Origin of the sequence: Embleya sp. NPDC005971, from assembly GCF_040629175.1 — a bacterium.
Taxonomy (GTDB): Bacteria; Actinomycetota; Actinomycetes; order Streptomycetales; family Streptomycetaceae; genus Embleya.
Genome location: NZ_JBEXUX010000053.1, coordinates 1 through 56716 on the forward strand (window position 1 = coordinate 1; position 56716 = coordinate 56716).

The window sequence follows — 56716 nt, forward strand, 5'->3', positions numbered from 1 at the left end:
GATCTGGCCGGGTGGGTGGCGCCGGGTGGGCGGACGTTCTCCACGTACGAGACCAGCGACGCGGCGACGAAGCCGAGCTTCGTGGTGGTGCCGCGTTGGCCCAACACGCGGGAGCCGGCCAACCGGGTCCGGCTGGACCCGGGTGCGGAACCGGGCGGGGACGTGTTCCGGGAGGCCGCCCGGTTGTTGGTGCGGCGCTATCGCGAGTGGTCGTGGGAGGAGATGCTCGGCACGTTGCGGGAGTTCGACGACGCGGTCGGGGTCGACGCGTCGAACCTGGAGCGTGCCGAGTACGTGCTCGGGGTCGCGCGCAGGGCGGCGCCCTCGGTGCCGCCGGCCGGCTCGGTGTCGTGGGCCGACCCGGTGGGTGGGCCGGCCGATCCAGGCGTGGGGTGGCTTTCGGCTACCGGCCGCCCGTCCGGCCGGGACCGGTCGCCGATCCCGGAGGAGCCGATTCTTTTCGAGGCCGGCGGCCCGGTGAATCGTCCCGAACTGGCGCGGGACGCGCCGGCCTGGGCCGAGTGGGGCCGGTGGGACTGGGAGTTGTGGGACGACCTGACGGCGACCTGGGACGGATTCCTCGCGCTGCGGCAGGCCGCCGAACAGTTGGCCGAGGACGACGGTCGGGAGACGTCCGGGGTCGGCACGGCGATCGATCGTGCCGACACGGGTTCGCTGGCCGCCGCGCTGCTGCTCGTCGAACAACCGCTGCTCGGACCGGTGGTGCGGCGCCTGGTCGCGCGGGTGGAACGCGAGTACGTGAATCCGCAGGGGGAGTGGCGCTCGCGGCGTGCCTACGGCGAGGTGCTCGGCCGGCTGCACGAGGGCATCGCCGCCCTCGCCGAATGCGGCGTGGACGAGGGTGAACTGCGGGCCCTGTTATGGCGGATGGCCCGGATGGTCGCCGAGGACCACGGTCGTTTCCCGTACTTCGCCGATGTTATCGCGGGTACGGTCATGCGACTCGGCACGCTCGACGGAGACTGGGCGGAGTACCAACGCGTCCTGGTGCATGCCATGTCGACCACTGACTGCCGTGGACTGTTCCTGCGCGAATACGGTCGGCTCCGGCTCGCGGAACTCGGCATCTCGCCATGACTGGACGGAACCCCGTGGCCACGATGCCGCGGGCGGCGCAGCCGCAGGGAAACCATCCGCCGGTCGAAGTCGGCGTGGGTAGGTGCCGACTTCGGGTTCACGCTCGCGTTCGGCCGGTCGTGGAGGTGGGTCCGACGGGCCGTCGCTCCGGCGGGGGCCGGGCGGCTGTGAGGGGTGTGGCGGATCAGTGGGGCTTCGCCTTGTGTCGGAGGGGGAGGAGTAGGGCCGGGATCAGGGTCAGCAGGGTGGCGGCCAGGACCCATCGGAACGTGTCCGCGAAGGCGTGTGCCGGTGCGTCGACATGGTGGGCTTCTCGGCTCTGCAGGATCGCGGCGAGCACGGCTGCGCCGAATGACGCGCCGATGGTCTGCACCGTGGTGATGGCGCTCGTCGCGCCGGGGATGGCGGTGGGCGGCAGTCCGTCGTAGGCGGCGGCCGACACCGGCACGGCGACGGCCGCGACCCCGATGCCGAACACGAGCAGGGACACACCCAGGGCCGCGTCGCCGGTGTGCGCGCCCACCCGGGTGAAGGCGAGTGTGCCCAGCGCGGTGATGGCGATTCCGGTGAGGACGACGGGGCGCGCGCCGATTCGGTCGGTGAGCTTTCCGACGTAGGGCAGGGCCAGCATCGTGCCGAGGCTCTGTGGCGCGAGGAGCAGGCCGGTGGTCAGCGGGCTGTGGCCGCGGACCTGCTGGTAGTACAGCGGCAGCAGGATCATCACGCCGAAGATCGACAACCGGGAGAGAAAGTTCAACGCCGATGCGGCGGCGAACGGCCGGTGAGTGAACAGCCGTGGATCCAGCAGCGGGGCGGCGGTCTGCCTGCGCAGCGCGTGGACGATGAACGCGATGAGCAGAGCCGCACCCGTGACCAGCAGCGGCAGCCGTGCCGTACGTGCGGACAACCCGTAGACGATCAGGGCCAGGGCGGGGGAGAGCAGTGCCAGGCCGATCGTGTCCAGCCGGCCTCCGCCCTGCCGGTGTGGCGCGCCGGCGGGGATGCCACGCCGGGCGAGAAGGAGCGCGGCCAGGCAGATCGGCACGTTCACGTAGAAGATCCAGCGCCAGCCGACGGTGCCGACGAGCAGGCCGCCGATCATCGGTCCCGCGATCGGAGCGATCTGTCCGGGCACGGCCACGATGCCCATGACCCGTCCGCGCTGCTCGGGCCGAGCCGCCTGCGCCAGGATCGTCATGCCCAGCGGCACGATCATGCCGCCGCCGATGCCTTGCAGGACCCGGAACGTGATCAGGCTTGCCATCGACCAGGCGGCCCCGCACAGAACCGAACCGGCGAGGAAGGCGCCGAGCGAGAACATCCACATGGCTCGGATGCCGAAACGTTCGGCGAGCCGGCCGGTCGCCGGGATGACCGTTGCGATGGCCAACAGGTAGGCGGTGCCGACCCACTGGACCGTGGTCACCGAGGCGCCGAACGTGCGGGTGAGGTCGGCGAGGGCGACCGTGACCATCGTCATGTCCAACATCGCGGTGATGGATCCGATCACGATGACCGCTCCGAGCTTCAGTACGGCGGGATCGAGGCGGTCGGAGGCCGGTGTGCCGGTCGTCGTGTTCGTCATACTCACGACACTACACCGTATAGTGTAGTGAGACTACACTGTATGGTGTAGTAACAGCCGTGCAGGAAGGAAGCCGTTCGTGCCCGACACCTCGACCCTCCGCCAGGGGTCGCCCGCCAAGCGTTCCGCCATCGTGCGAGCGGCACTCGAGATCTTCGTACGCGAGGGCTATGCACGCGCGAGCGTCGATGCCATCGCGCGGACGGCGGGCGTCTCCAAGCGCACCATCTACGACTACTACGGCGACAAGGAGCGGCTGTTCCTGTCCGCCGTGGAGGAGACCCAAGCCGCGCAGGCCGAGTCTTTCCGGGAACTACTGGACCGGACCCTGGGGCAGCCCGTTGTGCGGACGGCGGATCTGGAGACCGCGCTCACCGACTTCGGCCGGGCATTCGCGACCGAGATCGCCCGCTCCGCCGAACGCGCCGCCGTGCTACGGCTGATGATCGCCGAGGCGTCCCACTTCCCGGCGCTGCTGCGGCCGTCACCCGAGGAGCGCCCCGTCCAGCGTGCCCTGGCCGCCCGCCTGGCCGAACTCGGCGAACAGGGCCTCCTCGACATCCCCGACGCGGACGAGGCCGCCGAGTTCCTGGGCCTGTTGGTCACCGGTCGCGTCAACCACCGTTCCTGGTACGGGGCGGTACGGCTCGATGACGCCGAGATCGACCGGTTGGTGACGGGCGGCGTACGCATCTTCCTGCGCGCCCATGCTCCACGCCTGCCCACGGGATCGGGATCGGGATCGGCTGAAACGTTCGGGAAGTCGAAGTTGTCGTAAGGGAATCGACGGTTCCGCAGGACCGGGCGCCCGATCTCGGGGCGAGGGCCGTGGGGAGCCTCGCACGGATTCGGCGTCGTCGAACGATCATCCGATAAAGTCGCGACGGCACTTGGTGGGCATTCTTCGGTACTTCACGGACGCGAATTTCATTCGATCACCCTGGGGGAGACGTCTTGGCCGGCGAGGAAGAATCGGCGGGGCCCGTCATCGACGTAGCGGTTCCGAGTGTGGCTCGGGTCTACGACTATTTACTGGGCGGAAAGGACAACTTCGCCTCCGATCGGGAGGTCGGGGATCGTCTCTACGCCATTGCCCCGGACACCAGGCGCACGGCCCCGATCCACCGCGAGTTCCTGGCGAGGGGCGTACGGTACCTGGCCGGGATCGGCATCACGCAATTCGTGGACCTGGGTTCCGGGTTGCCCACTGCCGACAACACGCACCAGGTGGCGCACGCGGTCGACCCGCGATGTTCGGTCGTGTATGTCGATCACGATCCGATCGTTCTCGCCCACGGGCGGGCCATTTTGGCGGATCATCCCAGGACCGCGATCGTGCAGGCCGACTTCAGGTCGCCGGAAGACATCCTGTCCGCACCGGGGTTCGAACTGCTCATCGACCTCACCCGGCCCGTGGCCTGGTTGATGCTCTCCGTCGTGCACCACCTCGGGGACGAGGAACACCCGGACGAACTGGTCGATCAGTACAAGTCCCTGATGGCGCCGGGCAGTCACCTCTTCCTGTCCCATTTCCTCCGACGCCCGGGAGACGAACGCATCGACCGCCTGGAGGCCGTCATGCAGGAAAGCCTGGGCAGCGGAAGATTCAGGACGCAGGACGAGATCGAGCACTATTTCCACGGCATGGAAATGGTCGACCCGGGCGTCGTTTCCACGGCCCTGTGGCGCCCCTCCGCTCCCATCGCCCCGAGGGACCTGGAAACCTCCCACATCCTGATCTCGGGCGGAATGGCCAAAAAGATCTGATACTCCAGACTCCGGCTGTAGATCGTGATCAGGCGTCGTGAGACGCTGCCCTTCGTGATCGCCAAGCTGCAGTGTGTGGTGTTGGACTGTGCCGATGTCGTCGAGCTGTCCCGCTTCTACCAGTCGCTTCTCGGCGGGGTGGTGAACCAGCCGGATCCGCGGTGGTCGCTCGGTGACGACTGGGCGACACTCCATACCGACGGGCTCGTACTGGCCTTCCAGGGGGTGGAAGACCATCAGCCACCAGGGTGGCCGGATCCCGCTCGGCCCCAGCAGTTCTACCTCGACCTGGGTGTCAAGGACCTGGATCGAGCTCAGGAAGACGTCCTGAATCTGGGCGCCTCACTGCTCGATGAGGGGGACGGGAAGCGGAGTTGGCGCATCTTCGCGGATCCGGCAGGGCACCCGTTCTGTCTCGTCCGGGACTGACAGGAGAGGCAACTACCGGGGTCGCGTCTGCGGTGATGGCGCGGGTGCCGAGGCCGCCGTGTGTTCAGCGTCGGGTTGCGGGGATCGGTGTCGCGAATCCCGGCGAGGGGCCGTCGTAGTAGTAGAGGTTGGCGCCGATCGTGGGTTCGTCCACATCGCGGCCCCGGTCCGTGTCATCGTTCGTGCATCCGACCGGTACGAACGCCGCGATCATCATGACGAAACCGGCGAGACGACGGCGCCTCGAACGACCATCCATCGTGCCTCCTTCGGGTAACCGTGCCCGCCATCATGCCGTGTGGGGTACGAAGGGAAGGCCGAGGGGACGCCTGTCGCAACTCGGGCTTCCCGTAGGGGAGTTGTCGTTCTCCTCGGCGGCTGGGTGTGTCCGGGGCCCCGGCGTGTGGTGAACATGGAGGGCCGGGGTCCCTCCGGGCCCGCCGTCACTCCTCCGGGCCCGGCCTCGGGCCCGGCCCCGGGCTTCCGCAACTCACCGACGAGGTACGCCTGTGCGGGCGCCGAGGTACGCGCGAGCCCGGCCGGTGGGTGCGGTGTTCAACCGGACCGGGGCCCCGTGCGGACGTGCACGCGCTCGCCCCGGCTGCCCGAGAGGCCGAGGACCTCCACGGCCGAGCCACCGACAGGACCGAACCAGTGGGGCACACCGGTGTCGAACTCGACGGCGTCGCCCGGCTCCAGCACCAGTCCGAGGCCGCCCAGGACGAGCCGTACCCGTCCGGACAGGACGTACAGCCACACGTGTCCCTCGTGCGTGCACGGCTCGGGCCGGTTCTGGGTGCCCGGGATGACCAGCTTCCACGCCTGTAGGGGGCTCGGGCGGTCGGTCAGCGGAAATCGGGCCCTGCCGTTGTGCATACGTGGCCTGGTGTGGATCCGGGGCCTGCCCGACTCCGGGGTTCCGACGAGCTCGTCCAGCGGCAACCGGTGGGCGTGCGCGATCGGCAGGAGGATTTCCAGGCTCGCGCGGCGTCGGCCGGATTCCAGCCTGGACAGGGTGCTGATGGAGATCCCTGTCGCCTCGGCCAGTGCGGACAAGGTCAGGCCACGCTCGGTGCGGATGCGGCGAAGTCGCGGGCCGACCCCTGCCAGTGTGTCGGCGACGGGTGAGGACTCGTCCATGCGTCGCATTCAATCCAACCATCGCCGAGGAGGGCAACGAAAGTTGCCGATACCGCAAACGCCGCAGCGATGGGGAGGTGAAGACGACGCGGGACCGTGCGGCAGGAAACGGCCCGGAGGACGGCTCGTGGCAGCGGCGATCGTCGGCACGCACGGCATCCGTCGCCGGGGCGGGAGAGCGGAGCGGGGCGGCCGACACCGTCCGGCGGATCCGGATCACGTACGTGGCCACGGGCTGTCGTAGTGCCGGAGCGACGGACCCGGCAGCACCGGATCACGCACGTGGCCACGGCCGGTCGCAGTGCCGGAGCGACCGACCCGGCACCAAGCGCGTCCGCGAACCGCGGCGCGGAGTCGCCCGCAGATCCGGCATTCAGGGAGTCGGCGACGACCCGGGCTCCTCCGACGCCTGCCGGGGCGCCAACCAGCGTTCCGCGCGGCCCTGTTTGTCGGAGTCCCCGGAGCGCCGGGCGTGCGTCGGCGGCGGAATGGCCGCGAAGGGCAGTGAGTGCCCGGGTGGGCTCCGGTGGGCGGCGACGGACGGGGAAGCGCGGGGCGGCGCCGACGGCGGCGTGCCCACGACACGCCGGTGCGCCTGCGAGCCGTACCGCGTAGCCGTACGACCGTCTGACGGGCGGCTTTTCGAATACTCGACCGGACCGGTCGGACCGTCGGATCGCACGGTCGGCCACCGAAACAGCGGGCGCGCGCCATCCGGGTGAAGTACACGAACTGCCTTGCCCGGAAAGGGATGGACCGCAGTCGATCGGTCAACCTGAAGGACGTGCCGCGCTCTCCCGGCCGGCCGTGGGCGCCCTCCCGGCCCGCCGGCTGCCGCATGCGGCCCGGTCCCCCCACCCCGTCGCCCGGTCCCCCGGCCGCCCGCCGGCGCGGCGCGCCGACCCCGCGACCTTCGCCGTCTCGGAAGGAACCCGCAACCCCCATGAGCAACGACATCGCCTACGCGAAGATCCACCCCGCGATCGGAGTGGCCCGGGTGGGCAACAGCACCCGCGACGACGGCTGGTACTACGGCCCCGAGACACCGGACCCGGACCCGATGCCGGTCGGCTCGCTCAAGGACGCCACCGGCGCCTTCAAGCGCCAAGCGGCCCGCTTCCGCCTCTACGGCTACGACAGCGCCGGCCACGTCGTACGCGAACTGACGGCCGCCGACGCCGGAATCACGATCGAATGGGGCGTGCACGTCGCGAACCAAAAGGCCGCCTGGTACGAGTTCAGCCTCGCCCTCGACATCCCCGACATGCAGGGCCACAGCACGCCCCGGCGCAACAAGGGCATCGACCGCGGCCGCCTCGTCATCGATCCCGGCCGCAAGACCCTGCGCGCCGGAACCGGCCAGAGCGTGGAGTTCACCGGCGGCACGTTCCAGGACATCCCCGTCCCGCTGGGCCGGATGCACACCGACGAGCACGGCCGGCTCGTGGTGCTCGGCGGCTCCGGCCACTCCGCCGCCAAGAACAACGAGGAACTGCACTCGTTCGGCAACAACGACGGCTGGTACGACGACATCTCGGACGGCCCGGTCACCGCCGCGGTCACCCTGAACGGCCACCCCATCGACGTCGAACCCGCCTGGGTCGTGGTGGGCCCGCCCAACTACGCACCGGACGTCAAGACCGTGCGCACCGTCTACGACCTGCTCCTGGACGTCTTCGTCGGCAACGGCCAACTGCCCCGCCCGACTCCGGTGTCCTTCGAACAGCACATCAAGCCCCTCCTGGAACGCTTCAGCACCCTGCAGTGGGTCAACAAGGGCTTCGCCACCCACTTCGGTTACGCCGGTCCGCAGGACTTCACCACCGCCGAGATGCAGCGGCGCCTCTCCAAGCCCGGCAACACCTACCGCGAGCTGCGCCGCCAGGTGTACACCGCGATGCGCGACTACCAGCGGGACGGCCTGGCGCCGATGACCTGGCCGTGGTTCTACGGCGACGGCATGTCCAGCCGGCCCAAGTCGCCGCTGCAGTACATGACTCTGTCCGACCTCCAGATGGACATGCTGCTCAAGTGGTCCGACGGCGATTTCGTCGGCACCGCCCGGAGCGGCTTCCCGCGCCACCTGGAGGAGGCACCCGTCGCCGATCAGCCCGGGCTGTTGGACCGGGCGGCCCTCGACTTCTGCCTAGCCGACGCCTTCCACCCCGGCTGCGAGGTCACCTGGCCGATTCGGCACGCGACGATGTTCGCCGAACCGTTCCGCATCCTGCACCGCGCCGAGGGGCAGGTGGAGCCCGACTACGGCGCCGAGCTCACTCCCGAGCGGGCACTGGGCGCCGACGGCCCGCTGCACGCCCAGGGCCCGGGTGGTCTGACCCGGTGGATGGCCATCCCCTGGCAGACGGACACCGCGAGCTGCCGCTCCGGCTACGAGTCCACCCTCGGCCTGGGCCCCCGGTACGACCCGCACCTGCCGACCTTCTGGCCCGCCCGGGTACCCAACCACGTGCTGGCCGAGCGCGACTTCCGGGTCGTCAACAAGGAGGGCGGGTCGACGCCCTCGGAGGACGAGCGCGAAGCGGCGTTCGCCAACCGGGCCTCCTGGCTGCGTGGTCTGAGCGGCACCTACAAGGAGCAGTTGAAGCAGGCCGCCGCGGAGTGGCACCACTTCGGCGTGGTGGAGACCCGCCGCTACACCGTCGGCGACAACAAGTACCCGCCGTACGTCCAGGTCGAGTCCGTGCCCGGCTTCGCCCTCGAAGGGGTGCCGGACGACCGGAACCTGGTCACCCTGCACGTCCCGCAGACCGCCGCCGACCAGGTCGCCTGGGGCGCGGCGTTGTCCGCCCTCGCCGAGGACATCGACATCGCCCCCGGGAACATCACCGTCGGCTACATCGACAAGCTCGACCCGTTCGGGGAGGACGCCGCCAACGGCACCGGCCGCCCCGAGGATCCTTCGTGACGGTGGACCACACCGGCCGGCCGGCGCCCACCGCGCCCGAGTACGACGTGGTGGTCGCCGGCGGCGGCCCGGCAGGGCCGCACCGGCCGGAACGGTGCGGCCCCGCCGACGCCCCACAGTGCGCTGCCGCCGGCCGGCCGACGCCACCGGCCGCCGAGCCGGCCATCGCGGCCGACCCGCTGTCGCCGCAGGGCATCCTCACCGCCCCGCACACCGGCATGCGGGCCGGCCGGGCGGTCGACGACCACCTCGGCGGCGATCGCACCGCACTCACCCGCTACGCCGCCGAATTCGACACGATCACCGCCACCCACCCGCGCAGCCGGCGCACCTGCCGCGGCCTCGAACACCGATGGCCCCGGCACGCCTTCCGGCACCGCCGCCACACCGCCGGCCCGACGGATCCCGCCGCCGGCCGAGCGAACACCCGACCCGAGCCGATCCCACCCCCAGGAGTGCCCGCATGACCATCCCCGACGTCATCTCCCGGTCCGACACCGACACCGCCGCCCCCCGCCACGGCCACCGGTTCCTGCTCATCGGCACCGGCACGATCTTCGCCTACCACCTGCCGCTCTACCACGTCCCCGTGCACGCCTTCCAGATGATCAACAAGTTCGGCCTGGCCGAGAGCCTGCGCACGAAGTACCTCGACGACCTCGCGAGCCACGAGGACCAGCAGGTGTACTACTCCCTGTTCTCCGAGGGCCACTGGCCTCTCAAGGAGATCGTCGACGGCACCCGTGACTCGCTGCCCGTGGAACTGGAGCGGGTGACCGTCGACAGCGCCGGCAATCGCACCTTCACCAAGATCCTCGACGAGACCACCGCCACCTGCCGCCCGCAGGACGTCGTCTTCTACAAGCCACTCGACGCCACCACCTACCCCGACAACCTCACCTGCCTCGCCTTCGGCCAGGGTTCCGAAGTCCACCTCGCCCACCAGCTCGCCGCCCCGCCGAACTGGGACGAGGTCATCACCACCACACAACCCGTCGGCTTCCAGCAGGGGGACCTGGACCACGCCGCCGCCGTCGTCATCCCCACCATCAAGGACCCGAAGGGTGTCGTCCAGGAGAGCCCCCTGGTCAAGGGCAAGACCTACAAGGGCCTGATCGGGACCCGCGAGGTCACCTTCACCGTCGGACGCCAGGGCTGGTGGAACAACACCAGCCTCAATACCTAGCAGCCCCGAAGATCGAGCGCCGCACCATCCACCCCGCTCGCGGTCGCGCCCGGCGGGTCGCCGATTCATCGGCGACCCGCCGGCCACCCGCCGTGCCGCCACCGTAGAACCACCAACCTCGCACGCAGCCCCGTCGGCGAAGACCGATGGGGCCGTGAACGCCGCTGCCGTGGTCGGCCCGCAGCGCCCGGGCGTCACCGTCTTCGAACGAAGCCAAGAGGCGGACAGGGAAAGGTGGTCCCCTTCCCACCGGGCCCACCCTCGCTGCCGCCGGGCGATGCCGTCGGCCTACACCAGTGCGGCGGCGCCGATGAGGCCGGCGTCGGGGCCGAGGGTGGCGGTGCGCAGTGGGGGTGCGGCGGGGCGGGTGGCCGTGTGTTCGGCGTAGGCGCGTTCCATTGCCGCGCGCACCGGTCCGGCGGCGCTGCCCAGCCCGCCGCCCACCACGATCGCGGCCGGATCGAGCAGTCGGACCACGGCCGCCAGGACCGTGCCCAACGCGCGGCCGGCGGAGTCCAGCACGGCGGCCGCGCGGGGGCCGCCCGCGGCGAGTACCTCACGGGTGCCGGCCACGCCGAAGCGTTCGCCGATGCCCCGCCCGGAGGCGTAACTCTCCAGATTGCCCGCCCAGTTCGGATCCACCGACGCCGGCACCTCGAACTCGCCGAGCGCGATCGCCTCGCCGCGCGCACCGGTCACGGGCCTGCCGTCGAGCACGAACGTCGAGGACAGGCCGGTGCCCAGCGACACGTAGAAGAAGCCGTCGAGTCCACGCCCGGCGCCGTATCGGGCCTCGCCGAGCGCGCCGCAGCGCACGTCCGACCCCACCGCGCACGGGACGTCGAGGGCGAGTGCGGACAACACGTCGAGCGGTTGCTTGTCCCACGCCAACACCTCGCGGCTGGTCAACAAGCCGTCCGCGTCCACGTATTCGGGGAAACCGGCGCCCAGCCCGGTCGTCGTCAGCCCCAGGCGTGCCGCCGCCGCGAGGAGGTCGATCGTCGCCGCCCGGGTGCCGGCGAGTCCGGGGTCGCGCAGCCGCTCGGCGGTGACGGTGGGGCGTTCGTCGCGGTGGAGGACGGTTCCGTCGGCGGTGACGAGCGCGGCGGCGATCTTGGTGCCGCCCACGTCCAGGGCCGCGGTGACGAAGGTGCTCAAGGGGTCTCCAACGGTGGGTTGCTCGTCGGCCGTACGCCGTGCGGGCGGTCGGGCGGCCGGGCCCGCGATGCCGGGCCCGCGACCTCGGGCCGACCGGTCGGGCCTACTCGGTGCCGCGATGCAGCATGGTCTCGAATCGATACGCGTCGCCGCGGTACACCGCCCGGCCCAGCAACACCGGTGCCTCGCCGCGGTCGAAGGTGACCTCCTCGCCGATCAGCACGGGCGAGCCCGCGGGCACCCGCAGCACCTCGGCGGTGAACGCGTCGGCGGCGTCCGCGTGCGCGGTGTACTGGCTGCGCAGGATGTGCACGCCCGCCTCCTCCAGGAGCGCGAAGAGCGAGCGGTTCTCCAGCTCCGCGGTCTCCAACACCGGGGCCCGGTCGCGGACGACCACGGTGGTGTCCAGGCAGACGGGGACGCTGTCCAGGCCCCGCACCCGGGTGATCTCCACCACCTCGGAGGCGGGCGCGACGCGCAGCCGGACCGCCTCCTCGTAGCTGGTCAACCGCACCCGCCGGGTCAGCAGCCGGGCGGTGGCGGTGAGCCCGCGGTCACGGGCGATGTCGGTGAAGCTTCGGAGCACGCTCGGCGGTTCGCTGACCACGTCGGTGGACACGTACCAACCGCGTTGGGCGGAGGCGTGCACCCGGCCGTCGCGCTCCAGACCGGCCAGGGCCAGGCGCAGGCTGCTGCGGCTGACCCCCAGCCGCTGGGCGAGCGCGCGTTCGCCGGGCAGCCGGCTGCCCGCGGGGAACTCGCGCCGGTCCAACGCCTGGGCCAGTGCCCGGTAGGCGAGCTGCACGGCGGGTCCCGCGGCGGAGGCGGGGAGATCGTCGCTGACTGTCACAGCGCGAGAACATACCAGAAGAACCAGTGGCCAGACCAGATGTGAATCTGGTCCAATCTCTGGACTAACTGGTCTGCCGTAGGTCATGATCCGGGAGAAGCAACAAGCGGAATGCATCGTTCCGATGTCACCCTCCCGTCCGATATAGGCGATCTGTCCGATGTGGACAATCCGTTTGTTGTGGATCATGCGTTCGATATGGATGATTTCCGCCATATCGTCGACTTCCGTCACAACCACGACGCGCAAGGAACCCTCAATGCCGGTAAGCGAACCCGTCCGTCTCGCCGTCGTCGGTGCCGGGACGATCACCCAGTCGGTGCACCTGCCCGCGATCCGGCGCCTCGGCGACCTCGTCACCACCGCGGTCGTGTGCGACCTGTCGCCCTCCCGAGCGGCGTCGGTCGCGGCGCACACCGGCGCCGGCGTGCGGGCCGAAACCGAATACGCCCGGGTCCTGGCCGATCCCGACGTGGACGCCGTACTGCTGGCCACCCCGGGCACCCACGCCCGCGACGCCAAGGCCGCGCTGCTCGCCGGGAAGCACGTGCTCGCCGAGAAGCCGCTGTGCCTGACCGTCGCCGAGGCCGACGAACTCGGGGCGCTCGCCGCCGAGCGGGGCCTGGTCCTCCAGGTCGGCTACATGAAGATGTACGACCCGATCACCGCGCTCGCCGCCGCCGAACTGGACACGCTCGACACCCCGCGCACCGTGCGGGTGACGGTGCTGCACCCGGCCGACGAACCCCAGGTCGCGCACCTGCGGATGCCGCCGCCGGCCGACGACGCGGACGGCGCGGTGATCGCCGAGGCGATCCGCTACGAGGCCGAACGCACGCTCGACGCCCTCGGCGAGGTCCCGGCCGAACTCGGCCGCTACTACCGCGAGGTGCTCAACGGCTCGGTGATCCACGAACTCTCGCTGCTGCGCGCGCTCGGCTTCACCCTGCCGACCTCGTTCGATTCGGCAGAGCTGTGGCCGTGGCCCGTCGAGGGCGAACCGCCGTGCCTGCTGGCGTCCGCGCCGCTGGGCGTCGACGGGGCCGCGCGCCTGGTGCTCAACTGGAACTGGCTGCCCGACCACCCCGAATACGGCGAGGAGGTCGCCGTGCTCGCCCGCGACGGCCGGCTGCGGCTGGACATGGCCGCGCCCTACCTGGTGGACGTGCGCAGCACGTTGCGGGTCGAGCGCGCCCACGACGGGGCCAGCCGCGACTCGCTCGTGCGCTCGGGCTACGACACCGGATTCGTCGTACAACTGGCGGAGTTCGCCGCGTCGATCACGCACGGCGCGCCGGTGCGCTCGACCGCGAGCGGAGCCGCCGAGGACGTGCGCTGCCTACAGGCGCTGATCGCGGCGATCGCCCGCCGCGCCGACGTGACCGTCGGCGGCGAGGCCGCCCTCCTGGAAGGTGACGCCCGATGACCACGATCCGACCGACCGATCGGGCCCTGCGGATCGGCAACGCCCCCGTCAGCTACGGCGTCTACGGTGAAGCCGCCGGCGGCGCCGGCACCTCGCCGGAGGCCCTGCTCGCCTCGATGGCCGAAGCCGGTTACGCGGGCAGCGAGTTGGGCCCGCCCGGGTTCTTCGGCACCCCGGCCGAGACTGCGGCCCTGTTCACCCGGCACGGCCTGGCCGCCGTCGGGGCCTACATCCCGGTGCACTACGCGCTCGGGGACGACGTGGTGGCCCACGACCTGGCCCGAATGGAACAGACCTGCCGCGAACTGGCCGCGTGCGCCGAGGCCGGCGGCGAGACGCCGCTGGCGATCCTGGCGGACGAGGGCAGCGAGGCCCTGCTGCACAACCCGGCCCGCGCCTGGGAGGACCGCTCGCTCGCGCTCGACGACGCCGGTTGGCGGCGCCTGGCGAACCTGTCCGCACAGGCCGTCGCGCTGGCCCGCTCGTACGGGCTGCGCACCTCCTTCCACCCGCACATCAGCACCTTCGTCGAATCGCCCTGGGAGGTGGACCGGCTGCTCGACCTCACCGAGGTGGGTCTGACGCTGGACATCGCCCACATCCAACTCGCCGGCGGCGACCCGGTCGAGTGCCTGGACCGCTGGCAGGAGCGGATCAACCACGTCCACCTCAAGGACGTCGACACGAGCGTGCTGGCCCGGGCCAAGGCCGAGCGCCGCACCGACTTCGACACGTGGTGGGCGAACGTGTGCGTGCCCTTCGGCCACGGTGACGTCGACATCGACCGATTCCTGGTCGCCCTCCTGCGCGGCGGCTACCGCGAGTGGCTGCTGATCGAGCAGGACCGCGCGCCGACCCCCGCGGAGCTGTATCCGACCGTGGCCGCCGAACAGGCCGCCAACCACGCGTGGCTCGCGGCCAAGGTCGCCGAACTCGTCTGACCCCGACCCCGATCCCGAGGGCGCCGCCCGCCAGGCGGCCGTGCCCTCGGTCCCTCTTGACCACCCGCGGTGGTCGGACACGGGAGCAACCATGAAAACTCTGCGCTGGACCGCGGTCGCCGGGATCGCCCTCACCGGCATCCTCGCCACCGCGTGTGGCGTCCCCGGCGCGGGCGGCAGCACCGTCGCCTCCACCCTCGCCGGCGGGCCCGTGACCCAACGGGTCTCCGTCGAGGACGTCAAGGCCATGGGCGACACCAAGCTGCGCGTGCTCGCCGACGCCGGCGAGGAGAACACGCTGAAGGCCCTCGTGCCGCTGTACGAGAAGAAGTACCCGAACGTCAAGGTCGAGGTCGCCACCAAGGGTTTCGACGACCTGATGAAGACCGTCGTCAACTCGATGTCGGGCTCCGACGCGCCCGACCTCGCCCAGGGCAACCAGGGCTACGGCACCGACGGCCCGCTGGTGAAGGCCGGGCTGATCCGCCCGCTCGACGACGTGATGCGCACCTACGGGTGGGAGAACACCTACACCGAGGGCGCGCTCAAGCAGTACCGCTGGTCGCCCGACGGCTCGATCTTCGGTTCCGGCAGCCTGTACGGCATCAGTCCCGCCACCGAATACGTCGGCGTGTTCTACAACACCGACAAACTCGCGAAGCTGGGCATCGCGCCGCCGCAGACCTACGCCGAGTTCACCGCCGCGCTCGACCGGGTCAAGGCCGCGGGCGAGCAGCCGATCATGCTGGGCAACGCCGAGAAGTATCCGGCGAGCCAGGTCATCGGCCTGGTCCAGGGCCAGAACACGCCCAGCCGCGACGTGCGTTCGTGGATCACCGGCGTACCCGGCACCACAGTGGCCGACCCCGGCACCGTGGACGCCGCCCGGACCGTGCAGGACTGGGCGGCGCAGGGCTACTTCGGCCCCGGATACAACGGGATCAGCTCCGACGACGCGGTCGCCAAGTTCGGCGCGGGCGAGGGCGCGTTCCTCGTCGCCGGCTCCTGGAACGCCCCGTCCCTCCAGGAGAACATGAACGGCAAGGTCGGCTTCACCCTGCCCGCCCGCGCCGACGGCACCCGCGCGACGGTGGGCTCGCTGGGCCTGGGCTGGCACATCGGCGCCAAGACCACGAAGCTGCCCGCCGCGGTGGCCTTCCTGGACCTGCTGATGAGCGACGAGTTCGCCCAGACCATCGCCGACGTCGGCCGCACCCCGGTCACCGGCGCGGGCAAGGTCAGGGCCGGCAGCCCCGTGGTCGAGCAGGTCAACACGATCGGCCTCAAGCTCCTCGCCGACGACGGCCAGAACTTCTACCTCGACTGGGCCTCGACCACCATGTACGACACCATCGGTGCCAAGACCCAGGACCTGCTGGCCAAACACACCTCCCCGAGCGGCTTCGCCAAGGCACTCCAGGACGACCGGGACGCGTTCGCGGCCAAGCAGAGTGCGGACGCGAAGGCCGCGTCGTGACCGGCCTGCGCGCGTGGAGCGCGAGACAGTACTGGCCCGCGTTCCTCTACCTGTTGCCGGCCGCCGTGTTCTACACGCTGTTCGTGCTGCGACCGCTGGGGCAGACGGCCTGGGTGTCCCTGTTCAGCTGGGACGGCATCACCGAGGGCCGCTGGGTGGGAGCGGACAACTACTCCGCGCTCCTGGACGACGGCCGGATCCCCTCCGCGATCGGGCACTCGCTCGTCTTCGTCGTCTTCTACGCGATCTTCCCCGTCGCACTGGGGCTGTTCCTGGCCGCGTTGATGTCGCGGATCAGGGTGCGCGGGCTGAGCTTCTTCCGCGCGGTGCTGTTCCTGCCGCAGATCCTGGCGACCGTGGTGGTCGCGGTGTCCTGGCGGTGGATCTACGACATCGACGGCCCGCTCAACGCCGCGCTGCGCGCGGTGGGCCTGGGCTCGCTCGCGCGGGCCTGGCTCGGCGACTACGCCACCGCGCTGCCCGCGGTGGGCATCGTCGGCACCTGGGTGATGTACGGCCTGTGCATGGTGCTCTTCCTGGCCGGCGTACAGAAGATCCCCACCGAACTGTACGAATCGGCCCGGCTCGACGGCTGCGGCCCCATCCGGGAGTTCTTCACCGTCACCCTGCCCGCGCTGCGCGGCGAGATCGCCATCGCGCTCGTGCTCACCATCACCTACGCGCTGCGCAACTTCGACCTCGTGTGGAACACCACCGCGGGCGGCCCGGGCACGTCCACGACGGTGCCCAGCGTGTTCATCTACCAGGGCGCCTTCCTCACCCACGAGGTGGGCAGCGCCGCCGCCATCAGCGTCTGCCTGACCGCCGTGGTGCTCGTCGTCACCGGTGTGATCATGCGCGTCGTGCGTGGCAAGGAGGGCTGACCGATGCTCACCAGTCGCCGACAGAACGTCATCGGCCACGCGATCCTCGCGGTCGCCGCCCTCATCGCGCTCTACCCGTTCCTGTCCGTCCTGCTGCTCGCGTTCGGCGAACCCGGCACGCGCACCAGCGGATTCTCCATCCCCACCTCGGTCAGCTTCGACAACTTCACCGAGGCGTGGCGGCGCGGGCTGTTCTCGGACGCGCTGACCTCCAGCCTGATCGTCGCCGCCGCCGTGGTCGTCGGCACGATCGTCCTCGCGGTCCTGGCGAGCTACGCCCTCGCGTTCTTCCCGTTCCCGCTCAAGGGCCCGATGCTCGGGCTGCTGCTGATCGGGCTCGTGATGCCGTACGAGGCGACCGTGATCCCGCTGTACTACCAACTCAAGGACTGGGAACTGGTCAACACCTACTGGGCGTTGATCCTGCCGCAGATCGGACTGTCGCTGCCCTTCGCGGTGTTCTGGATGCGGACCTTCTTCGTCTCCACACCCCCCGCGCTGCGCGAGGCGGCCTCGGTGGACGGCGCGTCCCGCCTGCGCACGCTGCGCTCGGTGCTGCTGCCGATGGCGATGCCCGCGATCGGCACCCTGGCCACCCTGCTCTTCCTCTTCGCCTGGAACGAGTTCCTGCTCGCCCTGGTCCTGGTCCCCGACGACCGCTCGGTGCAGACCGCACCGCTCGCGCTGTCGTTCTTCGCCGGCAACCGCCGCAACAGCGATCCGGGCGTGACCGCCGCCGCGGCCGTCCTGGTCGCCCTTCCCGTGCTCATCAGCTACATCGCCCTCCAGCGCCGCATGATCAGCGGAATGCTCGCGGGCGCCGTCAAGGAGTGACACCCATGCCAGCCCCCCTTCCCCTCCAGGTCTTCGACGCACCGGCGGACCTCGGCGACGCGCTCGCCCGCGAGATCGCCGACGGCATCGCCGCCGCCGACGCGGCCGGCGTGCGCTACGTCCTGGGCTGCCCCGGCGGTCGCAGCCCCAAGCCGGTCTACGACGCGCTGGCCGAACAGGTCGCGGCCCGCGGCCTGGACCTGCGGCACGTGGTGATCGCGATGATGGACGAATACGTGGTGGCCGGCCCGGACGGCTTCACCGACATCGAACACACCGCGCACAACAGTTGCCACCGCTTCGCCGCCCAGGAGATCGTCGCCCCGCTCGACGCCGCCGCCGGGCCCGGGCGCGGCATCCCCGCCGACGCCGTCTGGTTCCCCGACCCCGCCGACCCCGAGGCGTACGACACCCGCCTCGCCGACGCGGGCGGCATCGACCTGTTCATCCTCGCCTCCGGCGCCACCGACGGACACATCGCCTTCAACCCGCCCGGCGCGCCCCGGGACAGCCGCAGCCGCGTCGTCGAACTGCCCGACAGCACCCGCCGGGACAACCTCGGCACCTTCCCCGACTACGCCTCGCTCGACGAGGTCCCCCGCCACGGCGTGACCGTCGGCGTGCACACGATCGTCTCGCGCTCCCGCCGCGCGGTCATGGTCGTGCACGGCGAGCACAAGCGCGAGGCGGTCCGCCGCCTGTCCGCGGCCGGCGACTACGACCCCACGTGGCCGGCCACCCTGCTCGTCACCTGCGAACGACCGTCCCTGTACGTGGACCGCGCCGCGGCGGACGCCCGATGAGCGACTCCCCGGACCTGATCACCCTCGGCCGGGTGGGAGTGGACCTGTACCCCGAACAGATCGGGGTCGGCCTGGCCGACGTGCGCACCTTCACCAAGTACCTCGGCGGCAGCGCGACCAACGTCGCCGTCGCCGCCGCCCGGCACGGACTGCGCGCGAGCGTGGTCACCGGCGTGGGCCCGGACCCGCTGGGCGACTTCGTCCGCAGCGCGCTGCGCGGCTTCGGCGTCGACGATCGCCACGTGGTCACCGTTCCCGGACGGCAGACGCCCGTCGTACTGTGCGAGATCTTCCCGCCGGACGACTTCCCGCTCTACTTCTACCGACCCAACGCCCCCGACCTCGCGCTGACCGTCGAGGACCTGGACACCGAGGCCCTGCGCACCGCGCGCATCGTGTGGATCACCGGCAGCGGACTGTCCGCCGAGCCCTCCCGCACCACCACCCTGCGCGCCGTCGCCGACCGGGCCCAGGGCGGCGACACCGTGCTCGACCTGGACTGGCGGCCGATGTTCTGGGCCGACCCGGACGAGGCACCCGCGTGGTACGCCCGGGCCCTGGCACACGCCACCGTGGCGGTCGGCAACCGCGACGAGGTCGAGGTCGCCGTCGGCACCCGCGACCCCGACGAGGCCGCCGACCGCCTGCTCGCGCGCGGGGTGCGACTGGCCGTGGTCAAGCAGGGACCGGCCGGCGTCCTGGCCCGCACCGCCGGCGAGGAGATCCGGCTGGCGCCCATCCCCGTCGAGGTGGTCAACGGCCTCGGCGCCGGCGACGCGTTCGGCGGCGCGCTCGCGGCCGGCCTGGCCGGCGGACTGCCGCTGCGCCGCACCCTGGAGATCGCCAACGCCGCGGGCGCCCTGGTCGCCGGGCGACACGCGTGCGCCGACGCGATGCCCACCCTCGCCGAGATCGACGACCTGATCGCGCGCTCCACCGCCGACGCCGCCTCGGGCTCCGGGCCCGCCTCCATTCCCGTCTCCATTCCCGTCTCCACCCCTACCGAAGGACAGCTGTGAGCATCGCCCCCGACATCGCCTCGGTCGTCACCACCCGCCTGACCGACCCCGGCGCGATCCGCCGCGCCGCGCTGGCCCGACCCAGGTTCGAGCGCGCCGGCTTCGCCCGTCCGCTGTTCATCCTCGCCGCCGACCACGCCGCGCGCGGCGCGATCGCCGCCGGCGGCGACCCCACCGCGATGGGCGACCGGCACGAACTGCTCGCGCGCTGCGTCGAGGCGCTGGCCCGCCCCGGGGTGGACGGCTTCCTGGGCACCCCGGACATCGTCGAGGACCTGATCCTGCTCGGCGCGCTCGACGGCAAGCTGGTGCTGGGCTCGATGAACCGCGGCGGCATCCCCGGCGCGAGCTTCGAACTCGACGACCGGTTCGGCTCCTACGACGCGCGCGGCATCGCCGAGGGCGGCCTGGACGGCGGCAAGATCCTGCTGCGCGTGGACCCGGCCGACGCCGGCACGGCCGAGACGCTGATCGGCACCGCGAACGCGGTCAACGAGCTTGCCGAACGCGAACTCCTGGCGCTGATCGAGCCGTTCATGTCGGCCCGGGAGAACGGCAAGGTCCGCAACATCCTCACCCCCGACGCGCAGATGAAGGTCAACAACATCTCCGCCGCACTGGGGCGCACCTCGGCGTACACCTGGCTCAAGGTGCCCGTCGTCGACGAGATGGAGCGCATGATGGCCTCGACCACCATGCCCACGCTGCTCCTGGGCGGCGAGGGCGGCGGCGACGTCGACGCGATGTACGCCTCCTGGCAGCGCGCGCTGGAGATCCCGCACGTGCGCGGCCTGATCATCGGGCGCACGATGCTCTTCCCGCACGACGGCGACGTGGCCGGTGCGGTCGACACCGCCGTGTCCCTGGTGCGCGGGGCCACGCGGTGAGCAGCCCCCTGCACCTGCCCGACGGGAGTACCGCCGCGGACGGCTTCCGAGTGGCGATCACCCCCGAGTCGGCCGGCTGGGCCTACAGCTCACTGCGCGTGCTGGAGTTGGCCCCGGGCGAGACCCGCCGGTTCGAGACCGGCGACGCGGAGACCATCGTGCTGCCCCTGGCCGGGTCGTGCGTGGTCACGGTCGACGGGACGAGCTACGAACTCGCGGGCCGCGAGCACGTGTTCGCGCGGGTGACCGACTTCGTCTACGCCCCGCGCGAGGCGCGGGTGAGCGTGACCTCCGAGCGTGGTGGCCGGTTCGCGCTGCCGGCGGCGCGCTGCGACCGGCGCCTGGCACCGGCGTACGTGCCGGCCGCCGACGTCGCGGTGGAGGTGCGCGGCGCCGGCGCGGCCTCGCGGCAGGTCAACAACTTCGCCGCGCCGGACGGCTTCGGCTGCGACCGCCTGGTCGCGGTCGAGGTGCTCACGCCGGGCGGCAACTGGTCCTCGTACCCCCCGCACAAGCACGACGAGGCACGCCCGGGGGAGGCGGTGCTGGAGGAGATCTACTACTTCGAACTCGGCTCCTCCGGCGGCCCCGGACGCCCCTTCGGCTACCAGCGCGTCTACGACGGGCGGGAGGTGGACGTGCTCGCCGAGGTGCGTCAGGGCGACGTGGTCCTGGTGCCGCGCGGCTACCACGGCCCGTCGATGGCGCCACCCGGATACCCGATGTACTACCTGAACGTGCTTGCGGGCCCGCATTCGCAACGCACGATGGCCTGTTGCGACGACCCCGAACACCACTGGGTCCGGCAGTCGTGGGAGAGCGTCGAACGCGACCCCCGGGTGCCGATGTGCGATGCGGAGGGACCGCGATGAACACCGTGCGGATGACCACGGGACAGGCGCTGGTGCGTTTCCTCTCCCGCCAGTACAGCGAACGCGACGGAGTCGAACACCGGCTGATCGAGGGCTGCTTCGGGATCTTCGGGCACGGCAACGTGGCCGGGATCGGGCAGGCGCTCCTGGAGCGCCCCGGTGACCTGACCTACCATCAGGCCCGCAACGAGCAGGCGATGGTGCACGCGGCCGTGGCCTACGCCCGGACCAGGCGCCGGCTGTCGACGCTGGCGTGCACGGCGTCGGTGGGACCCGGGGCGACCAACATGGTCACCGGCGCGGCGCTGGCCACGATCAACCGGCTGCCGGTGTTGCTGCTGCCGGGTGACACCTTCGCCACCCGGGCGGCCTCGCCGGTCCTGCAGGAGCTGGAACTGCCGTACGCCGCCGACATCAGCGTCAACGACGCCTTCCGGCCGGTCTCCCGCTTCTTCGACCGCGTCCAGCGCCCGGAACAACTCGCGCACGCCGTGACGCAGGCCATGCGGGTGCTCACCGACCAGGCCGAGACGGGCGCGGTCACCCTCGCGTTGCCGCAGGACGTGCAGGCCGAGGCGTGGGACTTCCCCGAGGAGTTGTTCGCCAAGCGGGTGTGGCACGTCCGCCGCCCGGTGCCCGACCCGGACTCGCTGGCCGCGGCGGTCGCGGTGTTGCGGAGCGCGCGCCGGCCGCTGATCGTGGCCGGCGGCGGCGTGGTGCACGCCGACGCGACCGCCGCGCTGGCCGCCTTCGCCGCGGCCACCGGCATTCCGGTCGCGGTGACCCAGGCGGGTAAGGCGGCACTGCCGCACGAACACCCGGCCGCCGTCGGCGGGATCGGCCACACCGGATCGGTCGCCGCGAACGCGCTGGCGCATGACGCGGACGTGGTGCTGGGCATCGGCACCCGGTGGCAGGACTTCACCACCGCGTCGCGGACCCTGTTCGCCGACCCCGACGTGCGCTTCGTCAACCTCAACATCGCCGCGTTCGACGCGGCCAAGCACGCCGGCGTCGCGCTGGTCGCGGACGCGCGGGCGGGCCTGGAGGCGTTGACGGCGGCGCTGGCCGGCTGGACCGCCCCGGCCGAACACCGCACCCGCGCGGCCGAGGCGGTGCGGCGCTGGGACGCCGAGGTCGACGCCGCGTTCGCCCGCGCACACACCCCGCTGCCCGCCCAGAGCGAGATCATCGGCGCGGTCCACGAGGCGATGGCGCCCCGGGACGTGGTGGTGTCCGCGGCCGGCTCCATCCCCGGCGACCTGCACAAACTGTGGCGCCCGGCCGATCCGCTGGGCTACCACGTCGAGTACGGGTTCTCCTGCATGGGCTACGAGATCGCCGGCGGCCTGGGCGTCAAGCTGGCCGCGCCCGACCGCGAGGTGTTCGTGCTGGTCGGGGACGGCTCCTACCTGATGATGGCGCAGGAGATCGTCACCGCCGTCGCCGAAGACGTCAAACTGGTGATCGTGCTCGTGCAAAACCACGGCTACGCCTCGATCGGGGCGCTGTCCGAGACGGTGGGCGCCGAGCGATTCGGCACGCAATACCGGTTCCGGGACCGGGAGTCCGGCGGTTTCGACGGCCGGATCCTGCCGATCGACCTCGCCGCGAACGCGGCCAGCCTGGGCGCCGACGTACTCCGGGCGAACGGCCTCGCCGAATTCCGCACCGCGCTCGCCACCGCCCGCGCGTCCTCGCGCACGACGGTCGTGCACGTGGACACCGACCCCCTGATCGGCTCCCCGTCGTCACAGGCATGGTGGGACGTACCCGTGGCCGAGGTCTCCACCACCCCCACGACCGGCGAGGCCCGCCGCGGCTACGACCGGGAAAAGACCAGCCAGCGCCCGCTGCTCCGCCCGGCCCTCCCCTGACCCCTCCCACACCGTCACCCCCGACCCGAGCGCGGCCGGGCACCCGCCGAGCCCCTGCCCAACGCCGGGCGGGGACTCGGACCGGCGGCGGCGTCCGGGTGTGCGTGCGGCGCCGTCGCGGTGGTGTGGGCTGCGGCGGACGGCGGACGATACGCGTCGATCGCCCTGTGGGCCGGTGCGATCCCCGACCCGCCGTGCTCCTGTGCGCCGGCCGGACGGTGGAGTCGGTCGCGTCGGCGATGAAGGTCCGGGGATGGGGGTGTCAGTGGTGAACGGGGACGGGGGCGGGGGTGGCTGCGGGGACGGGTCCGGTGGCGGCTGCCTCGGGCTCCCGGGTGAGGGTGCGGCGTTCCAGGGCGGCGGACCAGAGGGCGAGGAGGAGGGCTGAGCCGGCGAGGGCGGCGCCGACCCAGTTCGGGGCGGTGTAGCCGAATCCGGCGGAGATGACCATTCCGCCGAGCCAGGCGGCGAGCGCGTTGCCGAGGTTGAAGGCGCCGATGTTGACGGCGGAGGCCAGGGTGGGCGCGCCGTGGGCCTGGTCGAGAACACGCTTCTGGAGCGGCGGGACGGTGGCGAAGCCGAGCGCGCCGATCAGCAGGATGGTCACCGCGGCCAGGATCTTGTCGTGGGCGGTGACGGTGAACAGCGCCAGCACGACGGCGAGCCCGCCGAGGGTGACGTACAACATCGGCATCAGCCTGCGGTCCGCGAACCGGCCGCCGAGCAGGTTGCCCAGGAACATGCCGATGCCGAACAACACGAGCAGCCAGGTGACGGCGCCGTCGGAGTAGCCGGCCGTGTGGGTCATCATCGGGGCGATGTAGGTGATCGCGGCGAAGACTCCACCGAAGCCGAGGACGGTCATCGCCATCGCGAGCAGTACCTGCGGGTTGCGGAACGCGGTCAGCTCCCGGCGCAGGTGGGCGCCTTCGGGGCGGGGCATGGCGGGTACCAGCTTCGCGATGCCGAGCAGGCCGATCACACCGAGCGCGGCGACGCCGGCGAAGGTGACGCGCCAGCCGACGGCCTGGCCGATGAAGGTGCCCAGCGGCACGCCGACGATGTTGGCGACGGTCAGCCCGGTGAACATGGTGGCGATGGCGCCGGCCTTCCTGTCGGCGGCGACCAGGCCGGCGGCGACCACCGAGCCGATGCCGAAGAACGCGCCGTGGGCGAGCGAGGCCACGATGCGCCCCGCGAGCATGACGCCGAAGGTGGGCGCGAGCGCGGACAGCAGGTTGCCGACGACGAACAGGCCCATCAGCGCCATGAGCATCGTCTTGCGCCCGATCCGGTTGCCGAGCACGGTCATCAGCGGTGCGCCGACGACGACGCCGATCGCGTAGCCGGTGACGAGCAGTCCGGCGGAGGGGATCGACACACCGTAGTCGTTCGCGATCTCGGGCAGCAGGCCCATGACCACGAACTCGGTGGTGCCGATCCCGAACGCCCCGATGGCCAGGGCGAGGAGCGCGAGAGGCATGACACGAAACCCTTCGTACGATTGCTGGTGCGCCTTGCAAGCCTCGACAATAGTTGCAGACGCGCTATATATGCAAGTGCGGGCATCCCTTCCTTGCGATGCTTGTGCAAGCTCCATATATGCGTCAGCCGGTATTTCAAGAAATGGAGTATCCTGGGCACCTGCCAGTCGCCCCGGAAGGAGACTCGGGCCCATGACCGCCACGGATCCCGCACTGACCGCCCTCGCCAACGGATGGGCCGCGCTCTACGTCCTGTACGGCAGGATCGACGCGCAGATCGAACGCGCACTGCAGGCCGAGCACGACCTGAGCGTGCGGGAGTACTCGCTGCTCGACGTGCTCGCCCGTCAACACGACGGGGAGGGCGGTCACCTACAGATGAAGCAGGTAGCCGACGCGGTCGTGCTCAGCCAGAGCGCCACCACCCGTCTGGTCACCCGGCTGGAGGATCGCGGCCTGTTGTCGCGCTACCTGTGCCCCACCGACCGCCGCGGCATCTACACCGACGTCAGCGACGCGGGCCTGAAACTCCTGGAGCAGGCCCGGCCGACCAACGACGCCGCCCTGCGCGAGGCCCTCGACGAAGCGGCCAAGAACCCCGCGTTGGCCCCACTGGTCGAAGCGGTCGAAGCGGTCAACCCCGCCGGCGGCGCGTCGGCGGCCTCGCCCGGCCGGCGGTGACCATGCCCGGGCGGCGTCATCGGCCACGCCGCCCGGTGCCGCCGGCGCCGAGGACCCGGATGTCCGGTGCGCGAGCGTGGCGGCACTTCCGGGGTCGACCCGTGCCGACCGTCACGCGCGAGCCCTCCGGGTCGGCCGGACGTTCATGATCACTTCACCGGGACGTCGATCCGAACGCACCAGGACTCGGTGCAGCCCTCATAGTCTCTCTGGACCGAACCGGTTACCCATACGTTATAAACCGTGGGGAAGCCGCGTTCGTCACCGGAACCAGAGAACAGGAAACCTGTGAGACTCGCCCCCCTCGTGATCGCCGCGGCCACCCTCGCGCTCGTCTCCCCGACCGTCGCGCAAGCCGATCCCGCCACCCCGTCCGCACCTCGCTTCAGCGTCCCCGGCGGCCGCTACGAGCACGCGGTGGACCTGAAGTTCCAGGTCGAGCGGGGTACCACCGTCCGCTACACCCTGGACGGCACCACCCCGACCCGGGACAGCCGCGTCTACTCCCCGGGGCGTCCGCTCCGGATCGACAAGGACACCAACGTCACGGCGGTCGCCTTCCACGGCAACAAGGCCGGCATCGCGGTGTCGTACGGGTATCTGATCAAGACCGCCGAGAAGCCCCTCGCCCGTCTCGTCGTGATGTCCGACGTCCACGTCGGCAGCCATGCCGGCAACGACAAGAAGTACGAGAGCTTCTTCAACACCATCGGGTCCGTCTTCCCCAAGCCGGACGCGATCCTGTTGAACGGCGACATGATCAACGACAACGGCGACGGCAAGGGCCCCGACCACAAGATCGTCTCCGAGATCTTCCAGGCCAACCTCGCCCGCAAGGGCATGAACGACACGCAGGTGCTGGTCTCCACGGGCAACCACGACGACAGCCTGGCGGCGATACGGGCCGGATACCCCAAGGCGTGGTTCCCCGACTCGGGCGGCGGCTACTACGCCTCGCAGGTGAACGGCCTGCACGTCCTGACGGTCAACACCGAGACGTACAACTCCGACACGGCCCAGCGCGCCTGGCTCAAGGAGCGGCTCGCCGCGATCACCGCCGACCGGGCGTACGCCGGCAAGCCCGTGCTGATCCAGGGGCACCGGCCCACCACGGACACGGTCATGGACGGACAGCAGGCGGCCAACCCGCGCCTCGCGGAGGACCTGAGCGCGTTCCCGCAGGCCGTCTACTTCTCCGGCCACTCGCACCTGAACATCAACGACGACCGCTCGATCCAGCAGCGCGACTTCACCTCGGTCAACGACGGTTCGATGTCGTACGTCGAGATGGACCACGGCTACCAGATGGTCACCGACGACGGTCTGGCGAACCGTTTCGAGTCGCCGACCGCGCAGGCGCTCTTCGTCGAGGTCTACAAGGACCGCACCGAGATCGCGCGGGTGAACATGGCCGCGGACAAGCACGACATCTACACCGACGGCAAGTGGTCGGCGAGTTGGCAGCCGCCGTACGCCAGCGCGGGCACCCTGAGCGGTGACACCTGGACGGTGCGTCTCAAGGGCTCGACCAACCAGCAGATCAAGGACAACTTCACCTACACGAAGGCCGCGCGCAACACCGTGGCGCCGAAGTTCGGCACGCGTCAGCCGTTGTCCTCGGTGCGCGACGCCAAGGGTGGTACCGCGCTGCGGATCGCCCAGGCCACGGACGACCAAATGGTGCACCACTACAACGTCGACATCACCGACGCGTCGACGGGCAAGTCGCTCGTTGCGTCCAAGGTCTTCTCCGACTACTACTTCATGCCCCGTCCGAACACCCTCGACATCCCGGTGCCGGGCGCGGTCCGCAACGGCCGCTACGTCGCCCGAGTCGTGGCCGTGGACGCGTACGGCAACGCCTCGCCGGCCGCATCGCTCACCTTCGGCAAGTAGCGGGTAGGCGGACCCGGAGCGCCGGCCGACTTCCTCCCGGGGTCGGCCGGCCAATCGGGTGAACGCCGGTTCGGCGGGCGGAGGATCGAACAATCGGTGCAGTTGGGTACCTATTGTCTGGATATGAGACATAGTGCGTACAACCTCGCGGCGTCCGGTCTGAAGATCGACTGGACCCGGATGCCGACCTACAACACGATCATGTCCGTGGCGGCCGGCGCCGGACTGCTGCTCGTGGTCGCGCTGGGCCGGCAACTGCTTTCGCCCGGGCGCAGAATCGTTCCGGAGGCGTGGGCGTTGGCCTTCGGGGCACTGGCGTTCGTCCTGATCGCGACCGGTCTGCACATGACCCTCACCTGGCCGTTGGCCGGTCAGGGATTCCCGTTCGACAACATCGTCTTCGGCGAGCCCTCGCTCGGCTTCGGCGTGTTGCTCGGGTGCGCGTCGATCTATCTCTGGAAACGGGGAGCCGCCCTGGTCGAGGACCCGGACCGATTGACCCGCACGGCGGGACTGGCCTCACCCATCTCGGTCTTCGTGTTCGGCATGGGCCTGGCCTGCTTCGGGATCGCGGCGGCGGGTTGGAAGTACACGCTGTTCTCCGCGCCTCCCGAGGAACCGATCTCCGGTGAGTTCGCCGATCATCCGATGCTGGAGGCGAGCTTCATCTCCAGCCTGTACGTCCTGGTCGGCATCGGCGCGATCCTCTTCCCCCTCGCGCTGCTGCGCCCCAAAGGATGGCCGGTGCGCGTCGTCGGCGTGGTCTGGGCCCTGTCCGGACTGGCCTTCCTGTTCTTCGGCGGCATGAACTACTTCACCCACATCGGTCTGATCGTCAACACGATGTGAGGGCCTGGCACGCACCGGCACCCGTGGGCGCGCAACGGGCCTCCCTCGGCGGGTGGTTGCGCCGGGACTCGGGGCGCCGTGCCCGTTCGGGGGAGCGGGCCGCCGGCGGTGTGTGGCCGCCGGCGGCCCGGTGGTTCGTGTGTCGGACCCGGTGTTCGGGTGCCGGTTGTCGTGGTGGTGTCGCCGGGTGTCTTTGCGGCGTCGGAGCGTCGGCGCGATCCGACACCGCGGTGGGCTATTTGTTGGTGGTGAAGACGACGTCCACCCAGTAGTTGGTGTCGTTGCGGCTGCCGGTCGGGAAGCCGGCGGCGCCGGACTTGTACACGCCGTTACCGCCGACGGCGGCCGATGCGGGGGCGGTGATCGCGCCTCCGGCCGCGTCCGACAATCCGCCTTCGGTGGAGGAGTATCGGCCTGCGGGGGCGAAGTACGAGGCCACGTAGGTGTAGTTGGGGCTGATGTAGACCGGCTGGTCGAACGTCACCTGCTGCCAGCCCGATTCGGACTCGTTGGTGAACGTGGCGGTGGCCAGGGCAAGGCCGCCGCCGGTCCAGATGGTCCCGGTGTGCGGACCGGTGTTGCCGGGGCCCTTGTAGAACCGCAGGCCGGTGACGTAACCCTGGGTGTTGGCGCCGAATTTGACCCCGAGTTCGATGCTGGTGGTGTCGTTGTCGGCGAGCACCGCCGGGGTCGCGTTCGAGGGCCAGATGGTGCAGGACGGGTTGCAGACGGGGGGCGGACTGTCGGCCGTGGTGATGTACCAGCTCTTGGTCGGCATCAGGGTGCCGTCGAGGGATTTCACGCCGATCAGGTCGACGAAGTAGCCGTGGCCGGGCTCCAGGTGGTAGGTGAGATCGAAGGTGGTGGTGCGGGCGGCGGCGTTGTAGGTCGTGCTGCCGGGACGGCCGCCGCTCTCGCCTTGCCAGACCTCCCAGTGGATGCTGGAGGGCTGCACCTCCCGGTCGAAGGTGGCGGTGAAGTTGGTGTCGACCGGCACGGAGGTCTCCCCCTGCGTCGGGGAGATCGCGATGACCACCGGCGCGGGACCGGGGGCGGTGGAGGTGTTGAACACCGGGTCCACCCAGTAGTTGGTGTCATTCCAGGACGAGGTCGGGAATCCGGCGCCGTACAGGTACACCCCGTTGCCGCCGACGGTGTTGCTCGCGGGTGCGGTGAGCGGGCCACGGACGTGTGCCGTGGCCAGGCCGCCCTGGTCGGCGTTGTACCTGCCGTTGGGCGCCTGGTACGAGGCCACGTAGGTGGTGCCGGCGGTGACCGGGACGGGCTGGGCGAAGTTCACCTGTTGCCAGCCGGATTCGGACTCGTTGGTGAACGTGGCGGTGGCCAGTCGATCGCCGGCGGCCGACCACAGGGTTCCGGTGTGCGTGCCGGTGTTGGTGGCGTCCTTCCAGAAACGCACACCGGTGATGTAACCGGCTTGGTCCGCTTGGAACTTGACGCCCAGTTCGGTGGCGACGTCGTCCGGATCGGGGCCGGAGGACGGTTGTTCGGTCGATGCCCACAGGGTGCACGGGCAGGTGGCCGGGTCGTTGTCGACGCCGACGTCCGTGGAGTGGCCCTGGCTCGCGGCCGCCCGGGGTATCCCCGGTGCGGCGATGGTTAACGCGAGCAGTAACGCGAGAATCGTCGGAATTGTTGCCCTGTGCAGCCTTGGCCAAGGTATGTTCATGAGTGTCCCTCAGTTGAACATCACTTCCCGGGGGGTTGTCCCGGGGCCGAGCTAGGGGAATTCTGGCGCACGCCCCGGCCCGTTGTCCGGGGTTTGCGGCCTCGTGAAGCGGGTCGAGGGGTTCCGCACGACGCTCCGGGAGACATGCGACGGCGGGTTCGCGAACTCGCGCGGCGGCGGCGCGCCGGTCTCGGAATACGCTGGGGATCATGACGTCGGACTCCACCGCGATGAGCACGTTGTGTGATGCGGTCGCCCTGCGGCTCGAACACGCGGATCCCGATCTGACGGCCCGGATCCGCGCCGAGTTGCCCTCGTACGAACACCTGCCGGAACTCGAACACCGGCGCACGGTCCGCGACCTCATCCGCCGCCTGTTGTCGAGCATCGCGTCCGGGCAGGGGCCGGTGGCCGAACATCTCCAGTTCACGCGCCGCGCCGCCGTGCGGCGGACGCAGTTGGGCGTGTCCGCGTACGACGTGCTGAGTTCGTTCCACATCGTGCGTCGCGAGTTGTGGGCCGCCCTGCAATCCGCCCCGGAGGCGACCGACGACCTGCTGCTCGGCTTGGTCGAACCGATCGGCAGGTGGACGGAAGCCATGAGCGCGGCGGTCGTCGACGCCTTCGTCGCGGAATCGCCGGGCACGGTCGTGCAGCACGCCGAGTTGCGCCGGCGGTTCCTGAGCGAGCTGGGCGATCGTTCCCTGGGGGAGCAGGTCGCCGAGAGCGCGCGTGCGCTGGCGTTCGACGTGGAGGGGCGATTCCAGGCGTTCTGCGCGACCCGCGCGTCGTGGCCCCCGCCCGAGGTGGAGAACCTGCAACGCGCGACCCGGCGACTGTCAGGTGTCGTGCAGTGCGGAGTCCGCGGCGACGTGATGATCGCCATCGCGCAGGACTGCGACCCGGTGCTCGTGCTCCGGACCGTGCACGGGATCGCCGGCGACCGGTCGGCCGTCGGGATCGGGCTGCCCCGGCAGGGGCTGGTCGGCGCATATCTGAGCATCGTCGACGCCGAGCGCGCGTTGCGGACGGCGGAGTTGTGGAACGAACCGGCGGTGCGTTTCGCGGATTCCTGGCTCGAGGCGACGCTGCTCGACAGTCGGTCCCGGCTGATGCCGATCCTCGCCGACGTCCAGCAGGTCCAGCGGGACCATCCCGATCTCGCCGCCGCCGTCCTGGCCTTCGCCGACTGCGGATTCTCCCTCTCCGACGCCGCCCGGCGGCTCAACGTGCACCCGAACACCATGGGCTACCGACTGAGCAGATGGCACGAACTCACCGGCGCCGATCCGCGCACGTTCGCCGGGCTGGCCCGGTCCGTGATCGGGTGCCGGTCGGCACCGCGGTAGCGACCGGCGGGGTCGAGGAGCGTCGGGGAACACCGCGTCCGGAGGCTTGTGTAAAGCACAGGAATCCGGGGCTCAAGCTCATGTTTTTCCCAAAGACATGATCGTTCGGTCGAACGTACCGTCGGTGGAAGCAAGCAGAGGCGCCCACCACCCACGACGACAACGACTCGACGAGGAGCCCCATGTCCGCCTCGGAGTACCTGAGCCTCGGTGACCCCACGTTTCGCGCCGATCCCTTCTCGGCCTACCGGCGGCTGCGCGACGACAACCCCGTCGCCCGGGTCGCACCCGATGGCACGAGAGTCGTCCTGACCCGGTACGCGGACGTCGAGCGGATCTTCAAGGATCCGTTGATGCGCGTGCAGCCGAAGGCCGGCGAGTTCCCGGCCGACATCGGCACCGGCGCCGGCGCCGTCTTCCACAAACTGTCGCTGCCGGAACTGGATCCACCGACGCACACACGGCTGCGCAAGCTCGCCTCGCCCGCGTTCGCGCCGCGGGCGCTGGCCCACATGCGCTCGTGGGTCGAGCGGATCATCACCGACAACGTCGAGGCGCTCGCCGCCGTCGACGGCGAAGTCGACTTCGTCGAGCACTTCGGCATGCGCGTGCCCGCGGAGATCGCCTGTCGACTGCTGCATGCCCCCGCCGCCGACGCGGGGACGGTGCTGCGGCAGATGCCCGCGCTCAACCGCCTGCTGACCCACGCCCCGATCAGCGCGGACGAACTGGCGGAGGCGGACGAGGCCGCGCAGTTCTACTTCGACTACATCGGCGAGATCGTCGACTCGATGCGCGGAAAGCTCGGCCCCGAGGACCCGGTCGGCGCACTGATGCTGGCCGAGGAGGAAGGTGGGCGGCTCAGCCGGGACGAACTGATCGTGACGCTCGTCGGGTTCTTCGTCGCCGGCTACCACACCACGATGACGGCGATGACCAGTGCGGTCCACGCGTTGTTGTCCCATCCCGAGCAGATGCGACTGCTCGCCGCCGACCCGGACCTGGCACCGGCGGCATGGGAGGAGGTGCTGCGGTGGCAGTCGCCGGTGCACTTCATCACCCGCTACGCCGGTTACGAGTTCGACCTGCACGGCGAGACCGTCGCCGAGGGCACCCAGCTGCTGCTCGGAATCGCCTCGGCCAATCGCGACGCACGCCGCTTCACCGATCCGGACACGTTCGACATCCGACGCGCCGGCAACCGACACCTGGCCTTCACCGCGGGCGGCCACTACTGCATCGGCGCCCCGCTGTCCCGGCTGGAGGGCGACATCCTGCTGCGGCTCCTGCCGCAACGTCTGCCCGCGATGACGCTCACCGACCCCAACCCGCCGTGGACCGACGACCTCGTGTTCCGCGCGATGACCGCGCTGATGGTCGCGCCGAAGGGGGTGTAGGGGATGACCGAGGGACGGTGGCCCGGCGGGCGGCGCGCCGCGGCCTGTGTCACGTTCGACCACCTCGGCGAGGCCGCCGAACTGCAGACGCAGTCCTGGCCCGCCCACGTCCCGGTCGGCGGTCACCACAGTGTGTCCACCGAACTCCCGAACGTTCTGGAGATGCTGCGCGACCGGCCGGTGCGGTCGACGTTCTACGTCGAGGCGTGGAACATCGACACCTATCCGGACGCGGTGCGGTCCATCACGGACGCCGGACACGACGTGGGGTGGCACGGCTGGTTGCACGAACCGTGGTCCCGGACCGACGAATCCGCCTTGCGCACGGCCCTGGACCGCAGCTTCGACCGGTACGACCGGCTGGGGATCCGGCCGGTCGCGGCTCGCCCTCCCGCCGGCCTGCTCGGCGACCACTCGCTGACGCTGCTGCGCGCTTACGGCTTCGAGTTCGCCTCGCTGGCCGGCGACGTCCACGGCGTCCAGGACGGGCTGGCACTGCTGCCCTACCCGTGGACGGGCGTCGACGGCGCCTACTACATTCCCGGTTTCACCCGGCTGCGCCAGGAGGACCCGGGCGATCACCCGGTCGGACCGGACGTCCTGCTCCGCGCACACCGGCGACTGCTCGAGGAGACCATCGAGGCCGGCGGCTTCGTGTCGTACGTGTTCCACGTGTTCTGGCAGGACACCCCGGACAGGGTCGCCGCCATCGCCGACCTGATGGACCGACTCGACGCCGACGACCGTGTCTGGCACGCCCAATCGGCCGAGATCGCGCGATGGATGCGCGCGCACCCCGAACACTTCGCGGGGGCCACGCACGTCGACGCGCCTCCCGCGTGGTGACGCGTCGCCCGCCCGTGGACGCGCCTCCCGCGTGACGACGCGTCCCCGCGCGTGGTGACGCCGTGATCCCCGTCAGACATCCCATTTCCTGGAGACGACATGCGTATCGTCAGCTTCGGCGGACCCGGCGGCGAACAGCCGGGCGTGCTGGTCGACGACCACACGATCCTGCCCCTGGCACCGGTTCTCGCGCCCTTCGGGCTCCCCGGCGCGGACACCACACACATCCTCGCGCTGTGGCCGACGGTCCGCCCCCTCGTGGAGGCGGCACTGCACGACACGCGCCACCACATCGCCCGCGCGGACGTGCGTCTGGGGCCGCCGGTCCCGCGCCCCGGCAAGGTGATCGCGGTCGGGTTCAACTACCCGATGCACTCGAATGCCGTGCTCGGGCACATCACCGAGCCCACCGAGCCCGTCCTGTTCCTCAAGCCGCCGGGCAGCGTGTGCGGGCCGTACGACCCGCTGATCAAGCCGCCCGAGACGACTGCGCTCGACTACGAGCTGGAACTGGCCGTCGTGATCGGCCGGGCCGGGCGGCGGATCGCTCCCGCCGACGCCCTCGGCCACGTCGCCGGCCACATGATCGCCAACGACGTCACCGCGCGGGACGTGGCGCTGGGCGCCGGAATCCACTCGCCGTTGCAGATGCAACTCGTCCGCGGCAAGGGATTCCCGTCGTTCTGCGCCACCGGACCCTGGCTGCGCATGCGCGACGAGCGCGTTGTCGACGAGCACGACGGGAGCCCCGACACGGAGCCGCTGCGCCTGCGGCTGTCGGTCAACGGCCAGGCCCGCCAGGACGGATGGAGCAGCGACATGCTCTTCGACGTACCGACCCTGATCGCGTCGATCAGCAACACCATGGACCTGCTCCCCGGCGACGTGATCCTTACCGGCACCCCGAGTGGTTGCGGATTCGAACTCGATCCGCCGAGCTATCTCGTCGACGGCGACGAGATCCGCGGCACCATCACCGGACTCGGCGAACTGTGCCAGCGGGTCACGGACGAAGACACCACCCGATACGGAATCCCCGTCACCACCACCGCTCGGACACCGTCATGACGAAGATCGTCTACATCCAACCCGACGGCACCCGCGTCACCGTCGACGCGGCCCCCGGCGACACGGTCATGTCGGCCGCCCTCGCCGGCGACGTGGACGGGATCGTCGGCGAATGCGGCGGCAACATGATGTGCGCGACCTGCCACGTCCACGTCGAGGAATCGGCCGCCCGCCGACTCCCGGCGATGACCGACGACGAGGACCAGATGCTCGCCTGCACCGACGCGCCGCGAACCGCCCACAGCCGACTGAGTTGCCAACTCCCCACCGACGAACCGATGGTCGTGACCGTACCGGGGAGCCCGACATGAAGCCCGACGCCACCGTCGTGATCGCCGGCGCGGGCCAGGGCGGGTTCCAGGTCGCGGCGTCGCTGCGCGAACGCGGCCACGTCGGCCCCGTCGTCCTGATCGGCGACGAACCGGGCCTGCCCTACCAACGACCGCCCCTGTCGAAGAACTTCCTGCTGCAGCCCCGGACGCAGATCGAGCTGCGCCCCCACTCGTTCTACGAGCGCCGTCACATCGAACTGCGACACGCGCGAGTCGCCGCCATCGACCGGTCCACCCGGCGGGTCCGGCTGACCGACGGACACACCCTGGCGTACGACCACCTCGTGCTGGCCACGGGAGCCCGCAACCGCACCCCGCCGATCGAGGGCGTCACCCTGGACGGGATCGTCCAGGTCCGCACCCGAGACGACGCGGAACACCTGCGCGCCCGCCTGCCGGCCACCTCGCGACTGGCGATCATCGGTGCCGGGTTCATCGGCATGGAGGTGGCGGCCGCCGGGGCGAAAGCGGGGACCGAGACCACCGTCATCGAGGCGCTCCACCGTCCGATGGCCCGGGCGGTGTCCCCGGTGACCTCGACACACGTCGCCGACCTGCACCGCGCCCAAGGCACCAGGCTGTGCCTGGGACGTACGGTCGTACGCCTGGACGGCGACCACACCGGTGCCGTGACCGGCGTCCTACTCCACGACGGCAGGCTCGTGCCGGCGGACCTCGTGGTGGTCGGCGTCGGCGTGACACCCGCCGTGGAACTCGCGACCGACGCCGGACTCGACGTCGGAGACGGCATCCGGGTCGACGCCTACCTGAGCACCAGCGACCCGCACATCTCCGCCGTCGGCGACTGCGCCGAATTCCCCAACACCCACACCGGGACCCGAACCCGGCTCGAATCGATCCAGAACGCCGTCGACCAGGCCCGCTGCGTCGCCGCCCGCCTGACGGGCACGCCGGCCCCCTACACCGCCGTTCCCTGGTTCTGGACCGAACAGTTCTCGACGAAACTGCAGATCGCCGGCCTCGGGCAGGGCCACGAGGACAGTACGGTCCTCGGCGACCCGGCAGGCGGATCGTTCTCCGTGCTGCTGTTCAAGGGCGGACTCCTCGCGGGCGTCGAGTCCGTCAACGCACCGGCAGACCACACCGCGGCTCGCCGCATCCTCGCCTTCGGGCGGCCGCTGCGTCGCGCGGAGACGACCGCCGACGGATTCTCGCTTCCCCAATGGGCCGGCCGACACTGCCGGAACCAGGACCGAACCGCAGCCGCGCACGATCCGGTCGACGCCGGTGCCGGCCGCACCGCCGACATGGGCTGAGCGCGGGGGCCGCCCGTCGTCGACTCCTGTACACGGACGCGGTCCGCTACCGGGCCGCCGCGCCGGCGCGCGCGTTCGACGACGGGATCGAGGCCGGTGTCCGGACCACCACCGTCGCCACGGGGCCCTGCCGAGCCCCGCGCTCCGCGACACCATGACCGGACACACCTACTCGGTGTTCGCCATCGTGTGCACGGTGCAGGACGGGCGGCCGGTCGCCGTGACCGGCTCCCAGGACGGCACCGTGCGGATCCGGGACCTGACCGCGGGACGGTGCATCGACCGGATTCCCCTGCCCACGCCGTGTACCGCACTTGCCTGGGGCTCGACGGATCACCTGTTCGTGGCCTTCGACCGGGACGTCGCGGTGTTGCGCCGAAAGCCGTACGGCCGGAACGAAGGCCCGGTACGCCGAACAGGCATCGTCCGTGTCTCCCGGGCCTCCGGACAGGACGGCCCGTGACAGCGGCGATCGTGGGCGTCGCCGCCACCAGGGTGCAATTCTCCCCGACCACGCGCGTCCGCCCGGATCGGGAATCGCCGGCCGCCTAGCGTGACGCGGGAACGATCCCGGCGGGCCGCCGTCGGGATCCGGACCCTACGGAGGTACCTGCCCATGACCGTCGCCATCTCCGAACTCACCGGGGACTATGTCCTCGACCCGGCTCATACCCGGATCGGTTTCGTCGCCCGCCATGCCATGGTCACCAAGGTGCGCGGTGCCTTTCACCAGTTCGAGGGCACCGCGCACCTCGACGGCGCCGACCCGGCCAAGTCCACCGGCCGGGTGGTGATCAAGACGCAGAGCATCGACACCGGCGTCGAGCAGCGCGACCAGCACCTGCGCACCAACGACTTCCTCGACGCGCCGAACTTCCCCGACATCACCTTCCGCACCACCGAGGTCGAGCAGAAGTCCGAAACCGACTACCGGGTCACCGGCGACCTCACCGTCAAGGACACCACCAAACCGGTCGCCATCGACTTCGAGTACACCGGCAACGCGGTCGACCCCCAGGGCAACCTGCGCGTCGGTCTGGAAGGCTCGGTGACCATCTCCCGCAAGGAGTTCGGCGTCACCTGGAACGCGGCCCTGGAGGGCGGCGGCGTGTTGGTGGGCGACAAGATCGTGCTGCAGTTCGACATCTCGGCAGTCAAGCAGGGCTAGAAGCGCCCGACCGACCACGGCTACGGCGACCGGACGGGGACCGAAGTGCTTCGGTCCCCGTTCGTTACCCATCAAGGGCAGTTCGTGCCGGTCTGCACCTGGGTGCCTTCGGGGCCGGGTTCCGGCGCGGGATGGGCACACGTTGCCTTCGGTGCCTGTGTGGCCGATGCGGGTACGACCGCGACGGCGGTCATCGCGCCGAACGCGATCGCCACCGCACCCGCGGATATCGCCCAGCGGGCCGGCGGGCGGAGAACGGAACGGGACATGCGGAAGCCTCTCGGAACCGGCCGACGCCGCGTCGCACGGTGTCGGTGGGCGGTGTCGTCGAGGGAGGCGGCGGACACCCGCCTCCATCGCCACCGCCGAATGGGTGTGGCTCGCCGAGTATCGGCCCGGCACCCGGCGGCGTGACAGGTCAAGTCCTGCCCTGTCACGCCGAGCCGTTGTGTGCACGCGCCGACCACGGCCGCCGAACCGAGCACCGTGCGCCCGCACCCCCCGAGCCCGACGCGCCCCGCAGGGCGGGCGACCTTCCGGCAGGCGGGGTCACGCGGTTTGTGGTCCGGTGGGCCTCGGGCCCATCGCGTCGACGCGCTTCGGGGGGCGCAGGGCGACCATGCGGCGGGTGCCCCACAGCCGGTCGTAGGCGTACGTCGCGTGGATGCCGAACCTCAGCGCCAGCCGTCGACCGCGCGACCAGCGGAGCAGGTGACCCATACGGCCCATCACCGCGAGGCTCACGTCGCGGTTCACCTTGATCTCGGCGCGGGCGGTCCTTCGCAGGGCGCGCTCGATGTCCGCCCCACGACCGCTCGCGGACAGGCGCAGCAGTTCCTCGTGGCAATAGGCGAGGTGGTTCTCCTCGTCGTCGCAGATCATCCGGATGCCCTTGCCGATGTCGGGCTCGTCGCCGAGGTACCGGCTCAACATCCGCATGTCCTCGGCGGCGCGCTGCTCGGTGACCCGGCTGTGCACCAGGTATTCGACGATGTCCGCCTCGGTCAGCGGCTCGTCGCGGCGCAGCCGGTCGTGGGGGAGGCCGAGACCCTGGCGTTCGAGCAGCATGCAGTAGTCCGTCTCCGGCGGGACGTCGACCGGATCGAGCCCGCGACGGTGCAGCATGGCGTTGAAGATGCGGCCGTGCTTGTCCTCGTCGGCGCCGTGCCGCGCGATCTTGGGGGCGAGTTGGGGGTCGGAGACCAATGCGGCGATTCGCCCGTTCTCCCAGCCGCCCTGGCTCTCGCCTTTGGCCGCGACGCTGCAGAACAGGCGGAATGCCTCGTCGTGTCGGTGGATCTCCCGAAGGATGTCGCGCGGGCTGAGCATGACCGGGCTCTCCGTCTCCGCAGGCACTGCGCGTGCCGCTGACCTCAGTCAATGGCCCAGGCGCGTCGAGTACCGGGACCAATCGTCGGACTAGCGCCCATACCACCTCTCGGTGTCGCGAAACCGGGTGCGGGATCCACAGCCCCCGGTACACCTACTCGCCGACCCGGATGCGCCATCCCCGGGCCCGGCGGGAACGAGCGCCTCGCGGCGGACGGCGGAGCCGCCGGGCGGGGACCCGCGAGGGTGAACACGCATACCTGTCGGGGAGGTCTGCGATCCTCAAGGGGAGCCGCGCTCAACGCGGTTGGACCGGTACGCGGAGGCAGCCGAATGACAGTCGAGGACCATGAGACGCACTTCGCGGGCCTGCCCGTCGTCGAGGCGACGATCGACGGCCAGGGCACGATCCGCATTCCCAGCGGGGTGCGTCCCGACGAGTCCGCCTGGCGGCTGCGGGTCGAGGACGCCTGGGATTGCGACGATGCGACGGCTTCCTTCGCCGCGTTGTTCGCGCGGTTCCTGGACGAGGTGGACGCCGCACGGGTCTCCGCGCTCGTCATCGGTGAGTGGGGTGCGGCCGACCCGCCCGATCCGACCGATGGCCCGATACCGCTCCTGAGCCGGTTCGCCGACCGGCTGCCCGCTCTGCGGGCGGTGTTCGTCGGCGACATCGTGCGTGAGGAATCGGACATCGCCTATATCGAACAGACCGACCTCACCCCGCTCCTCGACGCCCATCCCCGGCTCGAGGAACTCGCGGTGCGCGGCGGCTCGGGCCTGGCCCTGCCCACCCGGACGTACCCGCACCTGCGCACGCTCCGCCTCCAGAGCGGCGGGATGCCGCGCGGGGTGGTCCGGGCCGTCGCCGACAGCGTCTTCCCGGAGTTGCGCCATCTCGACATGTGGCTCGGCGTCGCCTCCTACGGCGGCGACGCGACCGTCGAGGACCTGGCGGACATCCTGGACGGTGCGCGGCTGCCCGCGCTGACCCGTCTCGGCCTGATGGACAGCGAGATCACCGACGGGGTCGCAGCGGCCCTCGCGCACGCCCCCATCGTCGCCCGTCTGGACGAACTCGACCTTTCCATGGGTACGTTGGGTGACCAGGGGATCGAGGCACTGCTGGCCGGGCAATCGCTCACCCACCTGAAGCGGCTCGACCTGCGGCACCACTTCGTCGGCGAGGCGACGGCGCGGCGCCTGCGCGAGGCGTTGACGCTGGCGGGGGTCGAGATCGACCTCTCGGATCCGTGTACCGACTGGACCGGAAGGTACGTGCAGGTCTCCGAGTGATCCCCGCAGGGCCGACTTCGGGTCGGGCCCGGGGGACGCGCCGACCTCGCGGCGCCGGATGGGCTCGCGAGGTCGGCACGCCTTCGGGCCGTGAGGGGACGCACGGGAAGCGTGTGTGAGGGGGAGCCGGCACGGGCCGGGCGTGTGCCGCTCGCTATGGGTGCATCTCCGCCCCCTTGAGGACCTTGTCGACCACGTTGCGCGGCCCGTGCACGGCCAGCCCCACCAGGTCCAATCGGTCCCGCCGGACCCCCCGTACCGCCGCCCGGTTGTCCCGGTCGTTGCCGGTGGCGAAGAGGTCGGCGGTGAACACCGCGATCGGCAGGTCGCGACCCACCGCCCGGCCGTGGGCCGAGGCGAGCAGTTCCCCGCTGCCTTGGAAGACCAGTACCGGTTGGCGGAACATCGGGAGATAGGTGGTGTCGTCGGCGTCGGCATAGGGTTCGCCGATCACCTCGGGGATCCGTGTACCGAGGCCGCTGACCAGGAACGCGGTGACGTTCAACCGCTGCCACACGGCCAGGTCCGCGCGCAGGAGTACGGCGATCTTGGTGTCGAAACGAACGGGTGCGAGCTGGGTTTCCATGCCCGCATCGTGCCCCGGGTGGCCAAGGCCCGTCTTGTACGATCCTGACATGGGTGCCGGCTCGGAGATCGTGGCGTGGCGGCCCTCGGTGGCCGGCGTGAGCGAGGTGCTGCACGCCCACATGACGGATCACACGTACCCGATGCACACGCACGCGGCGTGGACGCTGCTGATCGTGGACGACGGCATGGTCAGGTACGACCTGGACCGGCACGAGCACGGTGTGCTGCGGCGCGCGGTGAGCCTGCTGCCGCCGCACGTCCCGCACAACGGCAGTGCGGCCACCCCGACCGGGTTCCGCAAGCGGGTGCTCTATCTGGACTCCTCGCACCTGGCCGACGACCTGATCGGCCGGGCCGTGGACCATCCGGAGTTCGACGACCGCGCGCTGCGCGGGCGGGTGCATCGACTGCACACCTCGCTGCTGCGACCGGGCGAGGAGTTGGAGGCGGAGAGCAGGCTCGCGTTCATCGCCGAGCGGTTGCGCGGGCATCTGCTCGGTCGAGTCGCCGCACCGGCCGTGGTGCGGGACGTCGGATTGGCCCACCGACTGCGTGATCTGCTCGACGCGCGTTTCGTCGAGGGGGTCACCCTCGATGCGGCGTCGGCACTGCTGCACGCCCACCCGACCCACCTGGTCCGTGCTTTCGGCCGGGAGTTCGGTATCGGCCCGCACCAGTACCTGACCGGACGCCGGGTCGACCTCGCGCGCGGTCTCCTGCTGGACGGCATGCCACCGCACACCGTCGCGGTGACCGCCGGCTTCTACGACCAGTCGCATCTGAACCGTCACTTCAAGCGCGCTCTCGGCATCAGCCCGGGCCGGTTCGCCCGTACCGGGGCACGCCTGGAGACCACGGCCCGACCGACCGCGCGCAGCACGGCGATCGACACCCCCGCGTCGGCGCGCGGCGACATCGACTGAGGCCGGCCCGCGAGGATCCCCTCGCGACGACCGGCGCACCACACGGGAGATCCCGTGCAGCGCACTCGCCGCCCACACCGGCCCCGGTCACGCGTAGGTCGAGCCGGTGCCGCGGGCCGGACGGGGGCGAACGTGGTCGATGTTGCCACCCCCGGTGTCCCGGTGCTTGCGGGTCGCGGGCGGCGCCGGTGTCGTGCCGACCGGTGCCGCCCGCGACCCGCCCGCGACCCAGGGGCAGGCAGCCCGGTCGTCTCGAAGCCCGGCGGTCAGCGGGTTTCGATGACGACCTTCTCGATGACCACGTCCTGGACGGGGCGGTCGTTGCGAGGGTTGGTGTCCGCGGTGGCGATGGCGTCGACGACCTTCTGGCTTGCCTCGTCGGCGACTTCGCCGAAGATGGTGTGCTTCCCGGTGAGCCAGGTGGTCGGGCCGACGGTGATGAAGAACTGGGAACCGTTGGTGCCGGGCCCGCTGTTGGCCATGGCCAGCAGGTACGGCTTGGTGAACGCCAGGTCCGGGTGGAACTCGTCGGCGAACTTGTATCCCGGGCCGCCGGTTCCGTTGCCCAGGGGATCGCCGCCCTGGATCATGAAGCCCTCGATCACGCGGTGGAAGACGGTGCCGTCGTACAACGGGGCCGTGCTCGGTTGGCCGGTGTTGGGGTCCACCCACTGCCGCTCGCCCGTCGCGAGTTCCACGAAGTTCTTGACGGTCTTGGGCACATGGTTCGGCAACAGCCGGACCACGATGTCGCCCTTGTTGGTCTTCAAGGTCGCGTACAGCTCTTCCGCCATCTCAATCCTTCGGTTTCGGCACTCGGGGCACGGCCAGTCTTGCCGACGCCCGCGCCGGCGATGGGCGACGACACGGGATATCACCCGGACGGGCAAGCGCGCGTTGCATGCGGCGGCGGGGGACGGCCGACGATCGGCGTTCGGCAACGCCACGCGGCGGAGAGTTCCGCCCTTACCCCCGGCCTCCCGGGCCACGGCCGCCGGCGTCATGCCTCCGCCAACACCGCCCCGATCACATGCCGCGCGTTACGTGCCATCGTCGGGTTCGTCCTGCGGTAGTACGGCAAGGCGATCAGCGCCTGCGAGAGCGTCCGTCCCCGGCCCCGCGTCCAGGTCGCGTCATCGACACCGAGTGCCTCGCGGAAGAGTTCCCTCGCATCGGCCGGCAACAGATTCCATGCCGGGAAAAGATCGCAGGCCGGATCGCCCACCCCCATGCACCCGAAGTCGATCAACGACGTCAGCCTGCCGCCGTTCACCAGCAGATTGCCCGGCATCAGATCGGCATGCAGCCACACCGGCGCCCCGTCCCAGCCCGGACTGCGCAGCGCGTCCTCCCATACGGCGGCCACGGAATCGCAGTCGACGTCCTCCCCCGGCATCCCACGCAGTTCCTCGATCGCGGCCCGGGTCGCCGCGTCGAGTGCGGCGAGTGGTCCGCCGCGGTGGGCCTGCGGCGCATCGGGCAGGTTGATGCGCCGCATCGCCGTGACGACCTCGGCCAGATCCGCGGCCAGCAGCGCGGACTCGTCCAGTGCCCCTGCCACCGGGTTCTCGCCCGGCAACCACCGGTACACCGACCACGGCCACGGATACCCCTCGGCGGGTTGTCCGACCCCGAGCACTTCGGGGATGGCCGTGGGCAGTCGGGACGCGAGACGGGGCAGCCACTCCTGCTCCATCGACACGGCCTTGGCTCCGCCCTCGACCAGCGGCAACCGTACGACCATGTCGTCGCCCAACCGATACATGGCGTTGACCGTGCCTCCGGACGCAAACCGCCGCACCCCGATCCCCGCCCACTGCGGGAACTGCCCGGCGACCAACCGCCGCACGAGGTCATCGTCGATGGGGTGTTCGTCGGGATGCATCCGCCCTGTGCTCATGGCACACCATCGGACCGCTGAACTCCGACGAACGTCAAACGATTTCCCTCGTCGGCGGGCTCGGGATCGAGTTCGAGGGCGACGGCACACTCCGGGGACCGTGTCCGCCCGGAACGCATGGCATCGCCCGGGCCGGCGAGCGGGCCGCCCGCCTCGGCCGTGGGCACGCGACGAGGTCAGACGGGCGGCAGCAGATCGCTTTCGCTGACGGTGTACGTCAGCGGCGGGTAGACGAAGTCCGCTTCCGTGTTCTCGCGGCGCCGTAGTCGGTAGAACTCGTGCTGCTGCTCATCGTCGGCCGACACGAGACGCGTATTCTGCGGGAGGTACGCATGTCCGCCGCGAAATCGAACGAGGGTCTTCGACGTTCGAAAGGTGACCCCCAGCCATTCGTTGTCCGTCGTCCGGCCGACGGGGGCATCCAATACGATTTTGTGCCTGAGTCGCCGATTCGATTCGACGGAGAACGCGACGATGCTGTTGTGGGCGAGGGGTATCTCGAACTTCTCGCCGCCGGACCCCTTCGATTCGAAGATCAGCTTCCTCGGCGGGCTCGCATCGGAATACCGGTAGCAGGAGAAGACGGCGATAAACGAATCGTCGGCCAGATCGAGGGCTTGGTCGGAATGGCTGCCCATGGTTTTGTAAGCGTTCGTGTAGCTCTCGATGAGAGCGTTGTTGAAGCCGACCGCAAGCGCCGCGCTTTCTTGGACCCGTTGCGCCAGCCGTTCGTGCACCGCCCGGAAACGCTGCGTCGGGCTGCCGTATCGAGTGGTGGTACGCACGAGGGGCACATCACCCGCCTCGTCGACCCTGGTAAGCACGGCGCCGCGCCGGCCTCTTCCCACGTCTTCCCAACGGGTCGACGCGGACAGCTCCGCAAAGAGATTCTCCTCGGTCGACAAAGCGCAGGAGAGGATCTCGTCCGAGATCCTAGACTCGGGGGGCACCATAGTCTCCCGTGTTCATGCTGAAGAGAAAATCGTCACCGTAATCGATGAAGGACGAGGTTTTGTTCTCCTCGGCGTACAGCCTGCGCAGCTCGTCCATGCCCTCCGGCGTGGGTGGCCCCAGCCGCACCAGATCTCCGGCCACTTTGAGGAACGTATGGCCGTCCTTGTGCACGGCTTCGGCGCTCGAACAGCGCACCACGTATCCCAGGCGGGTCGGGAGCGACTCGGCATCCAACATCGAGGGCCGGACCGCGTGCGTATACAGGCGGTTGGTGGACAACGGCATGAAGAATACCGAGCCGGGATGGAGGGTCACGGTGAACTGCGCGGGGAGCGTGACCCCGTCGTGTGCTTCGGCCGGATTCTTGAGGCGGAAGTGGAGTCTTGTCAGTCCGCTGTTGCCCTTCACGCCGTAGTCGAAGGCGTCTTCGGCCAGGGGTTGCAGCTTGTCGAGCCCGTCATAGAAGGTGCAGAAGGCCATGATGCCGTTGGCGGGCATGTCCTTGGTCTTGTCGGCATGGGCCGAGATCTTGGCCTTGGACTGTTTGCGCTCGGCCGTGGCGAGGGTGTTGTGGTAGATCTGGGCGAGAACGTGATTCAGCGGTGCCTGGTTCCGGAAAACGGCGGCGGCCTCGCGGTTCAGCGCCTCGACGATGTGCCTGTCGGTCGCGCGGAAGCTCTCGGTCGGCCCCGAGAGATTCGTGGAGCACCGGAGCAGGCGGAAATGTAGTTCGTCACCGTCTTGCGTGACGGGCGTCAGATAGATTCCGCTGCGATGGGCCGTTCCGGGCTTGGTGGACTCCGTCAGGGACTGGAAAGTGTGCTCCGCACGGATCCGCCCGAAGTGATCGGCGTCGAGTTCGAAGAACCGGCGGTAGTACACGCCGACGCCGTGTACGCGGACGGGAACCCGGCCGACATCGACGAGGGCCCAAGGTTCGTCGAGTTCCTCGGGGTAGCCGCGGGAAAGCTCCCGGACGACGAATACCCGGGCAGCCGCGCGCAGTTGATCGCTGCTGATCCCGGATATGTCGCCGCACAGGTAGACGGTCCGCTGCGCGAGGTCGGGCGCACCGGAAGCAAGGTCCTCCGGCGTGATGGTGGACCCGAAGAAGTCCCGGATCAAGTCGTTGTCCTGCAACATCGATGGTGCGACCAGGATGTTGCTCGCATCCTCGATGGAGGCTTCTGTCGGCTCTGTTGCGTGCATCAAACGTTGCCTGCCATTCGCGGATCTCGATGGATTGTCCAAAACCGGGGATATGGCAACGGCCCGCACTCTTTCATTTGTGTTGCGAAGCGTAAATGAAAGGAAACGGACCGTTGATTCGATGCTCTCACGGGGGTTCGACGGCGGGCAACGGGGTTCTGCGGTGCGGGCGGTGCGCGGAGTTGCTCGGAGCGGGCTTCGGTGTCCGGCGGTCCACGGCCGGCCGCCGGCGCGGCCTGCCGAGGCCGAAGCCGGGCAACGATCCGCGTCGGCTCGGTGGTTCGTCGGGCCGAGTGGGGCTCCGGTGGGTCGGGCGCGGACGTGGACGGTGCCTGCGGTGGCGGGCCCGTCGAGAAGGGCGGACGGTCTCCCGGGTGGGTCAGGTTCGGATCGGGACGAGGAGGACGGGGGACTTGGCGTGGTGCAGGAGGGCGTGTACGACGCGGCCCAGGTTGGGGCCGAAGCGGCCGGTGGGTCGGTGGGCGGCGAGGACCAGTAGCTCGGCGTCGGCGCTTGCCGCGATGAGGGCGTGTGTGGGGGTGTCCAGGATGACGTCCTCGGTGACGGTGACCTGCGGGTACTTGTCGCGGACGGGCTTGACGGCGCCGGCCAGCGTGGTTCCGGCCATCATGCGCCAGTCGTCCATGATCGACACGGCCGGGGCGTACGCGACGCTGCCGGCCGGCATCGGCGGATAGCGCCACGCGTGCACGGCGCGCAGTGGCAGGTCTCGGGTTCGGGCCTGGACGAAGGCGGCCTCGATGGCGGGGCCGCAGTCGTCGCCGGAGACACCGACCACGATCGCCTTCGGGGTGCGGTCGGGGCTCGTGTCGTGGTCGGGGCGCACGACCAGGATCGGACAGCGGGCCGCCGCGGAGACGGGGAGGCTGACCGAGCCCATCAGCAGGCCGGCGAAGCCGCCCATCCCTCGGCTGCCGACGACCAGCAGCGCGGCGCGGTCGCTCGTGGCCTCCAACACGTCGATGGCGTTGGCGAGTTCGACCGTGGCGACGACCGGCAGGTGGTTGTGCCGGGCCCGGGCCCGGGCGGCGCCCCGCTCGACGATGGCGCGGGCGTTCTCGCGCAGTTGTTGTCCGAAGCGGTCGTCGCCACCGGCGACTTCGACCCACTCCAGGGCGTGCAGCACTTCGAGGGTGGTGTGTCGGCGGACGGCCTCGTCGGCGGCCAGGTCCACGGCTCGTTCGGCGCCGGGGGAGCCGTCGAAGCCGACGACGACGTGCCCCTGGAGCGGAGCCGGGCCGGAGGTGGATTCCTGGGTCATGGTGGGGGATCCCTTTCGAGGTGGTCGTCGAGGCGTCGAACGTGGTGGCCGTACATCGAGTGCCCGGGCCGGCGGATGCTCAGTCGTGCTCGGTCGTGCTCGGCGGTCGCTCGTCGTCCGGGCCGGGGACGATCACCAGCGGGCAACGGGCGTGGTGGATCAGCCCGTGGCCGACCGAGCCCAGGAGCAGGCCCGTGAAGCCGCCGCGTCCGCGCGTACCGACGACCAGGCACAGGGCGTGCTCGGCGGCCTCGCGCAGGACCGCGACGGGGTGTCCGACGGCGACCTCGCGGTGTACGGGCACCGTCGGGTACTTCTCGGTCCATCCGGCGAGCGTCTCGGCGAGGCGCAGTCGGCCCTCCTGCATTTCCTCGCGCATGCGCAGCCCGGCCAACAGGCCGCCGGGCAATTGGCGGACGTTGATCGCCACGATCGTGGCGCCGCGCCGGGCGGCCTCGTCGAAGGCGTACGCCACGGCCGGCTCGGAGTGCCGTCCCCCGTCGACCGCGACCACGATGGTCGGTGGCTCACCGCTCGTGTGCTCGGGTTCCCGGACGACCACGACCGGGCACGTCGCGTGCGCGGTGACCGGTACCGCGATTCCGCCGGTGGTCAGCAGCTCCGCGGCTGTGGACAGGCGGCGTGAGCCGAGTACGACCATCGCCGCGTCCCGGGAGTGCTCGCGCAGCGCGGCCACGGGTGTTCCATCGGCCAGGACCGATTCCGTGCTCAGCCGAGGGTGGCGGGGCGCGACCAGTTCGCGGGCTGCGTCCAGGGCCCGGACGCCGGTTGCGCGGAAGCGTTCGCCCCAGGTTTGACGGTGCGGGTTCGACTCGGGATGACGGTCGGCGCCGAGCGGCCAGTCGAGGGCGTGCACCAGGCGCAACGGCAGGCCGCGGCGGGCGGCCTCGTCGGCTGCCCAGACCACGGCGAGCCGGCCCGCGTCGGTGTCCTCGATACCGACGACGATCGGTGTTGCTCCCACGTGCACGGTCACTGTCGACTCCTTCTCCCGAGGCCGATCGATCACCTGTCGGCCCGCGCTTCGAACCCTGCCCGTCCCAGCCGGGCCCGGGCAGGGCCGTTGGACCCGGGTCCCCGGACCGGTCGGCCCTGCCGGAGGCGGAGGTTCGGCGCGAGGCTGGCGGCGAGCGGCGCGCACGCGCCTCGGCCGAAGGGAACGGGACCATGCACGAGGTCGGTACACCGCACGCGATCTGGGCGCTGGCCGCCGATGGCGAGACGGTACTGCTGCGGCGTCCGGGCCCCGAGGATCGGGACCGGGTGCTGGCGATGCACGCCGCCATGTCGGCGGAGAACCTCTACCTGCGGTTCTTCGGCGCGTCGGAGTCGGCGGCACGCGAGACCGCCGAGCGGGTGAGTACGCCCGACCGGGCCGGATGCGGCGCGCTGGTCGCGCTCACCCCGGACGGGGACGAGGTGGTCGGGGTCGTCGAGTACGACGGCGCCATCGGCTCCGGCGAGGCCGAACTGGCGTTGGCGGTGGCCGACGCGTGGCACGGCCGGGGGATCGGCACGCTGCTGATCGAGCACGTGGTCACGATGGCTCGCGCGGCCGGCATGCGCACGCTGGTGGCGGACCTGTTGCCGTGGAATCGGCCCATGTTGCGGGTCCTGGAGGACATGGGAATGCCGGTGCGCAACCGTCTCGTGTCCGGTGTACTGAGCTGCGCGATTCCGCTGGACGGTGACATACCGACGGTCGAGCGCTACCTGACCGCCGTGGCACGGCGCGAGGCTCTGGCGGATGTGGCCAGCCTGGTACCGCTGTTCGCGCCCCGCGCGGTGGCGATCGCGGGCGCCGGGCGACGGGCCGACTCGGTCGGCCGGGCGCTGCTGCACAACGTCAAGGCGGCCGGCTATGCCGGGTCGTTGGCCGTACTGCATCCCACGGCGACCGAGATCGACGGCGTACCGGCGTTCCCGACGCCGGATCTGCTTCCGGAAGTGCCCGATCTGGTGGTGGTGGCCGTCCCGGCCGACCGGGTCCCCGCTGTGGTCGAGGACTGTGGACGCGTCGGCGTGCGGGCGGTGGTCGTGGTGACCTCGGGCGGCACGCCGGAGCAGGCCGCGCGGGTGCACGCCTCCATTCGCAGGCACGGGATGCGCATGGTCGGCCCGAACTGCCTGGGCATCGCGCAGACCGACCCGACGACGGCCCTGAACGCGACCTTCGGCTGGGCCGTCCCCACTCGCGGCAGCGCCGGGGTGGCGGTGCAGTCCGGCGGGGTCGGCATCGCGTTGACGGAGCAGTTGAACCGGTTGGGGATCGGGGTGTCCACGTTCGCGTCACTCGGTGACAAGTACGACGTCAGCGGCAACGACATGCTCCAGTGGTGGCAGGCCGACCCGCAGACCACGATGGCGATCCTGCACCTGGAATCGTTCGGCAACCCGCGCAAGTTCTCCCGGATCGCCCGTACCGTCGGCCGCACCAAGCCGGTGCTGACCGTGGACGCGGGCCGTTCCGCCGCCGGGCGCCGCGCCGCCGGATCGCACACGGCCGCCGCGGTCACCCCGACGGTGGCGCGGGGCGCGCTGTTCCGGCAGGCCGGGGTGACGGCCGTACAGACCCTCGGCGACCTGGTCGCCGTCGCGGCCCTGTTGCACTCCCAGCCGTTGCCGGACGGCGCCTCGGTCGCGGTGATCGGCAACGCGGGTGGCGCCGGAGTACTCGCCGCGGACGCCTGCGTGGACGCGGGCCTGGCGGTGCCGCGCTTCGGGCCGGACCTGGAGGCCGACCTGCGGGCGCTGCTGCCCGCCGGTGCCGCGTGCGCCAACCCGGTCGACACCACCGCCACCGTCGACGGCGAGACCCTGCGCCGCTGCGTGGACCGGGTCATGGCCGCGGGCCACGTGGACGCGGTGGTACTGGCCTTGGCCCCGACCGCGCTCGGCGACCCGCTCGGCGACATGTTGGGCGGACCTGCGGTGGGTGAGCGCCCGGTCCTGGTCGTCGCGCCCGAACGCGCCGCCTCCGTGGAGCTGTTGCCCGCCGCGGGCGGGACGGTGCCGGTGTACAACGACGCGCGCACCGCCGCCGTAGCCCTCGCCCACGCGCACGAGCGCGCGATGTGGCTGACTCGACCGCGCGGCACGGTACCGGCGTTGCCCGACGTCGACCGTGGTGCGGCCCGCTCGCTCGCCGCCGACTACCTGGGGCGCGAGCCCGACGGAGGATGGCTGCCGCCGCGCGAATGCGCACGTCTGCTGGGCGCGTACGGCATCGAAGTGAGCCCGTGGCGGCAGGCGTTCGACGCCGACGAGGCGGTGGCGCTGGCCCGCGAACTGGCCCCCCTCGGCGCCGACGGAGCGGTCGTACTCAAGGCGTACGGCCCGCAGATCGTGCACAAGAGCGACGTAGGCGGGGTCCGGCTGCGCCTGGTCGGCGACGACGCGGTACGCGAGGCGTTCACCGACCTCGCGCATCGCATCGGCGCGCTGATGGAGAGCGTGGTCGTCCAGCCCATGGCCGCCTCCGGCGTCGAACTGATCGCCGGGGTGACCCAGGACGAGGTATTGGGTCCGCTGGTGGTGTTCGGCCTCGGCGGCGTGACCACCGACCTGCTCGCCGACCACGGCGCCCGGCTCACCCCGCTGACCGACCTGGACGCACACGCGCTGCTCGCCGGTTCGCGTGGGGCACCGCTGCTGTACGGCCATCGGGGTGCGTCCGCCACCGACACCGCCGGGATCGAGAACGTCCTGCACCGCCTGTCCAGGCTCGCGGACGACGTGCCGCAACTCGCGGAGGCCGACCTGAACCCACTGGTGGCCCGGCCCGACGGCGTCACCGTGCTCGACGCCCGCATCCGCCTCGCGCCGCGACCCGGACACGATCCGTACCTGCGGCGCCTGCGCTGAACCGGGGTACTCCACTGCGATGATCGCCCGAAGGTGACCGAACCCGGGGACGGTCCGTCCGGACCGTCCCCGGGTTCGGTCACGAATCCGTGGCTGGTGGAGGGCACCGCGGCCGCGTGCCCGACCCCGGTGGTTCCACTCCTCGTCATCCGTTCGACATTCCCGCCCGATACCGTGCACCGTTGTCGAAATGCCCTTCCATCGGCTCCTGCGGCCGTCGTCGTAGAGGAGTGCGAGATGGGTGCGTCCGCGTCCGCCGGCAGCGGCGAGCTGAAACGGCATCTGGGCGTGTCCGATGCCGTGATGATCGGACTGGGCTCGATGATCGGGGCCGGGATCTTCGCCTCCCTGGCCCCGGCCGCGTCGGCGGCCGGCTCCGGACTGTTGCTCGGACTGGCCCTGGCGGCGGTGGTGGCGTACTGCAACGCGACGTCCTCGGCACGGTTGGCCGCCCGCTACCCGCAGTCGGGCGGCACCTACGTCTACGGGCGCGAGCGGCTCGGCGACTTCTGGGGATACCTGGCCGGGTGGGGCTTCGTGGTCGGCAAGACCGCCTCGTGTGCGGCGATGGCCCTGACGGTGGGTTCGTACGTGTGGCCCGAACAGGCGCATGCGGTCGCCGTCGCCGCGGTGGTGGTGCTGACGGCGGTGAACTACGCGGGCGTGCAGAAGTCCGCGCTGCTGACCCGGGCGGTGGTCGCCGTCGTCCTGACGGTGCTCGCCGCGGTGGTCGTGGCGTGCCTGGCGTCGGGCTCCGTGGTCGCCGGTCGGCTGGACGTCGGTGCGGACGCCTCCGCGGGCGGGGTGTTGCAGGCCGCCGGCCTGTTGTTCTTCGCGTTCGCCGGGTACGCGCGCATCGCCACGCTGGGCGAGGAGGTCCGGGATCCGCAACGGACCATCCCCCGCGCGATCCCCCTCGCCCTCGGGATCACCCTCGTGGTGTACGCGGCGGTCGCCGTCGCCGTTCTGCTGGTGCTGGGCCCGGACCGACTTTCCGACGCCGCCGCGCCGCTGGTCGAAGCGGTCCGCGCGGCGGGTGTCCCGGGGCTGGCGCCCGTCGTTCGGGTCGGTGCCGCCGTGGCCGCACTCGGTTCGCTGCTCGCCCTGATCCTGGGCGTCTCGCGTACCACCCTGGCGATGGCTCGCGACCGGCACCTGCCGCACGCCCTGGCCGCCGTCCATCCGCGTTTCCGGGTGCCGCACCGCGCCGAACTCGCCGTCGGCTGCGTCGTCGCGGTCCTGGCCGCCACGACGGACGTGCGCGGCGCGATCGGCTTCTCCTCCTTCGGCGTGTTGGCCTATTACGCGATCGCCAACGCCGCCGCCTGGACCCTGGCCCCCGAAGAGGGGCGCCCGGCCCGGATCGTGCCGATCGTCGGCACGTCCGGCTGCCTGGTCCTGGCCTTCGCCCTGCCGCTCGCCTCGGTACTCGCCGGGGCCGTCGTGATCGTGGCCGGCGCCGCGGCCTACGGCGTCCGCGGAGCGGTCGGCCGCAACACCTGACGGATCGCCGTGTCGGGCGGACGGTTCGAACTCACCCGCCCGAGGAGGGCGCCGGGTCGGGCGCCGTCGCCTGCCCCGAAGGCGAACGGGCGCCTGTGGTCTGCTGCATCAGCCGGCCGGTGACGAACTCGGAAGTGATCGAGAACCACGCCTGGTTCTCCTCGGCACCGGCTTCGGACAGCAGGTGCTCCAGGCGGGCGACGGATGCGGGGGCGTGGACGCGGGAGGCGTGGCCGGTGATGGTGCCCGTCCAGCCGGTATGTGTGGTCGGGTCGATGTGGTCGGCCTGGAACGCGACCACCGCGTTCAAGGCGGCTTTGGCGAGCGTGGAGTCGGCGGGGGCGCGGAAGACCACGGACTCCCCGTCGAAGGCGAACGCCACCAGGTGCACGGCCGGGAGAGCGTCCTCGCTGACGACGACACGTCCCACCTGTGCGCCGGCCATCAACTCCAACGTCTCCCGGCGGTCGAGGAGATGTTTCGTCACGAGGTCTTCGCTCATTTCTCCACTTTCGAACCCGAACGGGTCTTCGACCAGGGCCGAACGGCCCTGTCCCGGTGGATCGCGTCGCGCCCACCCGGGACAGGGCGTGTCCACCGCTCGGCGCGGCGGAAGTCCGCCGCCGACGCCCCGGAGGGCGTCACGGTCACCGTCACCTCGTGTGGACGGCCGGCGACGGTGCAAACGGCGGTGGCCCGCGTGTCGTCCACCGGCATCGGCGCGGGACCACACATGGCTCGGCCGGGCCCGTCACCTGGACGGTACCCGGCCGAGCCCCCGGCGATCAGAGCAGCCAGCGGTGGTCGCGGACGATCGGCAGCCGGGCCCACCGGGCGCCGAGGCCGAGTCGGCTGCCGACGGCGATCGCGGCGAGGGCGATCAGCGAGATCGCGTAGATGACGTGGTAGTCGGTGAAAGGGTTGGTGGAGGCGGTGGGCTTGCCGCTGTCGAGGTGCTTGGCGGGCGGCCACTCGGCAATCCACATCAGCGCCATCATCGCGGTGCCGGAGAGGGCCGCCAAGCGCAGGCCGATGCCCAGGATCAGGGCGAGACCGACACCGAGCAGACCGAGCATGAACAGCAGGTCCGCCCAACCCTCCCCGGCCCAGCCGCGCAGCGTCCCGGCCATCGGGCCGACGTCCACGTGGGACAGGAATCCCTTCGTGGGGGAGCCGCCGTCGACCCAGCCCTTGCCGTTCGCGGTGGCGTAGCCGAGGCCGAACGCCTTGTCGAGGAACGCCCACAGGAACACGAAGCCCAGCAGGACGCGCAGGCCCGCCACGGCGACATCGCCGGTGTGCACCGCGCCGATCGCCGGGGAGCCGGCCACGACGTCGGGCCCGGTCTCGTCGGTCCGGATTCGGGGCGCCGAGGCGGAGCGGTGGGGCAGGTGCAGGCGCGGGGACCGTCGGTGATCGTGTGCGGTTGCCATGTCGATTCCCTCCCTGGTGGCGCCGGGCCCGGTGCTCGGCGCTCGGCCACGAACGAGCTCTCCTGGGCCGTGACGCCAATGTCCCGTGATCCCGGTACCCCTCCCAGGGCCGAGAGGCCCGAACCGGCGGGTCCAACAGCCGGTTGCCGTTGGGACGTTGCCGGTGAACCGCACGGCCCCACACCGAAAGGGGCGGTCGCCCCCGACGCATCCGGGACGACCGCCTCGGGTCGGACTTCTCGTCGCGCGGTGCGGCGAACGACGTCGGACGCCGTCACCCCAGCGGGACGCGCCATTCCACCAGTGCGCCGCCCTCGGGTGTGGACCCGAACGAGCAGGTACCACCCAGGGATTCGGCCCGCTCCCGCATGTTCCCCAATCCGCTGTGGCGTGTCGGTGTGGCCGGCGGACCGACTCCGTCGTCGCGTACCCGAAGTCGTACGTGTTTGTCGTCGGTCTCCACGTGGACCTCGACCCGGCTCGCGTGTGCGTGGCGTGCCGTGTTGGCCAGCGCCTCGCGCAGGACCGCGATCAGGTGCGCGGCGACGGCCTCGGGTACGGAGGTGTCCAGCAGGCCGTCGACGCGCAACGTCGGGGCGAAGCCCAGGATTTCGGTGGCGGCGTCGACCTCGCGCAGGCAGCGCGAGCGCAGTCCGGTGCCGGTGTCGCGGTCCCGGGCCTTGAGGGAGAAGATCGTGGAGCGGATGACCTTGATGGTGTCGTCGAGGGCGTCCACCGCGGATTCGACGCGTTCCAGGGCCTCGGGGTGGTCGATGAATCGGGTCGCGCTCTGGAGGGTCATGCCGGTGGCGAACAGCCGCTGGATGGCCAGGTCGTGCAGGTCGCGCGCGATGCGGTCGCGATCCTGGAGCACGGTCAGCAACTCCGCGTCGCGGCGCCGCTCGGCGATCTCCAGGGCCAGGGCCGCGTGGTCGGCGAAGCCGGCGACCATGCGCAGCACGGCCTCCGTCAGCTCCGGACGTTCCGCCCGGTTGGCGACCTGGAGCACCCCCCGGATGCTGTCGGGAGTGCCGAGCGGGAGCAGGAACGCCGAGCCGAGATCGATGCCCACGGTTCTTGCCACCACCGCACCGGGATCGTGACCCAGGTCGCTGCGGGTGATGGTCTCGCCGGAGCTGAACACCTTGCCCATCAAGGTGCTTTCGCCGGACAGGACCAGCCCGCGGACCCGGTCCGCCAATGGTCCGGCAACGGCCTCGACGACCAGGTCGTCGGTACCGGCCACCGGTACCGCCAGGGTCACCAGGTCGGCGTCGGCCATCTCGCGAATGGTCGTGGTGAACGAGCGCAGCACGTCCGCGGGAGGTTCGCCGGAGAGCAGGCTCCGGGTCAGTTCGGAACTCGCCGCCAGCCACCGTTCCCGACGGCGCACGTCGTCGTACAGGCGGGCGTTGTCGATCGCGACGCCGGCCGCGGCGGCAAGGGTGCGCAGGACCGCCTCGTCGTCCTCGTCGAAGTCGGTGCCGCCGCGTTTCTCGGTCAGGTACAGGTTGCCGAAGACGGTGTCGCGGATGCGGATCGGTACGCCCACGAAGGTGTTCATCGGCGGATGACCGGGTGGGAAGCCGAAGGAGTCGGGATGTTCGGACAGGTCGTGCAGGCGCAGCGGGTGCGGGTCGCGGATGATCAGGCCGAGGATGCCGCGCCCGGTGGGGAAGGGGCCGATCCGCAGGATCGTGTCGGCGTCCATGCCCACCGGCAGGAATCGGGCCAGTCGTTCCTCGTCGCCGATCACCCCGAGCGCCCCGTACTCGGCGTCGACCAGGGACACCGCCGACTCCACGATCCGCCGGAGCACGGTTTCCAGGTCCAGATCGCTGCCGACCGAGAGCACGGCTTCCAGCAGTCCGTTGACCCGATCCCGGGTGGAGCGGACCACCTCCACGTGCGCCTGGAGCTCGTCCAGCAGCTCGTCCAGGCGCATGCGCGGCAGTGCCGGTCGCTCGTCCGACGCCACAGCCCCTCCCGAGGAATCGAAGACCGTCGAAACCCTTCTCCTGTCCATCGTGTCAAACCGCGCCCCACCGGTCTTCGTCTTCGCCGGATGAACATCCGTGATCGTGGGTCGGGGCGTCCGAACAGGGGCCGACCGACCGTGACCTGTCGACCGTTCTCCCGGGGTTGCACCGCCCGATACGGTGACAACGTGACAGGCACGGACGTCCGCGACGTCCGACAATGGAGCTACGTCCCGACCTCCGGAGGAGGCCCGTGTCGACATCGCCCATCCGCGTGTTCCTGCTGGACGACCACGAGGTGGTTCGCAGGGGTCTCGCCGATCTGCTCGGTGGCGAAACCGACATCGAGATCGTGGGTGAATCGGGCTCGGCCGCCGAGGCGGCCCGGCGCATCCCCGCGCTGCGTCCCGACGTCGCCATTCTCGACGGGCGCCTGCCGGACGGCAGCGGCATCGACGTGTGTCGCGAGGTGCGCTCGCGCTTTCCCGAGATCAACGCGTTGATCCTGACCTCGTACGACGACGAGGACGCGTTGTTCGCGGCGATCATGGCCGGCGCGGCGGGATACGTGCTCAAGCAGATCCGCGGCCGGGACCTGATCGCCGCCGTCCGCGCGGTCGCGGCGGGGCAGTCGTTGCTGGACCCGGCGGTGACCACGCGCGTCCTGGAACGGGTGCGCAACGGCCCGGCCGCGGAGCCCGGCCCCACGGGACTCAGCGAGCGCGAGAAGCAGGTCCTGGAGCACATCGCCCAGGGGCAGACCAATCGCGAGATCGCCGAAAGCCTGGGCCTGGCGGAGAAGACGGTCAAGAACTACGTCTCGGCGGTCCTGAACAAACTCGGCCTCGAACGCCGGGTCCAAGCGGCGGTCTACGTCACCGAGTTGCACCAGGGCAACGAGCGACACCGGACCTGAGACCGGCGGTTGCCTACCCCCGGACCGATGAATCGGGCGTGTCCTCGCCGTTCGCCCGCGGGCGTGCCGCAGGCCCCGGGACGCCGGGAGCGCGTCGTCCGGGGCCCTGCCGGCTGTCAGTTCTGCGTGGGGTCCTGCTCCGCCGACGCCTGTGGCCCGTACAGGTCCAGCAGCCGCAGCCGGCTCGCCCGGAGCCGGCCGGCGATCACCTGTGCGCACGCGAGGGTGATCGCGCGCCCGAAATCGGGGTCGCGTTCGCACTCGGCACGCATGGCCGCGGCGTCGAATTCCAGGGCGCGGACGGTGCTGACGGCCTGCGCGCC

Annotated in this window: 52 protein-coding genes (1 of these 52 cut by a window edge); 33 read left to right on the plus strand and 19 right to left on the minus strand. The window is 70.9% G+C overall.

What is annotated here, in order from left to right; all coding sequences use genetic code 11:
* Window positions 1-1098, plus strand: a 1098-nt coding sequence (locus tag ABZ374_RS34765) for a hypothetical protein (RefSeq protein WP_360318977.1), incomplete at its 5' end; no start/stop codon positions are given.
* Between the two features lie 184 nt (window positions 1099-1282).
* Here the strand turns inward: ABZ374_RS34765 and ABZ374_RS34770 are convergent.
* On the minus strand, window positions 1283-2683 hold the full coding sequence (locus ABZ374_RS34770) for an MDR family MFS transporter (protein ID WP_360318979.1): 1401 nt from the start codon (window positions 2681-2683) through the stop codon (window positions 1283-1285).
* A 79-nt stretch (window positions 2684-2762) separates the two neighbouring features.
* Between ABZ374_RS34770 and ABZ374_RS34775 the strand changes: the two genes are divergently transcribed.
* The 3 genes from ABZ374_RS34775 to ABZ374_RS34785 all read left to right on the plus strand — a co-directional run bounded on the left by ABZ374_RS34775 (window position 2763) and on the right by ABZ374_RS34785 (window position 4879).
* Window positions 2763-3461, plus strand: a complete 699-nt coding sequence (locus tag ABZ374_RS34775) for a TetR/AcrR family transcriptional regulator (RefSeq protein WP_360318981.1) — start codon at window positions 2763-2765, stop codon at window positions 3459-3461.
* A 176-nt stretch (window positions 3462-3637) separates the two neighbouring features.
* Window positions 3638-4450, plus strand: a complete 813-nt coding sequence (locus ABZ374_RS34780; protein ID WP_360318983.1) for an SAM-dependent methyltransferase — start codon at window positions 3638-3640, stop codon at window positions 4448-4450.
* 54 nt (window positions 4451-4504) lie between these two features.
* Window positions 4505-4879, plus strand: coding sequence for a VOC family protein (locus tag ABZ374_RS34785; protein ID WP_360319101.1), 375 nt, complete (start codon window positions 4505-4507; stop codon window positions 4877-4879).
* A 64-nt stretch (window positions 4880-4943) separates the two neighbouring features.
* Here ABZ374_RS34785 and ABZ374_RS34790 read toward each other — a convergent pair whose 3' ends face one another.
* Together ABZ374_RS34790 and ABZ374_RS34795 are read right to left on the minus strand one after the other, a co-directional pair.
* On the minus strand, window positions 4944-5138 hold the full coding sequence (locus ABZ374_RS34790) for a hypothetical protein (RefSeq protein WP_360318985.1): 195 nt from the start codon (window positions 5136-5138) through the stop codon (window positions 4944-4946).
* A 296-nt stretch (window positions 5139-5434) separates the two neighbouring features.
* Window positions 5435-6028 (minus strand): helix-turn-helix domain-containing protein, encoded by a 594-nt coding sequence (locus ABZ374_RS34795; protein WP_360318987.1) that lies wholly within the window; start codon window positions 6026-6028, stop codon window positions 5435-5437.
* A 934-nt stretch (window positions 6029-6962) separates the two neighbouring features.
* Here ABZ374_RS34795 and ABZ374_RS34800 point away from each other — a divergent pair.
* The 3 genes from ABZ374_RS34800 to ABZ374_RS34810 are packed head-to-tail and all read left to right on the plus strand — an operon-like array spanning window position 6963 to window position 10131.
* Window positions 6963-8945 (plus strand): LodA/GoxA family CTQ-dependent oxidase, encoded by a 1983-nt coding sequence (locus ABZ374_RS34800; protein ID WP_360318989.1) that lies wholly within the window; start codon window positions 6963-6965, stop codon window positions 8943-8945.
* Window positions 8942-9412 carry a hypothetical protein gene (locus tag ABZ374_RS34805; RefSeq protein WP_360318991.1) on the plus strand — a complete coding sequence of 157 codons (471 nt, stop codon included), beginning with the start codon at window positions 8942-8944 and terminating at the stop codon, window positions 9410-9412. The genes ABZ374_RS34800 and ABZ374_RS34805 overlap by 4 nt, the downstream gene beginning before the upstream one ends.
* Complete coding sequence (locus ABZ374_RS34810; RefSeq protein WP_360318993.1) at window positions 9409-10131, plus strand: hypothetical protein; 723 nt, start codon at window positions 9409-9411, stop codon at window positions 10129-10131. Before ABZ374_RS34805 ends, ABZ374_RS34810 begins: the two co-directional genes overlap by 4 nt.
* 288 nt (window positions 10132-10419) lie before the next feature.
* On the opposite strand, the gene ABZ374_RS34815 is transcribed toward ABZ374_RS34810, so the two are convergent.
* Both ABZ374_RS34815 and ABZ374_RS34820 read right to left on the minus strand, forming a co-directional pair.
* Window positions 10420-11289, minus strand: a complete 870-nt coding sequence (locus ABZ374_RS34815) for an ROK family protein (protein WP_360318995.1) — start codon at window positions 11287-11289, stop codon at window positions 10420-10422.
* A 103-nt stretch (window positions 11290-11392) separates the two neighbouring features.
* Window positions 11393-12139, minus strand: a complete 747-nt coding sequence (locus ABZ374_RS34820; RefSeq protein ID WP_360318997.1) for a GntR family transcriptional regulator — start codon at window positions 12137-12139, stop codon at window positions 11393-11395.
* Window positions 12140-12398: 259 nt separating this feature from the next.
* Here ABZ374_RS34820 and ABZ374_RS34825 point away from each other — a divergent pair, with 259 nt between their 5' ends.
* The 10 genes from ABZ374_RS34825 (at window position 12399) to iolD (ending at window position 23159) form a co-directional block, all read left to right on the plus strand.
* Complete coding sequence (locus ABZ374_RS34825) at window positions 12399-13565, plus strand: Gfo/Idh/MocA family oxidoreductase (protein WP_360318999.1); 1167 nt, start codon at window positions 12399-12401, stop codon at window positions 13563-13565.
* A complete protein-coding gene (locus ABZ374_RS34830; RefSeq protein ID WP_360319001.1) occupies window positions 13562-14506 on the plus strand; it encodes a sugar phosphate isomerase/epimerase in 945 nt (314 codons plus the stop codon). The genes ABZ374_RS34825 and ABZ374_RS34830 overlap by 4 nt, the downstream gene beginning before the upstream one ends.
* A gap of 91 nt (window positions 14507-14597) precedes the next feature.
* Entirely contained in the window at window positions 14598-15983 is a 1386-nt protein-coding gene (locus ABZ374_RS34835) for an extracellular solute-binding protein (RefSeq protein WP_360319003.1), read from the plus strand.
* Complete coding sequence (locus ABZ374_RS34840) at window positions 15980-16867, plus strand: sugar ABC transporter permease (RefSeq protein ID WP_360319005.1); 888 nt, start codon at window positions 15980-15982, stop codon at window positions 16865-16867. Before ABZ374_RS34835 ends, ABZ374_RS34840 begins: the two co-directional genes overlap by 4 nt.
* Window positions 16868-16870: 3 nt before the next feature.
* Window positions 16871-17701, plus strand: coding sequence for a carbohydrate ABC transporter permease (locus ABZ374_RS34845; RefSeq protein WP_360319007.1), 831 nt, complete (start codon window positions 16871-16873; stop codon window positions 17699-17701).
* Window positions 17702-17706: 5 nt separating this feature from the next.
* Window positions 17707-18504 carry a 6-phosphogluconolactonase gene (locus tag ABZ374_RS34850; protein ID WP_360319009.1) on the plus strand — a complete coding sequence of 266 codons (798 nt, stop codon included), beginning with the start codon at window positions 17707-17709 and terminating at the stop codon, window positions 18502-18504.
* Window positions 18501-19523: a 5-dehydro-2-deoxygluconokinase gene (gene iolC / locus ABZ374_RS34855; protein WP_360319011.1), complete on the plus strand. Its 1023-nt coding sequence runs from the start codon at window positions 18501-18503 to the stop codon at window positions 19521-19523. The genes ABZ374_RS34850 and iolC overlap by 4 nt, the downstream gene beginning before the upstream one ends.
* A 2-nt stretch (window positions 19524-19525) precedes the next feature.
* Complete coding sequence (locus ABZ374_RS34860; protein ID WP_360319103.1) at window positions 19526-20410, plus strand: deoxyribose-phosphate aldolase; 885 nt, start codon at window positions 19526-19528, stop codon at window positions 20408-20410.
* The gene (iolB, locus tag ABZ374_RS34865) at window positions 20407-21282 is read left to right on the plus strand and encodes a 5-deoxy-glucuronate isomerase (protein WP_360319013.1); all 876 of its coding nucleotides are present in this window, start codon (window positions 20407-20409) and stop codon (window positions 21280-21282) included. Before ABZ374_RS34860 ends, iolB begins: the two co-directional genes overlap by 4 nt.
* Window positions 21279-23159, plus strand: a complete 1881-nt coding sequence (iolD, locus tag ABZ374_RS34870; protein ID WP_360319015.1) for a 3D-(3,5/4)-trihydroxycyclohexane-1,2-dione acylhydrolase (decyclizing) — start codon at window positions 21279-21281, stop codon at window positions 23157-23159. Before iolB ends, iolD begins: the two co-directional genes overlap by 4 nt.
* A 262-nt stretch (window positions 23160-23421) precedes the next feature.
* Here the strand turns inward: iolD and ABZ374_RS34875 are convergent, their stop codons facing one another.
* On the minus strand, window positions 23422-24642 hold the full coding sequence (locus ABZ374_RS34875) for an MFS transporter (protein WP_360319017.1): 1221 nt from the start codon (window positions 24640-24642) through the stop codon (window positions 23422-23424).
* 193 nt (window positions 24643-24835) lie between these two features.
* On the opposite strand from ABZ374_RS34875, the gene ABZ374_RS34880 reads away from it, so the two are divergent.
* The 3 genes from ABZ374_RS34880 (at window position 24836) to ABZ374_RS34890 (ending at window position 28069) form a co-directional block, all read left to right on the plus strand.
* Complete coding sequence (locus ABZ374_RS34880) at window positions 24836-25324, plus strand: MarR family transcriptional regulator (RefSeq protein WP_360319019.1); 489 nt, start codon at window positions 24836-24838, stop codon at window positions 25322-25324.
* A 288-nt stretch (window positions 25325-25612) separates the two neighbouring features.
* Window positions 25613-27220 carry a metallophosphoesterase gene (locus ABZ374_RS34885; protein WP_360319021.1) on the plus strand — a complete coding sequence of 536 codons (1608 nt, stop codon included), beginning with the start codon at window positions 25613-25615 and terminating at the stop codon, window positions 27218-27220.
* 123 nt (window positions 27221-27343) lie between these two features.
* A complete protein-coding gene (locus ABZ374_RS34890) occupies window positions 27344-28069 on the plus strand; it encodes a DUF981 domain-containing protein (protein WP_360319023.1) in 726 nt (241 codons plus the stop codon).
* Between the two features lie 235 nt (window positions 28070-28304).
* Here ABZ374_RS34890 and ABZ374_RS34895 read toward each other — a convergent pair whose 3' ends face one another.
* Window positions 28305-29759: a DUF4082 domain-containing protein gene (locus ABZ374_RS34895; protein WP_360319025.1), complete on the minus strand. Its 1455-nt coding sequence runs from the start codon at window positions 29757-29759 to the stop codon at window positions 28305-28307.
* Window positions 29760-29968: 209 nt separating this feature from the next.
* Here ABZ374_RS34895 and ABZ374_RS34900 point away from each other — a divergent pair, with 209 nt between their 5' ends.
* The 8 genes from ABZ374_RS34900 to ABZ374_RS34935 all read left to right on the plus strand — a co-directional run bounded on the left by ABZ374_RS34900 (window position 29969) and on the right by ABZ374_RS34935 (window position 37196).
* Window positions 29969-31108 carry a helix-turn-helix domain-containing protein gene (locus ABZ374_RS34900; protein WP_360319027.1) on the plus strand — a complete coding sequence of 380 codons (1140 nt, stop codon included), beginning with the start codon at window positions 29969-29971 and terminating at the stop codon, window positions 31106-31108.
* A 182-nt stretch (window positions 31109-31290) separates the two neighbouring features.
* Complete coding sequence (locus ABZ374_RS34905; protein WP_360319029.1) at window positions 31291-32505, plus strand: cytochrome P450; 1215 nt, start codon at window positions 31291-31293, stop codon at window positions 32503-32505.
* 3 nt (window positions 32506-32508) lie between these two features.
* Window positions 32509-33351, plus strand: a complete 843-nt coding sequence (locus tag ABZ374_RS34910) for a polysaccharide deacetylase family protein (RefSeq protein ID WP_360319031.1) — start codon at window positions 32509-32511, stop codon at window positions 33349-33351.
* A gap of 99 nt (window positions 33352-33450) precedes the next feature.
* Window positions 33451-34419 (plus strand): fumarylacetoacetate hydrolase family protein, encoded by a 969-nt coding sequence (locus ABZ374_RS34915; protein ID WP_360319033.1) that lies wholly within the window; start codon window positions 33451-33453, stop codon window positions 34417-34419.
* The gene (locus ABZ374_RS34920) at window positions 34416-34730 is read left to right on the plus strand and encodes a 2Fe-2S iron-sulfur cluster-binding protein (protein ID WP_360319035.1); all 315 of its coding nucleotides are present in this window, start codon (window positions 34416-34418) and stop codon (window positions 34728-34730) included. Before ABZ374_RS34915 ends, ABZ374_RS34920 begins: the two co-directional genes overlap by 4 nt.
* Window positions 34727-36028 (plus strand): FAD-dependent oxidoreductase, encoded by a 1302-nt coding sequence (locus ABZ374_RS34925; RefSeq protein WP_360319037.1) that lies wholly within the window; start codon window positions 34727-34729, stop codon window positions 36026-36028. Before ABZ374_RS34920 ends, ABZ374_RS34925 begins: the two co-directional genes overlap by 4 nt.
* Window positions 36029-36182: 154 nt before the next feature.
* Window positions 36183-36491 carry a hypothetical protein gene (locus tag ABZ374_RS34930; RefSeq protein WP_360319039.1) on the plus strand — a complete coding sequence of 103 codons (309 nt, stop codon included), beginning with the start codon at window positions 36183-36185 and terminating at the stop codon, window positions 36489-36491.
* Between the two features lie 153 nt (window positions 36492-36644).
* The gene (locus tag ABZ374_RS34935; protein WP_360319041.1) at window positions 36645-37196 is read left to right on the plus strand and encodes a YceI family protein; all 552 of its coding nucleotides are present in this window, start codon (window positions 36645-36647) and stop codon (window positions 37194-37196) included.
* A gap of 549 nt (window positions 37197-37745) precedes the next feature.
* Here the strand turns inward: ABZ374_RS34935 and ABZ374_RS34940 are convergent.
* The gene (locus ABZ374_RS34940) at window positions 37746-38525 is read right to left on the minus strand and encodes a ferritin-like domain-containing protein (protein WP_360319045.1); all 780 of its coding nucleotides are present in this window, start codon (window positions 38523-38525) and stop codon (window positions 37746-37748) included.
* Window positions 38526-38858: 333 nt separating this feature from the next.
* Between ABZ374_RS34940 and ABZ374_RS34945 the strand changes: the two genes are divergently transcribed.
* Window positions 38859-39821, plus strand: coding sequence for an STM4015 family protein (locus tag ABZ374_RS34945; protein WP_360319047.1), 963 nt, complete (start codon window positions 38859-38861; stop codon window positions 39819-39821).
* A gap of 154 nt (window positions 39822-39975) precedes the next feature.
* On the opposite strand, the gene ABZ374_RS34950 is transcribed toward ABZ374_RS34945, so the two are convergent.
* Window positions 39976-40407 (minus strand): DUF2000 domain-containing protein, encoded by a 432-nt coding sequence (locus ABZ374_RS34950; protein ID WP_360319049.1) that lies wholly within the window; start codon window positions 40405-40407, stop codon window positions 39976-39978.
* A gap of 49 nt (window positions 40408-40456) precedes the next feature.
* Between ABZ374_RS34950 and ABZ374_RS34955 the strand changes: the two genes are divergently transcribed.
* Window positions 40457-41332 (plus strand): AraC family transcriptional regulator, encoded by an 876-nt coding sequence (locus ABZ374_RS34955; protein ID WP_360319051.1) that lies wholly within the window; start codon window positions 40457-40459, stop codon window positions 41330-41332.
* A 266-nt stretch (window positions 41333-41598) separates the two neighbouring features.
* Here ABZ374_RS34955 and ABZ374_RS34960 read toward each other — a convergent pair whose 3' ends face one another.
* From ABZ374_RS34960 to ABZ374_RS34985, 6 genes are all read right to left on the minus strand, one after another.
* Complete coding sequence (locus ABZ374_RS34960; protein WP_360319053.1) at window positions 41599-42126, minus strand: peptidylprolyl isomerase; 528 nt, start codon at window positions 42124-42126, stop codon at window positions 41599-41601.
* Between the two features lie 206 nt (window positions 42127-42332).
* The gene (locus ABZ374_RS34965) at window positions 42333-43232 is read right to left on the minus strand and encodes an aminoglycoside phosphotransferase family protein (RefSeq protein WP_360319055.1); all 900 of its coding nucleotides are present in this window, start codon (window positions 43230-43232) and stop codon (window positions 42333-42335) included.
* Window positions 43233-43408: 176 nt separating this feature from the next.
* A complete protein-coding gene (locus ABZ374_RS34970; protein WP_360319105.1) occupies window positions 43409-44182 on the minus strand; it encodes a hypothetical protein in 774 nt (257 codons plus the stop codon).
* Complete coding sequence (locus ABZ374_RS34975; protein WP_360319057.1) at window positions 44166-45395, minus strand: hypothetical protein; 1230 nt, start codon at window positions 45393-45395, stop codon at window positions 44166-44168. The genes ABZ374_RS34970 and ABZ374_RS34975 overlap by 17 nt, the downstream gene beginning before the upstream one ends.
* A 379-nt stretch (window positions 45396-45774) precedes the next feature.
* Window positions 45775-46677 carry a universal stress protein gene (locus tag ABZ374_RS34980; protein ID WP_360319059.1) on the minus strand — a complete coding sequence of 301 codons (903 nt, stop codon included), beginning with the start codon at window positions 46675-46677 and terminating at the stop codon, window positions 45775-45777.
* Window positions 46678-46756: 79 nt separating this feature from the next.
* Complete coding sequence (locus ABZ374_RS34985) at window positions 46757-47674, minus strand: universal stress protein (RefSeq protein ID WP_360319061.1); 918 nt, start codon at window positions 47672-47674, stop codon at window positions 46757-46759.
* A gap of 191 nt (window positions 47675-47865) precedes the next feature.
* Between ABZ374_RS34985 and ABZ374_RS34990 the strand changes: the two genes are divergently transcribed.
* Both ABZ374_RS34990 and ABZ374_RS34995 read left to right on the plus strand, forming a co-directional pair.
* Window positions 47866-50562 carry a GNAT family N-acetyltransferase gene (locus ABZ374_RS34990; RefSeq protein WP_360319063.1) on the plus strand — a complete coding sequence of 899 codons (2697 nt, stop codon included), beginning with the start codon at window positions 47866-47868 and terminating at the stop codon, window positions 50560-50562.
* A 237-nt stretch (window positions 50563-50799) separates the two neighbouring features.
* Window positions 50800-52065: an APC family permease gene (locus tag ABZ374_RS34995; protein ID WP_360319065.1), complete on the plus strand. Its 1266-nt coding sequence runs from the start codon at window positions 50800-50802 to the stop codon at window positions 52063-52065.
* A gap of 31 nt (window positions 52066-52096) precedes the next feature.
* Here the strand turns inward: ABZ374_RS34995 and ABZ374_RS35000 are convergent, their stop codons facing one another.
* From ABZ374_RS35000 to ABZ374_RS35010, 3 genes are all read right to left on the minus strand, one after another.
* Window positions 52097-52567 carry a pyridoxamine 5'-phosphate oxidase family protein gene (locus ABZ374_RS35000; protein WP_360319067.1) on the minus strand — a complete coding sequence of 157 codons (471 nt, stop codon included), beginning with the start codon at window positions 52565-52567 and terminating at the stop codon, window positions 52097-52099.
* A gap of 283 nt (window positions 52568-52850) precedes the next feature.
* Window positions 52851-53498 (minus strand): hypothetical protein, encoded by a 648-nt coding sequence (locus ABZ374_RS35005; RefSeq protein ID WP_360319069.1) that lies wholly within the window; start codon window positions 53496-53498, stop codon window positions 52851-52853.
* Window positions 53499-53772: 274 nt separating this feature from the next.
* Window positions 53773-55443: a GAF domain-containing protein gene (locus tag ABZ374_RS35010; RefSeq protein ID WP_360319107.1), complete on the minus strand. Its 1671-nt coding sequence runs from the start codon at window positions 55441-55443 to the stop codon at window positions 53773-53775.
* Between the two features lie 254 nt (window positions 55444-55697).
* On the opposite strand from ABZ374_RS35010, the gene ABZ374_RS35015 reads away from it, so the two are divergent.
* On the plus strand, window positions 55698-56393 hold the full coding sequence (locus ABZ374_RS35015) for a response regulator transcription factor (RefSeq protein ID WP_360319071.1): 696 nt from the start codon (window positions 55698-55700) through the stop codon (window positions 56391-56393).
* Window positions 56394-56509: 116 nt separating this feature from the next.
* Here the strand turns inward: ABZ374_RS35015 and ABZ374_RS35020 are convergent, their stop codons facing one another.
* Window positions 56510-56716 carry the 3' end of a cyclic nucleotide-binding domain-containing protein gene (locus tag ABZ374_RS35020; protein ID WP_360319073.1) on the minus strand. Its footprint extends 264 nt past the window's final position, so 207 of the gene's 471 nt are visible here — the last part of the coding sequence; the start codon falls outside the window, past its right edge; its stop codon occupies window positions 56510-56512.

Excerpts from the sequence above, each read along its gene's own strand:
- iolD (WP_360319015.1), top strand. The coding sequence starts at position 21,279 with ATGAACACCGTGCGGATGACCACGGGACAGGCGCTGGTGCGTTTCCTC.
- ABZ374_RS34940 (WP_360319045.1), bottom strand. The coding sequence starts at position 38,525 with ATGCTCAGCCCGCGCGACATCCTTCGGGAGATCCACCGACACGACGAG.
- ABZ374_RS34905 (WP_360319029.1), top strand. The coding sequence starts at position 31,291 with ATGTCCGCCTCGGAGTACCTGAGCCTCGGTGACCCCACGTTTCGCGCC.
- ABZ374_RS34830 (WP_360319001.1), top strand. The coding sequence starts at position 13,562 with ATGACCACGATCCGACCGACCGATCGGGCCCTGCGGATCGGCAACGCC.
- ABZ374_RS34895 (WP_360319025.1), bottom strand. The coding sequence starts at position 29,759 with ATGAACATACCTTGGCCAAGGCTGCACAGGGCAACAATTCCGACGATT.
- iolC (WP_360319011.1), top strand. The coding sequence starts at position 18,501 with ATGAGCGACTCCCCGGACCTGATCACCCTCGGCCGGGTGGGAGTGGAC.
- ABZ374_RS34950 (WP_360319049.1), bottom strand. The coding sequence starts at position 40,407 with ATGGAAACCCAGCTCGCACCCGTTCGTTTCGACACCAAGATCGCCGTA.
- ABZ374_RS35000 (WP_360319067.1), bottom strand. The coding sequence starts at position 52,567 with ATGAGCGAAGACCTCGTGACGAAACATCTCCTCGACCGCCGGGAGACG.
- ABZ374_RS34930 (WP_360319039.1), top strand. The coding sequence starts at position 36,183 with ATGACCGGACACACCTACTCGGTGTTCGCCATCGTGTGCACGGTGCAG.
- ABZ374_RS34995 (WP_360319065.1), top strand. The coding sequence starts at position 50,800 with ATGGGTGCGTCCGCGTCCGCCGGCAGCGGCGAGCTGAAACGGCATCTG.
- ABZ374_RS35015 (WP_360319071.1), top strand. The coding sequence starts at position 55,698 with ATGGAGCTACGTCCCGACCTCCGGAGGAGGCCCGTGTCGACATCGCCC.
- ABZ374_RS34925 (WP_360319037.1), top strand. The coding sequence starts at position 34,727 with ATGAAGCCCGACGCCACCGTCGTGATCGCCGGCGCGGGCCAGGGCGGG.
- ABZ374_RS34835 (WP_360319003.1), top strand. The coding sequence starts at position 14,598 with ATGAAAACTCTGCGCTGGACCGCGGTCGCCGGGATCGCCCTCACCGGC.
- ABZ374_RS34875 (WP_360319017.1), bottom strand. The coding sequence starts at position 24,642 with ATGCCTCTCGCGCTCCTCGCCCTGGCCATCGGGGCGTTCGGGATCGGC.
- ABZ374_RS34955 (WP_360319051.1), top strand. The coding sequence starts at position 40,457 with ATGGGTGCCGGCTCGGAGATCGTGGCGTGGCGGCCCTCGGTGGCCGGC.
- ABZ374_RS34795 (WP_360318987.1), bottom strand. The coding sequence starts at position 6,028 with ATGCGACGCATGGACGAGTCCTCACCCGTCGCCGACACACTGGCAGGG.
- ABZ374_RS34770 (WP_360318979.1), bottom strand. The coding sequence starts at position 2,683 with ATGACGAACACGACGACCGGCACACCGGCCTCCGACCGCCTCGATCCC.
- ABZ374_RS34850 (WP_360319009.1), top strand. The coding sequence starts at position 17,707 with ATGCCAGCCCCCCTTCCCCTCCAGGTCTTCGACGCACCGGCGGACCTC.
- ABZ374_RS34965 (WP_360319055.1), bottom strand. The coding sequence starts at position 43,232 with ATGAGCACAGGGCGGATGCATCCCGACGAACACCCCATCGACGATGAC.
- ABZ374_RS34975 (WP_360319057.1), bottom strand. The coding sequence starts at position 45,395 with ATGCACGCAACAGAGCCGACAGAAGCCTCCATCGAGGATGCGAGCAAC.
- ABZ374_RS34890 (WP_360319023.1), top strand. The coding sequence starts at position 27,344 with ATGAGACATAGTGCGTACAACCTCGCGGCGTCCGGTCTGAAGATCGAC.
- ABZ374_RS35010 (WP_360319107.1), bottom strand. The coding sequence starts at position 55,443 with ATGCGCCTGGACGAGCTGCTGGACGAGCTCCAGGCGCACGTGGAGGTG.
- ABZ374_RS34910 (WP_360319031.1), top strand. The coding sequence starts at position 32,509 with ATGACCGAGGGACGGTGGCCCGGCGGGCGGCGCGCCGCGGCCTGTGTC.
- ABZ374_RS34845 (WP_360319007.1), top strand. The coding sequence starts at position 16,871 with ATGCTCACCAGTCGCCGACAGAACGTCATCGGCCACGCGATCCTCGCG.
- ABZ374_RS34945 (WP_360319047.1), top strand. The coding sequence starts at position 38,859 with ATGACAGTCGAGGACCATGAGACGCACTTCGCGGGCCTGCCCGTCGTC.
- ABZ374_RS35005 (WP_360319069.1), bottom strand. The coding sequence starts at position 53,498 with ATGGCAACCGCACACGATCACCGACGGTCCCCGCGCCTGCACCTGCCC.
- ABZ374_RS34920 (WP_360319035.1), top strand. The coding sequence starts at position 34,416 with ATGACGAAGATCGTCTACATCCAACCCGACGGCACCCGCGTCACCGTC.
- ABZ374_RS34800 (WP_360318989.1), top strand. The coding sequence starts at position 6,963 with ATGAGCAACGACATCGCCTACGCGAAGATCCACCCCGCGATCGGAGTG.
- ABZ374_RS34980 (WP_360319059.1), bottom strand. The coding sequence starts at position 46,677 with ATGACCCAGGAATCCACCTCCGGCCCGGCTCCGCTCCAGGGGCACGTC.
- ABZ374_RS34935 (WP_360319041.1), top strand. The coding sequence starts at position 36,645 with ATGACCGTCGCCATCTCCGAACTCACCGGGGACTATGTCCTCGACCCG.
- ABZ374_RS34915 (WP_360319033.1), top strand. The coding sequence starts at position 33,451 with ATGCGTATCGTCAGCTTCGGCGGACCCGGCGGCGAACAGCCGGGCGTG.
- ABZ374_RS34880 (WP_360319019.1), top strand. The coding sequence starts at position 24,836 with ATGACCGCCACGGATCCCGCACTGACCGCCCTCGCCAACGGATGGGCC.
- ABZ374_RS34960 (WP_360319053.1), bottom strand. The coding sequence starts at position 42,126 with ATGGCGGAAGAGCTGTACGCGACCTTGAAGACCAACAAGGGCGACATC.
- ABZ374_RS34790 (WP_360318985.1), bottom strand. The coding sequence starts at position 5,138 with ATGGATGGTCGTTCGAGGCGCCGTCGTCTCGCCGGTTTCGTCATGATG.
- ABZ374_RS34900 (WP_360319027.1), top strand. The coding sequence starts at position 29,969 with ATGACGTCGGACTCCACCGCGATGAGCACGTTGTGTGATGCGGTCGCC.
- ABZ374_RS34990 (WP_360319063.1), top strand. The coding sequence starts at position 47,866 with ATGCACGAGGTCGGTACACCGCACGCGATCTGGGCGCTGGCCGCCGAT.
- ABZ374_RS34825 (WP_360318999.1), top strand. The coding sequence starts at position 12,399 with ATGCCGGTAAGCGAACCCGTCCGTCTCGCCGTCGTCGGTGCCGGGACG.
- ABZ374_RS34810 (WP_360318993.1), top strand. The coding sequence starts at position 9,409 with ATGACCATCCCCGACGTCATCTCCCGGTCCGACACCGACACCGCCGCC.